Annotated in this window: 44 protein-coding genes (2 of these 44 only partly in view); 22 read left to right on the top strand and 22 right to left on the bottom strand. The window is 45.3% G+C overall.

Annotated features, from left to right (window positions below):
- Window positions 1-339, top strand: the 3' portion of a protein-coding gene (locus DWY57_RS00980) for an RNA polymerase sigma-70 factor (protein WP_119961204.1). 210 nt of this gene lie to the left of the window's left edge; the window shows 339 of its 549 coding nt (coding positions 211-549); its start codon lies beyond the left edge, outside the window; its stop codon occupies window positions 337-339.
- Between the two features lie 70 nt (window positions 340-409).
- On the opposite strand, the gene DWY57_RS00975 is transcribed toward DWY57_RS00980, so the two are convergent.
- The 13 genes from DWY57_RS00975 to DWY57_RS00915 form a co-directional block, all read right to left on the bottom strand.
- Window positions 410-2,620 carry a glycoside hydrolase family 3 N-terminal domain-containing protein gene (locus tag DWY57_RS00975; protein ID WP_119961203.1) on the bottom strand — a complete coding sequence of 737 codons (2,211 nt, stop codon included), beginning with the start codon at window positions 2,618-2,620 and terminating at the stop codon, window positions 410-412.
- A gap of 106 nt (window positions 2,621-2,726) precedes the next feature.
- Complete coding sequence (locus DWY57_RS00970) at window positions 2,727-3,497, bottom strand: hypothetical protein (protein ID WP_119961202.1); 771 nt, start codon at window positions 3,495-3,497, stop codon at window positions 2,727-2,729.
- 11 nt (window positions 3,498-3,508) lie between these two features.
- Window positions 3,509-6,229: a sugar-binding domain-containing protein gene (locus DWY57_RS00965; RefSeq protein WP_035450100.1), complete on the bottom strand. Its 2,721-nt coding sequence runs from the start codon at window positions 6,227-6,229 to the stop codon at window positions 3,509-3,511.
- Window positions 6,226-8,022 (bottom strand): glycoside hydrolase family 2 TIM barrel-domain containing protein, encoded by a 1,797-nt coding sequence (locus tag DWY57_RS00960; protein WP_119961201.1) that lies wholly within the window; start codon window positions 8,020-8,022, stop codon window positions 6,226-6,228. The genes DWY57_RS00965 and DWY57_RS00960 overlap by 4 nt, the downstream gene beginning before the upstream one ends.
- Window positions 8,023-8,061: 39 nt before the next feature.
- Complete coding sequence (locus tag DWY57_RS00955) at window positions 8,062-10,056, bottom strand: glycoside hydrolase family 97 protein (RefSeq protein ID WP_119961200.1); 1,995 nt, start codon at window positions 10,054-10,056, stop codon at window positions 8,062-8,064.
- 14 nt (window positions 10,057-10,070) lie between these two features.
- Complete coding sequence (locus tag DWY57_RS00950) at window positions 10,071-11,363, bottom strand: acetylxylan esterase (RefSeq protein ID WP_119961267.1); 1,293 nt, start codon at window positions 11,361-11,363, stop codon at window positions 10,071-10,073.
- A 13-nt stretch (window positions 11,364-11,376) separates the two neighbouring features.
- Entirely contained in the window at window positions 11,377-13,440 is a 2,064-nt protein-coding gene (locus tag DWY57_RS00945; RefSeq protein ID WP_009037865.1) for an alpha-galactosidase, read from the bottom strand.
- Window positions 13,441-13,487: 47 nt separating this feature from the next.
- On the bottom strand, window positions 13,488-15,368 hold the full coding sequence (locus DWY57_RS00940; RefSeq protein WP_119961199.1) for an FAD-dependent oxidoreductase: 1,881 nt from the start codon (window positions 15,366-15,368) through the stop codon (window positions 13,488-13,490).
- Window positions 15,369-15,504: 136 nt separating this feature from the next.
- A complete protein-coding gene (locus DWY57_RS00935) occupies window positions 15,505-17,235 on the bottom strand; it encodes a RagB/SusD family nutrient uptake outer membrane protein (RefSeq protein ID WP_119961198.1) in 1,731 nt (576 codons plus the stop codon).
- A 14-nt stretch (window positions 17,236-17,249) separates the two neighbouring features.
- Window positions 17,250-20,552, bottom strand: a complete 3,303-nt coding sequence (locus tag DWY57_RS00930; RefSeq protein WP_226791223.1) for a TonB-dependent receptor — start codon at window positions 20,550-20,552, stop codon at window positions 17,250-17,252.
- A 246-nt stretch (window positions 20,553-20,798) separates the two neighbouring features.
- Window positions 20,799-21,803 (bottom strand): FecR family protein, encoded by a 1,005-nt coding sequence (locus DWY57_RS00925; RefSeq protein WP_119961196.1) that lies wholly within the window; start codon window positions 21,801-21,803, stop codon window positions 20,799-20,801.
- A 53-nt stretch (window positions 21,804-21,856) separates the two neighbouring features.
- Entirely contained in the window at window positions 21,857-22,438 is a 582-nt protein-coding gene (locus tag DWY57_RS00920) for a sigma-70 family RNA polymerase sigma factor (RefSeq protein WP_118273886.1), read from the bottom strand.
- Window positions 22,439-22,982: 544 nt separating this feature from the next.
- A complete protein-coding gene (locus DWY57_RS00915) occupies window positions 22,983-23,852 on the bottom strand; it encodes an NAD kinase (protein ID WP_118273887.1) in 870 nt (289 codons plus the stop codon).
- A 104-nt stretch (window positions 23,853-23,956) separates the two neighbouring features.
- Here DWY57_RS00915 and DWY57_RS00910 point away from each other — a divergent pair, with 104 nt between their 5' ends.
- From DWY57_RS00910 to folE, 13 genes are all read left to right on the top strand, one after another.
- A complete protein-coding gene (locus tag DWY57_RS00910) occupies window positions 23,957-24,670 on the top strand; it encodes a pyridoxine 5'-phosphate synthase (RefSeq protein WP_119961195.1) in 714 nt (237 codons plus the stop codon).
- The gene (locus DWY57_RS00905) at window positions 24,670-25,386 is read left to right on the top strand and encodes a MotA/TolQ/ExbB proton channel family protein (protein ID WP_118273888.1); all 717 of its coding nucleotides are present in this window, start codon (window positions 24,670-24,672) and stop codon (window positions 25,384-25,386) included. The genes DWY57_RS00910 and DWY57_RS00905 overlap by 1 nt, the downstream gene beginning before the upstream one ends.
- A gap of 34 nt (window positions 25,387-25,420) precedes the next feature.
- Window positions 25,421-25,831, top strand: coding sequence for a biopolymer transporter ExbD (locus tag DWY57_RS00900; RefSeq protein ID WP_005833355.1), 411 nt, complete (start codon window positions 25,421-25,423; stop codon window positions 25,829-25,831).
- A 34-nt stretch (window positions 25,832-25,865) separates the two neighbouring features.
- A complete protein-coding gene (locus DWY57_RS00895; protein ID WP_118273889.1) occupies window positions 25,866-26,684 on the top strand; it encodes a TonB family protein in 819 nt (272 codons plus the stop codon).
- A gap of 14 nt (window positions 26,685-26,698) precedes the next feature.
- Window positions 26,699-27,247, top strand: coding sequence for a DJ-1 family glyoxalase III (locus DWY57_RS00890; protein ID WP_119961194.1), 549 nt, complete (start codon window positions 26,699-26,701; stop codon window positions 27,245-27,247).
- A gap of 17 nt (window positions 27,248-27,264) precedes the next feature.
- Entirely contained in the window at window positions 27,265-27,936 is a 672-nt protein-coding gene (locus DWY57_RS00885) for a 2-C-methyl-D-erythritol 4-phosphate cytidylyltransferase (protein ID WP_119961193.1), read from the top strand.
- On the top strand, window positions 27,924-30,020 hold the full coding sequence (gene recG / locus DWY57_RS00880; RefSeq protein WP_119961192.1) for an ATP-dependent DNA helicase RecG: 2,097 nt from the start codon (window positions 27,924-27,926) through the stop codon (window positions 30,018-30,020). Before DWY57_RS00885 ends, recG begins: the two co-directional genes overlap by 13 nt.
- 268 nt (window positions 30,021-30,288) lie before the next feature.
- A complete protein-coding gene (locus tag DWY57_RS00875; RefSeq protein WP_117965248.1) occupies window positions 30,289-31,158 on the top strand; it encodes a M23 family metallopeptidase in 870 nt (289 codons plus the stop codon).
- Between the two features lie 135 nt (window positions 31,159-31,293).
- Window positions 31,294-31,836 (top strand): DUF1599 domain-containing protein, encoded by a 543-nt coding sequence (locus tag DWY57_RS00870; RefSeq protein WP_005833349.1) that lies wholly within the window; start codon window positions 31,294-31,296, stop codon window positions 31,834-31,836.
- The gene (locus DWY57_RS21170) at window positions 31,826-33,118 is read left to right on the top strand and encodes a BT_3928 family protein (RefSeq protein ID WP_117965205.1); all 1,293 of its coding nucleotides are present in this window, start codon (window positions 31,826-31,828) and stop codon (window positions 33,116-33,118) included. Before DWY57_RS00870 ends, DWY57_RS21170 begins: the two co-directional genes overlap by 11 nt.
- 72 nt (window positions 33,119-33,190) lie before the next feature.
- Entirely contained in the window at window positions 33,191-33,946 is a 756-nt protein-coding gene (tpiA, locus tag DWY57_RS21165) for a triose-phosphate isomerase (protein WP_005829974.1), read from the top strand.
- Between the two features lie 102 nt (window positions 33,947-34,048).
- On the top strand, window positions 34,049-34,507 hold the full coding sequence (locus DWY57_RS00855; RefSeq protein WP_117600821.1) for an SPOR domain-containing protein: 459 nt from the start codon (window positions 34,049-34,051) through the stop codon (window positions 34,505-34,507).
- 8 nt (window positions 34,508-34,515) lie between these two features.
- Window positions 34,516-35,103: a GTP cyclohydrolase I FolE gene (gene folE / locus DWY57_RS00850; protein ID WP_005829983.1), complete on the top strand. Its 588-nt coding sequence runs from the start codon at window positions 34,516-34,518 to the stop codon at window positions 35,101-35,103.
- A gap of 22 nt (window positions 35,104-35,125) precedes the next feature.
- On the opposite strand, the gene dnaG is transcribed toward folE, so the two are convergent.
- The 9 genes from dnaG to recJ all read right to left on the bottom strand — a co-directional run bounded on the left by dnaG (window position 35,126) and on the right by recJ (window position 47,456).
- The gene (gene dnaG, locus DWY57_RS00845; RefSeq protein ID WP_117600822.1) at window positions 35,126-37,228 is read right to left on the bottom strand and encodes a DNA primase; all 2,103 of its coding nucleotides are present in this window, start codon (window positions 37,226-37,228) and stop codon (window positions 35,126-35,128) included.
- Between the two features lie 87 nt (window positions 37,229-37,315).
- Window positions 37,316-38,089 carry a prephenate dehydrogenase/arogenate dehydrogenase family protein gene (locus DWY57_RS00840; RefSeq protein ID WP_117600823.1) on the bottom strand — a complete coding sequence of 258 codons (774 nt, stop codon included), beginning with the start codon at window positions 38,087-38,089 and terminating at the stop codon, window positions 37,316-37,318.
- Window positions 38,090-38,190: 101 nt separating this feature from the next.
- Complete coding sequence (locus tag DWY57_RS00835) at window positions 38,191-39,258, bottom strand: bifunctional 3-deoxy-7-phosphoheptulonate synthase/chorismate mutase type II (RefSeq protein ID WP_119961191.1); 1,068 nt, start codon at window positions 39,256-39,258, stop codon at window positions 38,191-38,193.
- A gap of 168 nt (window positions 39,259-39,426) precedes the next feature.
- Complete coding sequence (locus tag DWY57_RS00830; RefSeq protein ID WP_117600825.1) at window positions 39,427-40,611, bottom strand: aminotransferase class I/II-fold pyridoxal phosphate-dependent enzyme; 1,185 nt, start codon at window positions 40,609-40,611, stop codon at window positions 39,427-39,429.
- Window positions 40,586-41,434, bottom strand: a complete 849-nt coding sequence (locus tag DWY57_RS00825; protein ID WP_117600826.1) for a prephenate dehydratase — start codon at window positions 41,432-41,434, stop codon at window positions 40,586-40,588. Before DWY57_RS00825 ends, DWY57_RS00830 begins: the two co-directional genes overlap by 26 nt.
- A gap of 294 nt (window positions 41,435-41,728) precedes the next feature.
- Complete coding sequence (locus DWY57_RS00820; protein WP_117965211.1) at window positions 41,729-42,478, bottom strand: endonuclease/exonuclease/phosphatase family protein; 750 nt, start codon at window positions 42,476-42,478, stop codon at window positions 41,729-41,731.
- A 21-nt stretch (window positions 42,479-42,499) separates the two neighbouring features.
- Window positions 42,500-43,459 (bottom strand): tetratricopeptide repeat protein, encoded by a 960-nt coding sequence (locus DWY57_RS00815; RefSeq protein WP_119961190.1) that lies wholly within the window; start codon window positions 43,457-43,459, stop codon window positions 42,500-42,502.
- 114 nt (window positions 43,460-43,573) lie between these two features.
- Window positions 43,574-45,553, bottom strand: coding sequence for an ATP-dependent DNA helicase RecQ (locus DWY57_RS00810; protein ID WP_242496903.1), 1,980 nt, complete (start codon window positions 45,551-45,553; stop codon window positions 43,574-43,576).
- A gap of 187 nt (window positions 45,554-45,740) precedes the next feature.
- Window positions 45,741-47,456, bottom strand: a complete 1,716-nt coding sequence (recJ, locus tag DWY57_RS00805) for a single-stranded-DNA-specific exonuclease RecJ (protein WP_117600829.1) — start codon at window positions 47,454-47,456, stop codon at window positions 45,741-45,743.
- A 191-nt stretch (window positions 47,457-47,647) separates the two neighbouring features.
- Between recJ and yaaA the strand changes: the two genes are divergently transcribed.
- The 8 genes from yaaA to DWY57_RS00765 all read left to right on the top strand — a co-directional run.
- Entirely contained in the window at window positions 47,648-48,421 is a 774-nt protein-coding gene (gene yaaA / locus DWY57_RS00800; protein WP_117600830.1) for a peroxide stress protein YaaA, read from the top strand.
- Window positions 48,422-48,568: 147 nt separating this feature from the next.
- Window positions 48,569-49,564 (top strand): phosphatidylinositol-specific phospholipase C, encoded by a 996-nt coding sequence (locus tag DWY57_RS00795; RefSeq protein ID WP_117600831.1) that lies wholly within the window; start codon window positions 48,569-48,571, stop codon window positions 49,562-49,564.
- Between the two features lie 83 nt (window positions 49,565-49,647).
- The gene (locus DWY57_RS00790; protein WP_117600832.1) at window positions 49,648-50,472 is read left to right on the top strand and encodes an ROK family protein; all 825 of its coding nucleotides are present in this window, start codon (window positions 49,648-49,650) and stop codon (window positions 50,470-50,472) included.
- A 174-nt stretch (window positions 50,473-50,646) separates the two neighbouring features.
- The gene (locus tag DWY57_RS00785) at window positions 50,647-53,811 is read left to right on the top strand and encodes a TonB-dependent receptor (protein WP_117600833.1); all 3,165 of its coding nucleotides are present in this window, start codon (window positions 50,647-50,649) and stop codon (window positions 53,809-53,811) included.
- Window positions 53,812-53,845: 34 nt separating this feature from the next.
- Complete coding sequence (locus DWY57_RS00780) at window positions 53,846-55,435, top strand: RagB/SusD family nutrient uptake outer membrane protein (RefSeq protein WP_117600834.1); 1,590 nt, start codon at window positions 53,846-53,848, stop codon at window positions 55,433-55,435.
- 20 nt (window positions 55,436-55,455) lie between these two features.
- Complete coding sequence (locus DWY57_RS00775; protein ID WP_117600835.1) at window positions 55,456-56,277, top strand: endonuclease/exonuclease/phosphatase family protein; 822 nt, start codon at window positions 55,456-55,458, stop codon at window positions 56,275-56,277.
- Window positions 56,278-56,289: 12 nt separating this feature from the next.
- A complete protein-coding gene (locus tag DWY57_RS00770; RefSeq protein ID WP_117600836.1) occupies window positions 56,290-57,099 on the top strand; it encodes a hypothetical protein in 810 nt (269 codons plus the stop codon).
- Between the two features lie 224 nt (window positions 57,100-57,323).
- Window positions 57,324-57,671, top strand: the beginning of a protein-coding gene (locus tag DWY57_RS00765) for a GH92 family glycosyl hydrolase (protein ID WP_117600837.1). Its footprint extends 2,583 nt past the window's final position; 348 of the gene's 2,931 nt are visible here — the first part of the coding sequence; it begins with the start codon at window positions 57,324-57,326; the stop codon falls past the right edge of the window.

The raw sequence follows: 57,671 nt of genomic DNA, 5'->3' as shown, positions 1-57,671 counted from the left end.
AAGGCTTATCTTTTCCAGTCTGCACGCAATCGTTGCCTGAATGCTTTACGCGATGAAAAGGATACGGTTCCCATCGAGGGAGGAGAAGAATATGGATATGCTCTTGCGGCTGATACTTCGGTGGAGATGGAAGAACTTAATCGATTGATTGAAGAAGCTGTTTGTTCCCTTCCGAACAAATGTGGGCAGGTTTATCGCAAAAGTAGGGAAGAAGGGAAGACTAATCAAGAAATTGCCGGGGAAATGGGTATTTCTGTCAAGACGGTGGAGGCCCAAATAACCAAAGCCTTGAAGCATATCAAGAAATTTTTAGGAGAACAGTATACTTATTTGTTCTAAAAATAGAAATTGCAGGCCATCTGTCTTTTAGAATGATGAAAGGAGGATGGCCTACAATATAAAAAGAAGATTAATCTATAACCGTGAATTTTACTTTCTGGTCTTTCACTATTACATAATATTCTCCATTTTCAAGGAAATGTTCACCATTGGCATTTACAAAACCAAGATCACGTATCGGGTCTATTTCAAAGCGGAATATATGTGTTTCACCTGCTTTAATTAGTTGCTTTTCGAAGTGCTTCAACTCTTTGCATGGACGGGTAATCGTGCTAAATGGGTCTGAGATAAACCAATGCACCACTTCTGCACCGTCACGTTTGCCTACATTGGTGACTGGGATTTCCATTACCAACTTTTCACCGCGTCTGATGGTTTCTTTGGGCAAGTTGATATTACCATAATTAAAGGTGGTATAACTCAAGCCGTATCCGAATTCATACAGTGGGGAAGAGGGGATGTCTTGATATTTGCCACTTTGTGGACGGGCTGTTTTGCGCTGATTGTAATAGATTGGAATCTGTCCGGTGGAACGTGGAAAAGTAATGGAAAGCTTGCCCGAAGGATTTACCCGGCCGGACAAGACACCTGCCAATGGTTTACCGCCAGGTACTCCCGGTTGCCACATTTCAACGATGGCGTCACAGAGAGGTTCCACCTTAGAGAGTCCCAAAGGACGTCCGTTAGCCAGTACCAGAACAATCGGTTTGCTTGCTTTCTTCATTTCAGCAATGAATTCCTCTTGAATGGTAGGCAGTTCTATGATGGAACGCGATGCGTTTTCGCCACTCCACTTTTTCTTTTCACCCATGCAGAGTAGAATGACATCTGCTTTCTGGGCTACAGCCAGTGCCTCACTGAATTTGGAAGTGTCGTTACCGTCGAAACCACAACCCTCGGTATAAATCAGTTTGGCCTTGCCTGCAAATTCTGCATCCAGCGCCTTTTTGATGGGGAGGACATCTTCTGCATGTCCATGTCCATACCATGACCCCAGGAGCTCGGCACTGTTTTGTACCAGAGGCCCCATGACGGCGATAGTTGGCTTGTTTCCATTTACCAGAGGGAGTACCTTGTTTTCATTCTTCAGTAGAACAATGGTCTCCTCTGCCAGTTTCTCTGCAATAGCCAGGCTTTGTGGAAGGAGGAAGCGCTCTTTTTCTGTAGATGTCGGGGTGTAGGGATTGTCAAAAAGTCCAAGGCGGAATTTGATACGGAGCACGCGTTTCACTGCATCGTCCACCAGTTGCATGCTTATTTTACCTTCTTCCACCAGCTTTGCCATATGCCTGTCATAGCAATGCCCCATCATGTCCATTTCCAGGCCGGCGTTGAAAGCTAGACGGGCAGCTTCTTTGCGGTCGGCAGCATGGCCCTGGTCAATAAGTTGCGGTACTGCAGACCAGTCTGAAACAACAAAGCCGTCGTGTTTCCAACGGTTCTTCAGAATTTCTGTCATCGTGTAATGGTTGGCGCTTCCGGGAGTACCGCTGATGTCATTGAATGAACTCATTAAAGTAGCGGCACCGGCTTTTACGCCAGCTTCATAGGGAGGAATATAGGTGTCCCACAGAGTCTGATTGGAGATTTCCGTATAAACATAGTCACGTCCTGCTTCAGAAGCGCCGTATCCGATATAATGTTTAAGGCAGGCGGCTACTCGCTTGCTGTCGGACATGTCTTCACCTTGGTATCCTTTGATAGATGCGACACCGAATACAGCATTGGTATAAGGGTCTTCGCCATAGCCCTCTGCAACACGTCCCCAGCGTCCGTCTCTTGCCACGTCAATCATAGGGGAAAAAGTCCAGTCTACCCCGGACATGCGTGCTTCCTGGGCGGCAACGGCACATGCTTGTTCTACCAATTGGGGATTCCAAGAACATGCTTGTCCCAAAGAGATGGGATAAATGGTACGGAACCCGTGGATGACGTCGTATCCGAAAAGGATGGGGATACCCAGACGTGATTCTTCCATTGCTTTTCTCTGAGCCTCGTTACGCAGATTGGCATCTTCATCAAAATAAATGAGGGAGCCTAGTGTGGCAGGAATTTTTTTTACTTCCTCACCACGATTGTTCTCGTTGTTATTCCGCCCCAAAGTGTACTGGTTGAGTTGTTGTACCTTTTCTTCCAGTGTCATTCTGCTGACCAGGTCATTCACACGCTCCTCAATGGGAGCTTTGGCATCTTTGTAGATGGGTTGCTTTTTGTTTGCAGCCATTGCTCCGGCCAGGCAACCACTTAAAAGGAGGCAACTGATAAATGTTAGTTTCTTCATGATATATATAATTATGCTATTCTCATTAAATAAGACACGTTTTTCGGAATCTGCTCCTACACAAAGGTCGTTTTTTTAAGGAATATAAACAAGTACATGCAAGGGCTTATTTGAAAATAGGCTTATCGGTTAGTGTCATGGAAGCTTGTTCGTTATTTTTTAGTTCAAATACCACTATTTCATTATTACCTGCTATCAGAGCACCGGCAGGTATCTCCAGGGCCTTTTCTGCATTTTCTTCCCAGTAGGCACCCAAGTATTGCCCGTTTATCCAGACTTCTCCCATTCCCCAGCCGGATACGTCAAGAAAGGTCTCTTGTGCCGGATTGCTTACTGTGACACAACCTTTACGGAAGCAGGGGATGGAGGAGGCGCCTTCTTTGAAAGTTATTCCGGCCACATCGCATTCCTTAATTTCCAATGGGGTCATCTTCCAGCCTTCTAAATCTGTCTTTCCCAATGTTATGCTGCCGTAGATACCTTTTGAATTGTCCAAAATTTCAGGACCATAGGTAATACGTCCGATATTTTCAGTATAGATACTAAGTTTGTGTATGCCTATCGGTAGATTGGTTTTCAGGCTTTTACTGCTATCTTTTAAATATCCTTGCAGTTTGCCGTCTGCATAGACCACAGCATAATCCCGTACGTTTTCAATAGTTAGTGTGGGATTCTCCTCTTCCACATCAACGGTTGTCTCATAGAGGGCATAGCCGAAATCCATATCCAGTTCATTCATGGGCAGTAAGGCATCATCTTCTACTGTTTCTCCATAAACTTGTTCCAATGGAGCTGTTTGTGACATTTTTATCTCTTGTGCTGCTGCCGGTCCGACCGGCAGCAACAAAAGAACCCAAAGCAAGAATAATTTCATCATATTTCCTTTATTTATTTCTTTAAGAATGATTCAATGTAGGACTCGTCAACGGTAATTTGCGGAGCGAATTTGTCACTCTTTACGTAGCGGTCAATGCTTTCCAGCAATTGCTGGGTGGCAGGACGTTCGTTGATGTTTTTCTGGGTATCTACGGCCAGTACCAGTAGACTGCCTTTCTTCACTTTTGCTTCGAAACCAATACCGAGCTTTTCATTATTGTCGTAATGGTCTATTACTTGTATGAAAGGCCGCAGTGCTGCCGGAGCATCCTTCATCTCAATAACCTTGGCATTTTCCAGAATGTCCCACCACTGCCAGTCAGTATGGTAGGAAGTTATGAAATGCTCGAATACAGGCTGGTCGTCATGAATCAGACAGCCAATGGTCATAGGAGGCCATTTGAACATTATCGGATTCCAGAAGTGATTGTGGAACACTGATTTACGACCTTTTACTTTGGAAGGTTTGGGGCAGAGTACCACTTTCTTGCCATCGGCAAGGTGTTGTTTTGCTTTTTCATCGAATACTGTGGTGTAGAGCACTTCACTAGTGGACTGCATTAAGTTGCTATGACGGGGATATACCCAGATATCCCAGCTGTTTTTTACGTGTGCAACAGAAAGATGGACCGTCAGCTTCTGTGGTTCAGTGATATTATTCAATGCATAACTGAAACTGCCAAGTGGAAATACCCCGTTCTTTCCGACAGTTTGTGTTTTCAGTTTTCCGCTCTTAAGGGTTTTACCGTTGCTGTCGGTGATACTCCAATTGATTTTTGCGTTTTTCAATAGGGCAGGTCCATAATTGTATATTTCCGCTTTTCCTTCAAATACTTCATCATTGTAAAGTGCGCGTTTGTCGAAACGGAGCAACGCAACAGTCGGTGCACAGAACTCGCGCCACTTTTCCGGTGTGATGAGCCCTTTGGTATTCCAGAAAGGATCGAGAATGCCTACCGGTGCATATCCTTGTCCGGTAAAATCATTCAGAGACAGTAATTGGAAACCGCCTTTCAGATAAGTGCGCAATTGGGCTTCTATGACATCCTTGTACTCTATGGCGGTCAAGGCTCCAGAAGCACGGAAGAAGTCATGTGCTTGGTCGAGCATGTGGTTTTTGTCCAGCAGTTCACGGAATATCTCGAAATTACGCGCTTGTACGGGGCCGGTGAAGTTCTTTATTTCCTCGAAATTGGGATAGATGCACCGCTGTCCGGATTCATGCGAGATGATGGGCAGGCCTATTCCCAGTTCCTTGTTTTTGTCCCAGTTTGTATAAGGACGTCCTTCGTAGATGGCCATGTGTCCTTTGGTAGTCTGATGGGTAATGTAGAACTGGTCTGATTTGACACGTGTGCGGGCTGTGGAACCGCTGTATAGACGGCGGTTATCCAACTGGCGGGCCGTGGCGGTAAGCTCTTCTATGAAACTGAAATCGCCGGTAATTTCGTTTCCGTTACAGTAGAGAATGAAGGAAGGGTGATTCCCATATTCTTTCAAGATACCCCGCAGCTCGCGACGGAAGAAATTCCAGCGCTTCTCATCGGGTTGGGCATCTTTACCCCACATCGGCATTTCCACCTCCAGATAGACACCCAGCTTGTCTGCCATACGGAACGCAGCGGCAGGAGGACACCAGGAGTGGAAGCGCATATGGTTCATACCATATTCTTTCAGGATACGGAGTACACGTTCCCAAGAGGCATCGTCCACAGGAGCATAGCCGGTCTTGGGGAACACTGCGTTTTCAACGGTACCGCGCAGGTGTATGGGTTCGCCATTAAGGATGATATGGTCCTCACCGGCCTCTACTTCGCGCATACCGAAAGTTGTGCTTTTCTCATGCGCATAGGATTGGCCCTCTACACTGGAAGTCAACTTACAGTCCAACGTATAAAGATTGGGATGGAACTCATTCCACAAATGGATATCCTTGCCCAAAAACATTTCTTCCTCGATATAAGTAATGGAATCGGTCACTGTTACTGGTACTTCCTTTTGTAGTCTATAGTCCTTTCCAGTCACGTGGAAGGATATTTTGCCGCTGGCGGTATGTTCTGTACAGTTGCGGACAGTCATTTTGACTTTGATGCTTTTGTTCTTGATGTCCGGATAGACCTGCATGTCATCTACATAGACCGGGTCTACAGCTACCAGCTTAATTTCGCCCAATACTCCGTTCCAGTTTATTTGGGTAAATTCGGAGTGGGCATGGTCCCATTTATGGGTATCGTACTGGTAGCGGTTGTCTATACAGAAAGTTATCAGTTCTTTTTTGCCTGGATGTAGCCATTGGGTCAGTTCGTGGTTGTGGGGAATACTGATGTAGTCTATTTTACTCACTTCTTCTTTGCCTACATATACCGAACTGAGCCAGTGTGTACGTTCAAAATAGAGGAAAATGCGTTTGCCTTTCCATGCCGCAGGAATCTCTATTTCCCGCTGGTACCATGCGGGGCCCATATATTCGTAGACACGGGTCAGCCTATCCAGGTGGCGGTAAGGAGATTTGTAGCCTATTTTATAGTCATCTGTAATTCCCGGCAGAACGATGCTTTCCTGCAGGCGATGGCAGTAACGTACGTCCAGTGAACCTCTCCGGAAGTCCATGACATCTGTCTGGAATGCCCATTCACCGGACAAGTCCATTTCATTCTTTTCTTGGGCATGCCCGCTCCAGACCATAGAGGTCAGGAGGAGGGCAGCCATGTAGTGTTTTATTTTGTGTTTCATTGTTCTGTTTTCTTTTGGTTATAGTAATCACGCATGATGTACCATGCTTTTTTGCGTTGTCCCTGGTCGGAAACCAGTCCTTTACGGTTCCATTCCCCTCCCTGGTGTGGATGGAAACGGAAGGGAGAACGGAAATCAAAAAGAATCCACGGCGATGTTCCGCGCAGGTTGGGGATATGCTTGAACATTTCCAGATTGTCCTTGTAGAGTTGTGCCTGATAATCCTCACTCCAAGAACTCTTGACTTCCGCGTCGCCATGTTTGCCATAGAGCGCTTCGCCTCCGAACTCGGAAATGAAAAGAGGTTTGCCGGGAGCTACATTCCAGATAGCCTGGTCCGGAGCCAGTGGCCAGTCATGATACCATCCCATATATTTGTTGATGGCTACCATGTCCAGGATGTTGATAATGGAGTCATTCATCTCAAAGTTCCGGCTTTCGCGGTTGAAGCGTACCAAATCGAAGGCGGCCGTAATCAGACGGGTTGAGTCGATGTCCAGGCAACATTGTTTCATGTGTTTCAGAAATTCATTGCGCGGGGCGGAAGTGGCTGTTTCATTGGCAATCCCCCAAAAGGTAACGGAACAACGGTTTTTGTCGCGCATCACCATCTCTTTAATCATTCTGCCTGCTTTCTCACGGGTAGCGGTATTCTTGAAGTCAATCCCTTGCCAGATAGGTATCTCTTCCCATAAAAGGAATCCCATTCTTTCTGCCAGGCGGACAGTATATTCATTTTGTGGATAATGTGCCAGACGAATCATGTTGGCACCCAGCTCTTTGGCTTCGGATAACAGCATTGTTGCGTCCGCTTCTGAGAAGGCACGCCCGCGGCGTTGCGGAATTTCCTCGTGGAAGCTGATACTGCGCAGGAAGATGGGCCGGTCGTTCAGATAGATATCTTCGCCTTTTACATAAAGGTTACGGAAACCAATTTGCTCGTTGAGCCGGTCACTTTCTGAAGTGATGGTCACATCATACAGTTTTGGAGCATCCGGTGACCAACGTTGCAGTTTTTTGGTTTTGATAGTGGCCTGGGCAATTCCGTTGGCATCGGTAGTCATGTTCTGTCTGATACCCAATTCGGGGATGGCGACTTGCACGTTAATGCCAGGCTTTGCTTCGGATAAGGTTACTTTGGCACGAATCAGGTTGGATTGTATCTTGTCCAACTGGATGAAATGGTCTTTGATGTAACTTTGTGGAACGCTTACCAACATTACATCGCGCGTGATGCCGCCGTAATTCCACCAGTCAAAGGACATGGCAGGGATGGCATCCGTGGTGCGGGTATTATTGACTTTCACCACCAGGAAGTTATCCTTTTGCTTTACCTTATCTGTGATTTCCACCTGGAAGGGAGTGAATCCACCTTCATGGCTGGCTATTTTTTCCCCGTTCAGATATATTTTGCTACGGTAACTTACCGCACCGAAATAGAGAAACAAACGTTTGCCGTCAGTCTTTGGGGTATCGAAAGAGCGTCCGTACCATACAGTCCCTTCATAAAATTTCAATTCGGGCATTTGTGAATTGAAATCGGCAGGTACATTCAGGACCAAACCTCCGTCGAAAGAGTATTCATAAAATTGCTTGTTGTCTTGAGGTTTTCTGTTTTTGTACACCTGCATCCTTTCCCCTTGGTCATAAAGGTCTACAATGGCTCCCCACTTCCCATTCAGTAGCCGGTAGTCGCGTCCGTAAACATTGGACAATAAGTCTTGTGCTTGCGACTTGCCTCCCAGTACAGACACTGCGAGCAAACAAGTAATCATTAGTCTTTTAATTTTCATAAATCGTATGTATCAGTTAACGTTTAAAAAGCCTATGAATTATTCTTTGTATATTTTCAATGCGCATCCGCCTCCTTGTGCCATTTTGACGGTCAGTTTACGGGATGCAGGAATGTCTGTGACGGTCTTTTGGTAGTCGGAAGCCAGGCGGTTGGCATTCACTCCGTCATGAAACATTTCCGCTTTCCATCTGCCTGTACCGAGGAAAGAAAGGTCCAGTGTCAGAGTACGTGCATCCCAATTGGTCAGGGAGCCGACATACCAGACATCTCCTTTCCTGCGCGCCATTGTGATGTATTTTCCAATTTCTCCGTTCATGGCTACTGTTTGTTCCCAGACGGTAGGGATGGCAGCGATGAATTCCGTGCATTCTTCTTCACGGTCATAATTGGTGGGACTGTCGCACAACATGTTCAATGGTGATTCAAATACGACATATTCAGCTAATTGGCGGCAACGGGTTCCCTGGCTCATTGGGGTATCCATTGAGGAGTGGTAACACCGTTTGTTGGCATTGTGCATGGCGCCTTGTGTATAGTCCACCGGTCCGGCCAGCATACGGATAAATGGCATGGTGACATCGTAGGTTACCTGGTCGGTGCGGATGTCGCTCCACTTCATCTGTTCCAGCCCGTGAACGGCTTCATAGTTGATGACATTGGGATAAGTGCGGTTCAGCCCGGTAGGTTTGTACGTGCCGTGAAAGTCTACCATCAACTTATATTTAGCGGCAATTTCGGCAGCCCGGTAGTGGAAGTCTACCATTTCCTGGTCATCCCTGTCCATAAAGTCAATCTTGAATCCTTTGATGCCCATTTCGGAATAGTGCTTGCATACATGTTCCATGTCGCGGGCAAAGGCATGGTAACCAGTCCAAAGGATGAGTCCTACATTCTTTTGCCTGGCATAGGCCGTGAGCTTCTTTAAATCTATTTCCGGTACAACCTGAAAGAGGTCAGCCTCGAGGTTGACAGCCCAGCCTTCATCCAGAATCACATACTCGATGCCATGCCGGGAGGCAAAGTCGATATAGTGCATATATGTTTCATTGTTTATTCCAGCTTCGAAATCCACGCCTTTAATTCCCCAATGGTTCCACCATTCCCAAGCTACTTTGCCCGGACGTATCCACGAGATGTCTTTCATGCGTGATGGAGCAGCCAGCTTATAAACCATATCGTTATCTGCCAGCTCCTTGTCATTTCTTGCCACAACAATGATGCGCCAGGGTAGTTTGGCTTTCGGCTGGCAGGAAGCAATGTAGTTTTCACGTTCTGTGACTAATATTTGCAGTTGGTTATGCCCGCCTCGTTTTTTTGTTTTGGGGACGGCGGCAAAAGCGGAAGTGAGTGCTGTTCCCCCGTTTCTGTTGATGAGGAACATGCCCGGATAGCTCTCCACGTCGGATTCGGCAATACAAAGTTTATGGCCGTTTTCCTGCTCTATTACTACGGGGGTAAACATCAGTCTTTTGGGGTTCAGTCCGGATAGCTCTATATGTGTATAGGTGTTTTCAAAAGAGTTGGAGAACTGGGCTTCTATCGGTTGTTTATCGCCATCTTTTACATAAGGAACAATCGATTTGTAGTCCTTGTTGAAGTTGAAGGCGGCTTCTTCGTTTGTAACTTTGAACGGTCTGTTTCCGGTCGCTGCGAACCGGTATGCCATTCCTTCATTGTACATTCTGAAAATGAGGTTGAAATGTTCCCGGAAACTTAACGTCATTTCATTATAGACATCCTTTACTTCACTGCGTTTGTAGAAAGGAGAGGGAATCACCTCATTTGCCTGGCGATGACTGACTCTCTTAAGATGGGAGCCGTTACCCCAGACTGTCCCATTATCCAGATGTACTGATAAGGGAGAGGGGGCTACCAATGTATGCCCTTCTTCCGTCAGCTCGTAAGTGATCCGGTCACCTATATATAAGGTAACCTCCAACTTGCCGTCCGGTGAGTTCAGACGATATTCCTTTTGTCCGAACATGTTCGGGATGATGAAAAGCAGTGTTGTAATAAAAAAAAGTATTCTCATGATTCTTATAGTTTTTATTTGTTTTGTTGAAAGAAATCAGCGACCCATTTCCATGCGGCTACCCATTGTTCTGGGTAGGCATAATGAGCCGTTTCTTCGGATACTAATATTTGTTTGGGTGCTTGAATTACATTGTAGGCAGAATAGGTAGTAGTGGGTGGACAGACCATATCATTATATCCGAATGAGTAGAATCCGGGAACTTTTATTTGGCGTGCAAAATTAACTGCGTCATAATAACGTGCTGTATTTGCCTTTTCTGCAGTCTGATTTTCTTGCTTGTTAAACATGTGTGGCCATCCTCCGGCACGGTTATGTATATAGCCGACCATGTCACAAAGAGCAGGGTAAAAGGCTACCAGTCCTTTGACACGTGAATCAAGTCCAGCTGTCACGATGGACAATCCTCCTCCTTGGCTACTGCCGAATGTTATCAAATTGCTCCCATCGAATTGTGGTAGGGAATAAATAAAGTCAATGGCACGTACACAGCCTAGATATACACGTTTATAATAGTATTTATCCCGATTATCCAGATTGAACGTGTGGTACCCTTTTAATGCTCCCATATAGAGATTGGTATATACCGGTCCTGACATGTTGACCGGAATACCGTGTATTCCTATTTCGAAAACAATCCAGCCATTGGCAGCATGTTCCACATCTCCGGCATAAGAACGTATTCCTGCACCTGGTAGCTTTAAAACTGCGGGATATCGACCTTTTGCTTTAGGCATAGCCAGCATGCCGTATAAGCGTGTATGGGATTCATAATTCTGTATATTCACATGGAATACATTCACTTTCTCTGTACAACGTTCGGGTACAAGGGTCATTTGTACATCCATTGGTGTCTTTTGAGCCTGGAGCTTTGCTGTTTCCCAGAAATTTAGAAAGTCTTCGGGCAATGATGTGATAGGTTTTAATTTTTCTGGATCGATTCCAACGGTTACTATCCCTTGGTATTCGCGTCCTCCATATTTAACAAAGGCTTGGCAACGGAGAAAGCCAGGTTTTTCCATTGTTTGGGCTTCCACCGTAGCTGTCCCTTTTTCAGCTTGCAATATGCCTTCTTTGTGAGGCTTCATCATATCTTCTGAAATCTGGTACCGAATTTCTGTGTCAGGAATTGGTACGTTGTTTTTCAGTACCGTAATGCTGAATTCTATTTTTTCGCCTGGCTTATATAGCCAGTCTGTATGATTGGGAGTGATCTGTATCCGAATCAGCCGTTCGGCAGGTTGTCCGAAGGCTCGGTAAAACAGCATCAAGAAGGCGATTAAGAGTATACTCCTTGTGATTTTCATGTCAGTCTTTATTTTAGCGTTTGTTTTTAATCTCATACTTGTAGACAACATAGTCATTGATTGATGGCAGAGAGATTTCCAGCCTTCCTTTCTTTCCGGTTACTGCTGTCATCGCTTTGCCGTGTCCCATCAATGGGATACATCTTACTGTGACACCTTCTGGCAGCCAGGTTTCGACTTCTGTAGTCCCTTCTGGATGATTTTCACGGTACACAATCAAGTATCCTCTATCTTTCTTTAGAGACTGGAAGCCGGTCCAAGAGCGTCCCGACGGTTCATCTCCTATGGGTAGGATAGTGCCGGAATGCATGTCATGCTGAAATTTCTTGTAGGCTTCTGTATGTTCTCGTAATGTAAATGCTTCCTCGGGTAGATTGGTACCTTCCATCCAGGCAAGCGGCTGTCCTGCTAAAGTCGTAGCAAACAGATATTCAAATGAATAGTTTTCCGGAGCGAAGACTTCTCCTTTATATTTATCCGTATTTCTCCATTTGTTCAGGAACTCTATTTGCAGCTTTTCTGCCGGAACATATTTGGAAAGCATCCAGAGGTTACGCAAAGTCCAGTAAGGATAGTAGTTCTGCCAGTCGGTATAACGGTTTTCCAGAAAGATATTTCCATATTCATTGAACATGTGGTAGCCTCCGCGGCGGCTGGCTGTCGCATCAAGGTTGAAAATCACTTCCTCGTCCGTCTCTTCCAGCACTTTGTTGAATAAGCGGTGCAGGTTTGTTTCGGCTTCTTTACTGGGAATGGTGAGCCCGTCTATCTTGAATACTTTGATGCCGTATTCGCGATAAAGGCTGATGAGTGCTTGCGCATCTTTCTGCCAATCGGCAAAATCATTTTGTATGCTGGGATTGAACCAAAGACCGATTTCAATACCTAATTCCTTGCCACGTTTTACGATGGGATGCAAACCACGTGGATACTTTTGCGGGTCGGGTTTCCAGTAGTCTTTATTGTCCCAAATGTTCTTGAATGAACCGCGGGCTACAGCTGAATTAGGGCTTTTACCTATTTGCCAGCCATCATCAATCTGGAAATGGGTGATTCCCAGACGGGCGGCGCGTTCCAGTTCTTTCAAACAGAAGGATTCGTTTACTTTTGAGTCCTGGCTACGGTCTCCCCAGGTGTTCATCATAATCATCTCGTCGCGGTCGGCCCGGTAAGTACGTATATTCTTCTGATATGAACGAAGCGCTTGTAGTCGGCTCAGTTCACCTTCTCCGTATATTCCCAATACGCATCCGTATGTTTGGGTCCAACGGTCGGGAGTCACGTCTTTCTCGGTAATGCCCAGGCCGGTTACTGTAAACTTCCCGAAATCAGTCAGAAAATCCTTTCCTTGATAGGCTAATTGTACCGAAGAGCAGGGAGCCTCTTTTAAAAAGAAGATGCCACAGTTGTCCTCGCCATTAAAGGCAAACAGCAGATTGCCGCGATATCCCAGTTTGCGATAGGAAATAATCTCTTTCTCGAAAACCAGGTTGTTGTGCCAGTCGGTCACATCGGAAAATTCCACGCTGCGAGCGTGCCAATGTTGTCCTTGGAAATGGAACTGGTCTAGTACAGCGGTTACTTCTTTAGATTTCATGTCTTCGGCGAATTCAATATTCTTCCGGTCGGCTGCACTAACTTCTCTGCCTCCGAAAATACTGTTTACTGTTCCTCTTAAATAGGTGTCGCAGGCTATGGCTGGACAATCATCATAAATACGATATACCCGTTTTATATCTAGCTTCTCCAGGCTGAAAGAAACTTCTACTTTCAGATAAGCGGGAAATATTTTAGTCTCTTTTACGGGAACTACTTTGAGTGAACCGTTTGATGGTTGCGGCAAATTTTTCGTTACTCTGAAATCTGGAGTAAGGCTGTGGTTCTTCCATGATTTTCCATTACTCTTGTCGGTCAGGCGGTAAGTTATGATATTTCCCCCGTTCCACAAAAAGGTACGTTCGACCAAGCTGTTTCCGATGGTTAAAGTGTCATTTTTCAGACGGCCGTAACAAGTATCTTGTGCGTGTAACGAATATCCTCCGAAAAGGACAAATAATAATGTTAGAATATTTTTCATGATATGCGTGTTTTATTAATACTTAAATTGTAGTATCAACGTGTTTCTTACTTCTTGTTTTTTTCAATGATAAATATACGAGGCTCTTTTAATAATTTTTGTTCATTGAACTTCTGATTATCGGGAATCCCTTCTTTTTTTCCTACTCCCTCTTTCATCAGTGCTTTCAATTCCGGTAGGTGTTTCTGATATACTCCTCTCGGAGTGGTGTTGTACTTTTTACATAAGGAAGCTGCCATCCCGACAACTTCGCCCATCATTCCGGTGGTACGCATTACGCGGACAGTGCCCAGTGCCACATGGGTAACACTGATATTGCGGCCGGCCATAAAAAGATTCTCGATATTTCTGGAATATAGGCAGCGGTAGGGCACTGCGTAAGGATATATATGGATGTGTTTGGTTGCTGCTTTGAAGGGCGCATCAGGAAAGTGTGACGCATTGAGTGAATCCGGGAAATGCAGGTCGATGCTCCAGGTTGTGACGAAGGAGGCATCTTCGTGATAGACATTTTTGTCTATATCATCTTGCTTTAGAATATAATCGCCCAACAATCGGCGTGATTCGCGTTTCCCGGCAATATAGGCTACCCAGTCCAATGCGCGGTTCTTATATTTCTTGTTGTCCTTTAATTCATTTTTCAGAAAACTCCAGTTAGAATAGATGACCATTAAGCCATAATCACGTATACGTTCGAAGTCGTCGATTTGATTGAAGTTCATGCCGGTTTCCCATTTCCATTCACCCATCGTCACTTTTTCGCAATTCTTTTCATTGAATTGCAGGCCGTACGAGAAAATAGGGAAACGGGTAGGTTTACCTTTGTCTGCAGAGTACCATTGTACGGATGAACCCATTGTCATTTTGTCCGGTTGAATCGGTGCCAGCTCTTCTCCGTATTCGGTACGGGATTCGCGTCCCATGTTGTAGTCTGCACCGGCCAGATACCCGATGGTGCCGTCTCCGGTACAGTCGGAGAACAATGGTGCTTTCAGTTCCACTTCTTTTCCATTCTCTATATGCTTGATGATGACAGATTCTATTCTGTTGCCATCGGTCTTTACAGATATGGCGCGGTAGTTGGCATAAAGGGTGATATTCTTTTCATTGGCGATAAAAAGCTCCTTCTTTTCATCTTCATAGTTTGCGGCAGGTTTGGCATTTCCTTCTTTAGAATGTCCGAATTCTCTTATCATACGTCCCAGTCCGGAATTGGGGCCTACTCCGATATTGCCCCCTAAGTGAACCCTGACTTCAGAGCTATTATTGCCGCCAAGTACTGGGCGGTCGTTGATTAATGCCACTTTGCATCCCAATCTGGAAGCGGCTGCGGCTGCACACATACCGGCTATACCGCCACCAGTTACAATCACATCATAGGAGTATTGCTCCGGTTCGGCTGGAATATCCAGCATTTTTTTACGGAAATTTGTCAGTTGTACAGTTTCGTTAGGAGGTAGTTGCTCTTTTTCTGTTGTAAAATAAATAGCATCGCAACGGCCATTGAAACCGGTCAAGTCTTTTAATGTTAGATTACTATTCCCAGCCTTTACTGAAATTTTTCCGGCGGGTTGCCACATCCATTGGTTGCCTTCATCACCTAAAACTATAGGCAGCTTTTTATTACCGATTTTTAGAGTGAACTTTCCTGCTCCTTTGCCATCATACCAGGGAGAAGTCCAGTTATAGGTACGTACATATACATAATATGTACCGCTCTCGGGAAAAGATATGGTAGTGGAAGCATCCTCAACCGGGACTCCCATTCCATGAGCCATTAGATAGGGTGACCCCATAAGATCCATGAATTGCTGGTCTACTACCCATCCTCCTTTTTGGTCAAAGCTTTCTGCTTCTATCAATAGATTGGAGGCTGTGATAAGCTGGCTACAGAACAGTAGACTTAAAATCAATATAATTCTTCTCATAAATATGCGGTTCTTTATTTTGTTGTGGAAACGGTATAAAAGGGCTGCCCTGGATTTCTAATTTGCAGGGGCAGTCCTTTCATTACAGTTTGTTTATCCTTTTATTCACAATCTTTTTACCTATAATGTCTAACCGTTAATACCCTGGATTCTGTTTCATGTTTTCATTAATAATGATTTCAGATGTGGGGATTGGCCATAAATACTGCCGTTCGTCCCATTTGCGCTGGGAAAGTACTTGGATTAAGCCTTCTTTTTCCATAGCAGAGAAGTCTGCGATTCCATCTTCATCTATCTGTGGTGTAGTAGGCCAGAACCACAGTCCTTTTGATGTAACTTTGTCTCTTAATATGTCAGCAGGATATAGAATGCCGTAGTTCTTGGTGTTCAGAGCTTTGGTTGCCAATTTCCAACGAATGAGGTCCATGTAGCGGAGTCCTTCTTTAGCAAACTCTACGCGACGTTCCAGTCTGACTGTCTGGCGTAAGGACTTTTGGTCACGTGCTGTTACTGCCGGATATTTGTCTGTTTCAGAAGATTTCACTCCGTATGCTCTGGCACGTACACTATTGATGGCTTCTAATACAGATTCGTCAATCTTGTTCAGTTCAATCATGGCTTCTGCATAAGTCAACAATACTTCTGCGTAACGTATTTCAATATAGTCACTTTCCACTTTTTGTTTGTTATCTACCCAAGAATCGTCAATACCTTTTTTCCATAGCAATGCATTGAATGAGGTGTATTGTGCATTGGCACGGGTATCTTGGTTGGTTACCATTTTACCGGTTTTGTAGTTCATTACTTTTAATGCATCGGGATGAGGATCAAAGTCAAAGCTACAATGGCGGGTTCCAAATTCTACAATGGTGGCAGTACAACGGGGGTCACGGTTCTTGAAAGGATTGTGGGGATCAAAAAGAGGTGACTCGTCAATGGGCAACCCATCTGTACAGAGGAACGAAGCCAACAAGTCCCAAGAGGGTGCATACGAACCGTATCCTCCAGCATTTCTAGGTAGCTCATTTTTTGTGGCAGTAGCATCGTATAGAATGTTGTATTGCACGGAACGTGGGAATACAAGAATGCTTTCTATAGAATTTTTGGTATTCATCAAGAATAAGTCGCTGAAGTCGGGATGTAATTGATAAGCTTGCAAATTCATACACGCTTTAGCTGATTCGGCCGCAAGTTCCCAATCACCCATGTAAAGGGCAAAACGTGCTTTCATGGCTAGCGCAGCACCTTTTGTGAAACGTTGTGTCGAGTTACCGGTATAAGATACTGGTAACATAGAAATTGCTTTGTCGAAGTCTTGGTAAATTAAAGGTATAATCTCTTCTTTTGGAGTACGTCCTTTTTGGAAGGCTTCTTCAATGTAAATATTCTTATCTAGCCAGACAACATCACCAAAGAAAGAAACGAGTACTGCATATTTACAAGCTCTTGTAAAGTAAGCTTCTCCTCTGTATTGATTCAATATTTTTTCAGAGACACCAGCCTTTTCGGCGCGCTCAGACTTTTCAAGAAATGTATTGGCCATTGTTATACATTTATAGTTTGATTGCCATTGCTCTACTGGATACCAGTTCTCTGTTCCACCATCACCATTTACTGTACCGTCTAGGAGGTTGCAACGATTCACATTTCTATAGGTGAAGTTGTCGGTGGCTTGTTCCAGAAGTCCCTGGTTCATTTTATTCCAATATCCTATTTTATAGAATTCATTGGCAGCCATCAATAGTTCTTCTTCTGAAGAATACCAGTTTTCAGTGGAGGCCTCAGACAATGGAACTAAGTCCAAGTCATTGCAGGAACTTGCTAAAAATCCAAGTCCTAAAGCTAATATTATAAATTTATGTTTCATTTTTTTTCTTTCTTTTAAAAGTTAACAGATACGCCTAACAATATAGATGTTGTGATAGGATATTCACTTACTCCCATTTCAGGGTCCCATCCTTTCGGATATTTGCTCAAACAGAATAGATCGGAAGCACTGGCATAAATGCGTGCACCTTTGATGCCTATTGCGTTCATCCATTCTTTAGGGAATGTATAGCCTAAAGTTATATTTTTGAGACGGAAGTAACCTCCGTTGAACAGCCAATAATCTGACATGGCATAGTTGGAACTTTTGTTTACATGGGTTAGACGAGGATATTTGGCAACTGCGTTTTGTTCGTCCGTATTATAAGGACTCCAATAGTTTCCATCAATGATGGCGGGGAAATTCCCGTAATTGTTACGGAATGGTTCTACCATTTCTCTTGCCAAGCGTGCATTTTGTTTTCCGACACCTTGGAATGCCAATGAAAGGTCAAAATTTTTGTACCCCAAATTGATATTACCACCATATAGGAAATGGGGTAATGAGCTGCCTAGTAATACTCGGTCATATTCAGGAGAAATCTTTCCGTCGGGTACACCGTCAGGACCAGATATGTCTTTGTATTTAATATCGCCCAATTGAGTGTTCTTATCATTGATTTTGGGAGAATTCTTTAAGTCTTCTTCTGTCAGGAAAAGACCATCGCTAACATAGCCATACCACTCATTGAATTCACTGCCTTCCATTTTAACTTTGTCACCGAGGAATTGGGTTCCTTGTAAATCCCCCATTTTGGAGGTGAAGTCAGAGAAGTTAATGGCTATTCCGTAGCTGAAGTCACCGATGTGGTCATTCCAACTGACATTCAATTCATAACCTTTGGTTGACATTTTGCCGGCATTGACGTCTGGGTCAGAGAATCCTAGAAAATCAGGGATAGCCATTGCTAATAGCATGTCTTTAGTATTTTTCCAGTAATAGTCACCGTTCACACGTAAGCGGTTGTTCAAGAAAGAAATGTCTAAGCCAATGTCTGTAGATTCAGTTTTCTCCCATGTTACATTTTCAATGGCATATTTCTGTTGGGATGCAGTTTGGTCAAAATAAATACCGTTGTTTTGATAGAAAATAGTGTTCCCAAATGCAATGGTTGACATATATGGGAAATCGCCAATACGTTCATTACCTAATGCTCCCCATGTAGCTCTAATCTTCAAGAATGACAGCCAGTCCCAATTAAGATTCTTCATGAAATTTTCTTCGCTGAGTACCCAACCGGCAGAGAAGGAAGGGAATGTACCCCATCTGTGTTTCTTTGCAAAACGTGATGAGCCGTCATGACGTATATTGGCCTGGAATAAATATCTGTCGGCATAGCTGTACATGACACGTCCGAAGTAGGAACGATAAGCGTACTCTTTTCCTTTTCCAGAGTTGCCAATTAAATCTTTAGGTCCATTATTGAGGTATGGAAAGTTCGTGAGAACGTATCCGTCTCTGTCAGCACCTAATTCTTCAATATATTCGTAATAGTTTTCGTAACCTGCCATAAGGTTGATGTCATGTTTTCCGGCAAACTTCTTTGCATAGTTTGCTATTAATTGTGTAGTGACATTGTAGCTGTCATTGCGGGTTTCTGAGAGTTTGGTTGTGTTGTATAGTCCGCTGTTGTCTAAGTATCCCCCTATTGTATTGGGATCATCTGCCAATGTATAGCTGGCTGCTTTCTTGAATGTTTTGAACTTGTCGTAATTAAAGCGAGGAGCAACGATTGCTGAAATTTTAAATCCGTCAAAAGGCTTGAAATCAATAGATGCTTTACCGCCCAATGCTGTGTACCATTTTTTTGTTGTACCACCCAATTTCATCAATCCATAAGGGTTAGCTCCTGATTTGCCTTCAGCTATACGGCCGTCATCCCATACTCCTGCATAAATAGCAGGCATGTAGCGCATCATTCCGAATGGAGTGAATTGCGGCATGTGGTGTTTAGTGCGCTTAACATTGAAGTCCAATGTAGCACTTAACTTTTGGGTAATGTTGAAGTCATTGTTTACACGTAATGTATAGCGTTGGAAATAACGGTCACCGTACAGACCGCCTACTTCATCATACGCTAAGGATGCTTTGGTCTTAACGACCTTGCTGCCGCCTGAAAGGTGGATACTGTGACTTTGACGGGTTGCGGACTTCTCAAGAATCAGATCTTGCCAGTCGGTTATAGGATACTGGTTGGGATTGGTTGCATTGTTTTTCACCCAGTTATTAACTTGATCTTCTGAATAGGCTTGGTATTTGCCACCGTCCGGATTATCTGTATATCGTAATTCATTAGCCATTTCCAGAAAACGTTGCACGCCTACAACCTCAGGCTCTGCGGTAGGTATTTCCCAACCGAATTCACCGTTATAGGTCAATGACAGTTCCTTGTCACTGGCTCTTTTGGTGGTGACAAGAATAACGCCAGCAGCGGCACGAGAACCATAAATAGCAGCGGAAGCAGCATCTTTCAATACAGAAATGCTCTCAACGTCGTTGGCATTTACTGAATTGATGTCACCAGGTACTCCATCAACGATAACCAAAGGATCTGAATTCCCGATGGTTGTGATACCACGTACATATATCTTGTCTGCATTTGCACCAGGCGCATTATTGTTACGGGTTACCATTAACCCAGGGATGGTTCCTTGCAAAGCGGTGGAAAGGGAAGTTGTTTTACGGGCGGCTACTTCTGCACCTCCCACAGAACCTACTGCACCGGTCAAGTCTTTCTTTTTTACGGTACCATAACCGATAACAACTACTTCTTCCAAAGTCTTTGAATCTTCTTGCAGCACTACATTGATTGCGCTTTTACCGTTGACAGCAACAGATGCCGGTATATAGCCTACGTAAGAAACGGTTAGAGTAGCTTTCTCCGGCACATCTTCCAATGTATATTCACCGTCAATGTTGGTTATTGTTCCTTGTGTAGAGCCTTTGATAATAACGGAAGCTCCGATAAGCGGCTCATCATTTTCGTCTACGATTCTACCGGTTACTTTCTTTTTAGCACCTACAGATTTGTTGGTTTGCTGGAACAGCAAAATCTGCTTGTTTGCTTTTATTTCAAAGGAGATTTTCGTTCCTTTAAATAATTCTTTCAATACGGTCTCAAGTGAAGCATTTGATACATTTAAATCCTTTTTTGTTTCAAGATTGGGAAGTTTGTCTGTGTAGAATACGTTATAACCGCTAGCTTTTTCAATTTGCGGTATAATCTGCTTGATGGTCTGCTTGTTTACAGATAAACTGATTTGGGCGAAGCTGTTTCCCCAGAAAAACAGTGCACCCAGCAGTACTAAAGACCGCATAATCATTTTGTTTTGTCTCATGTCTAATAATATTAGATTAATTGTTTTTTATTTTGAGAAAGGCGTACCAAAGACCTGCTCTAATAAGATATTAGAGTAACTTATGACGAATTTCTCGTGAATGTTTAAACTAGAATTTTATTTTGCTGCCGAAAGCTGGCAGTTGTGTTTGATGAAGTAAAAAGTTTATAAAATCTATTCCATATTTTCCTTTTTAAGTTAACATAAAGAGTTTATTAAACACTACTAATATATTACGATCGTATTATCAGATTTTATTTTGTAATTAATGCCGCCAGCTTGGCTGATGTATTCTAATACATTATTCAAACTGCTATTCTTAATGATGCCGTGATAAGTATATTGTTTTACTTTCTCGTTTTTGAATATAAATTTGCAATTATACATTCGAGTAAGCATGGTACAAATTTCTTCAAAAGATTCACCGTAGAACGCTAGTTCATTGCTTCTCCATAGCAAATAACTTGCATTAGGATGAAGCTCGCTTTTTTCGAACTGTCCATTGGTTAGGTTACAAACGAGCCTTTCGTTTGGCTTCATATATGCCTCGTGTCTGCCGTCGTCTACTTTAACCTTTCCACTTATCAGGATTACAGCTACTGATTTATCGTCTTTATGTGCACGTATATTGAAGCTTGTACCTAGTGCTTGTACATTGATGCCATTTGCTTTCACGATGAAAGGCTTTTCCTTGTCCTTTGCAACTTCAAAATAAGCCTCTCCTTCCAGGGAGACCATACGTGTTTTCTTGTTGTAAGTGTTGTCATATACAATTCTTGAATCGGAATTGATGTAGACCTTTGTGCCGTCAGCCAAAATGATGTCGGCCTTCTGCCCGTTGGATACGGACATGGTGACTTCTGTATTGGCGTCATCGGCCAGTCGTTTGACTCCTGCATAATAGGCTCCGCTTCCCACTGCCAATATGATGCAGGCAACTGCAGCATAGCGCCCAATCTGACGCAGGAAACGGTTCCTTGTTTTCAGGACCTTCGTTTCCGTGGTGGAACTTGCGTCTATCTGGCTTAAAAGTTCGGTGAACATTTCATTTTGTACGGCTTTGTCCATCGTGTCCGGAGCCAGTGCCCAGCATTGCTGATAGTATACGGAAAATTTCTGTTGAAAATCCGGTTGCTTAATCCATGATTTTAACTGCACATCTTCTTCAGGGCTGGTCAGTCCACGAAAAAAACGATCCAATAGTTCAATATGACTGTCTTTTTTATCCATGTTCTGTAATATATATCCGCAAGTCTGTCAAAACACTCACAGAATTTTGAATTTTAACAATTGTTTAGAAAGTAAAAGGAGAGAAATAACATGATGAATTTACGTAGTTCTTCTTTCAGTAGTTTCATAGTACGGTAGAAATGAGCCTCTACAGCACGTTCCGTCAAATCTAACTGGGATGCGATTTCCTTATTGGACAGTTCTCCTGCTCTCTTCAGCTGAAAAACCTTTCGTGAAATTTCCGGTAAGCCTTGCAGTAGTTGTTCTATCTGTTTTTCAATGATGGAGATGTCCATATCCACGGTATCTCCTTCGATAGCTGCTTCTTCTGTTTTCAATTTGTTTTCTACAAATTTGTTGTGCAGTAGCATGCGTTCGGTTTCTTTATATACCATGTTGCGTGCAATGGTGCATAGATATGCCGGAAAGCTCTTCGCTGTATCCAGATTGCTGCGTTTTTCCCATATCGCCATGAAGCTGCTTTGGGTGATGTCTTTGGCTAATGACTTATCATATACAAGAAGAATAATGGTGTTATACAGCTTTGCACTATATTTTTCGTACAGCGCTTCAAAGGCAAATTTATTGCCTTCTCTCAATTTGGCTACCAATAGAGTATCATTTTCCTTCTGCATATTAATTCATCTTATATTTAAGGTTATAGACGCCATTCTAAATGGCATTTCCTTTGTTTGACAAAGTGTTATTTTACATAGATTATGCAAGAATAGACTGCAAAGGTGGCGTTTTTATTATTTATTTAAAAGCTTTTGGTTGAAAATATACATTCTTATTGCTTCTACGTCTGGACTTGTTTTATTCTTCTGTCGCGTGTTGAATCAGTTATCGGCTACAGGTGGTAGGTATCTCATTTCGGTATGTCGTTTTCATCTATTCCCAGCCGAAACAAGGGCTGAATAATAATCTGTATTGTTTACAAATAGTGTGGGCCTGAATAGAGTCGTATTCTGAACCTAATTCTGTCGTATAGTGAATGCCATTCAGTCGTATATTGAATAAGGTTCAGTAATATGTTGAATACAGTGTGCTTAATAATACTGATAATCAGATTGTTACAAGCTTTTGTTTCGTCCTTAATAAAATGCGACAAATTGCCGGAATATCATTGCGCTCATTTCGCAGTGGATACGAATAAGAATTTTGGGAAGTGATATAGGCTTATCTGATATCTGCCCCCCACATCAGTTTATTACGAAGCGTATCAAAAAAGATGTGGTTGTACCGCTTGACTACCTTTATGCTATAGTCGGCACGTGAGATGTGCAACCGGGTCGTTTCTTTGCAGGACTCGCTACGGCCGTCGATGGCAACCAAGAAGTTATGGCTGCGGCTTTCCACATCAAGTGTAATTTCCCAGTCGTCACAAATGACGATGGGACGGACGTTGAGGCTGTGTGGAGCCACAGGGGTGATGGCGATGGTTTTACTGTGAGGCACGATGACCGGACCACCGACGCTGAGTGAGTAGGCGGTGGAACCGGTAGGTGTGGAGACAACCAGGCCGTCAGCTTGATAGGTGGTCAACGGAGCGCCATTGATGGCGGCGTGGATACTGATCATGGACGAACTGTCCCGCTTCAATACAGCTATCTCATTGAGGGCGTAAGGGGATTGCATCAAGCGTTCATCGTCGCACCTCAGTTGCAGTACACTACGCTCTTCTACCTTATAGTGATTGTTGTAGATTTCATCGAAGGTCTCTTCCATCTCTTCCGGTGAGATGTCGGCAAGGAAACCCAGCCGGCCGGTATTGATGCCCAGTATGGGGATATTCTTCTTTCCTACACGGCTGGCTGCTTTCAGGAAAGTGCCGTCGCCACCGATGCTGATAACCATGTCGGCACAGAAATCATCTCCGTCAAACAATTCGGCGTCAGGTATGTTTAGATGTAAATCGGCAGTCAGGAAGTGATGAAATTCCCGGCAGATGCAGAGCTGTGCATGATGCTGTCCGAGCAACCGGAAGAGGTTTTCTGCATGCGAGGATTTCTTTGCTTGGTAGGTATTTCCGAATATGGCAAATTTCATAATCAATTCTGTTGGATTGAAGTGCAAAGATGCTATTTTTTTCTCAGAATGCTGCCAATATATAACTATTATTTGTACTTTTGTCCCAAACTATAAACCGAATTATGACTAGATTAAGCGTTAATATAAATAAGGTGGCAACGCTGCGCAATGCCCGTGGAGGTGATGTTCCGAATGTTGTGAAGGTAGCGCTGGATTGTGAAGACTTTGGTGCTGATGGCATTACGGTGCATCCCCGTCCTGATGAGAGGCATATCCGCCGTAAGGATGTATATGATTTGCGGCCGTTGCTGCGGACAGAGTTCAATATCGAGGGTTATCCTTCACCCGAATTTATGGATTTGGTCTTAAAGGTGAAACCGCATCAGGTAACTTTGGTGCCCGACAGCCCTACACAGCTGACTTCAAACGCAGGCTGGGATACCAAGACCCATTTTGACTTCTTGAACGAAGTGTTGGATGAGTTCAACAATGCCGGTATCCGTACTTCCGTATTTGTTTCCACCGATGCCGAAATGATAGAATATGCTGCCAAAGCCGGTGCCGACCGCGTGGAGCTATATACGGAACCTTATGCTACGGCTTATCCCAAAGGACGGGAAGCGGCTGTAGCTCCTTTTGTCGAGGCTGCCAAGGTGGCCCGCAGCTTAGGTCTGGGGCTGAATGCCGGACATGATCTGAGCCTGGTGAATCTGAATTATTTTTATCAAAACATTCCGTGGCTGGACGAGGTGTCCATCGGGCATGCGCTGATTAGTGACGCGTTGTATCTGGGATTGGAGCGTACGGTCAAGGAATATAAAAACTGTCTTCGCTGATGAATGTAATGTTGTTATTGGCCCAAGTGGCTCCGGCACTGACTGACTCTATTGCAGGTGCCAATCCGGTACTGACACAAGTAAACGCTTCCGACGAAATGAATTTATGGAGTATGGCCATCAAAGGTGGCTGGATTATGGTTGTCTTGGGGTTGATGTCCGTACTTTGTTTCTACATCTTGTTTGAACGTAATTATGTTATCCGGAAGGCGGGGAAAGAAGACCCTCAGTTCATGGATAAAATAAAGGATTATATTTTGGGTGGGGAATTGAAAGCTGCCATTGCTTATTGTCGCAGTGTGGATACTCCCTCGGCCCGTATGATTGAAAAGGGTATCAGCCGTTTGGGACGCCCGGTGAACGATGTGCAGGCTGCCATCGAGAATGTGGGTAATATTGAGGTTGCCAAACTGGAGAAGGGAATGACGATTATGGCCACGATTTCCGGTGGCGCTCCTATGCTAGGCTTCCTTGGCACGGTGACGGGTATGGTACGTGCGTTTTGGCAAATGGCAAATGCCGGAAATAATATTGATATAACGTTGCTTTCCGGTGGTATTTATGAGGCGATGATTACTACGGTGGGCGGTTTGATAGTCGGTATTATAGCTATGTTTGCCTACAATTACCTGGTGACATTGATAGATGGCGTGGTCAATAAGATGGAAGCCAAGACAATGGCATTCATGGACTTGTTGAACGAACCGGCGAAATGATTAATTAAAGAATTAAGAATTAAAACTTAAAGGCGTGTTAAAACGTAGAGCTAAAATATCACCCAATTTCAGTATGGCGTCCATGACGGACCTGATTTTCCTGCTGCTGATTTTCTTTATGATAACATCTACCATGGTATCGCCCAATGCTATCAAGGTACTGCTGCCGCAGGGAAAGCAACAGACTTCTGCAAAGCCTTTGACAAGAGTTATCATAGATAAGAATCTGAATTATTATGCTGCTTTTGGCAATGACAAGGAACTGTCTCTGACGCTTGAAGAATTGACTCCTTTCCTACAATCGTGTGCGGAGAGGGAGCCTGAAATGTATATAGCTTTGTATGCTGACGAAACAGTGCCTTACCGGGAAATCGTGAAGGTGCTGAACATTGCAAACGAGAATAAATTCAAGATGGTGCTGGCTACACGACCACCGGAAAACTAAATCGTACATTGTACATGGCTAAATTGTAAATGCAATGGTGAATCGGAAGAAGAAAGGAAAATATATAGGTATGGCAGGTGCACTTGTGGTGCATGTTGCCATTATTGCCCTTCTGATACTGGTAGGATTCACACTGCCGGAACCCTCGGAAGAAGGCGGTGTGCCCGTTATGCTGGGAGAGGTGCCCGATGCACTGGGCCCTGCCGACCCTTCTTTGGTAAAGGTGGATGTCATGCCGGAGGAAACCGCTCCTCAGGTGCAGGAAACGGTGGAGCAGGACATCATTACGCAGGAAACTGAAGAAACCGTTGCCATAAAGCCTAAAGCCGAACCCAAGAAAAAGGAGGAGGTGAAGAAACCGGAAAAGACGGAAGCCGAAAAAGCAGAAGAGGCTCGCAAACTGGCAGCGGCAAAAGCCGAACGGGAACGTAAGGAAGCCGAGGAAGCTGCCCGTAAACGGGTAGCTGGCGCTTTTGGCAAAGGTGCTCAAATGGGCAGTAAAGGCGATACGGAAGGCGAAGGTATTCAAGGAAGTCCTACGGGGAATGCTCCGTCCGGAGCCACTTCGGGTACGGGAGGCTACGGCTCGTTTAATTTGGGCGGACGTTCTCTTGGTGAGGGCGGATTGCCGCGACCGGTATATAATGTGCAGGATGAAGGTAGGGTTGTGGTGACCATCACAGTGAACCCTGCCGGACATGTGATAGCGACCAGCATCAACCGCCAGACCAATACCGTCAATCCCGCATTGCGGAAAGCGGCAGAGGATGCTGCCAAGAAAGCCCGTTTCAATGCGGTAAGCGGCTTGAACAATCAGACGGGAACAATAACGTATTATTTTAATCTAAAATAAGAGGAGGAACAATTATGGGTACAGTTTATGTCTTTTTTGCCGACGGATTTGAAGAAATAGAAGCTTTTACTTCTGTGGATGTGATGAGACGCGCCGGACTGAACGTAGAAATGGTGACGGTAACCCCTGATGAAATAGTGACGGGAGCACACGATGTTCCGGTCTTGTGCGATAAGAATGTAGTGAACTGCGACTTCTTTGATGCAGAGCTTATATTATTGCCTGGCGGTATGCCGGGTGCGTCCACTTTGGAGAAGTGTGGAGAACTGCGTAATCTGTTACTGCGTTTTGCCCAAGAGCAGAAACCGATTGCTGCTATTTGTGCGGCTCCTATGGTATTGGGTAAGCTGGGATTGCTGAAAGGCAAGAAGGCTACTTGCTATCCCGGCTTTGAACAGTATTTGGAAGGTGCCGAATGTACGGGTGCTCCGGTAGAAAGAGACGGCAATATCATCACTGGTAAAGGACCGGGCGCTGCCATGGAGTTTGCATTGGCCGTAGTGGAGCTGTTGCAAGGCAAAGAGAAAGTGCAGGAACTGAAAGAAGCCATGTGTGTCCTTTAATTTTCAATTCTCAATTAATGGAGTATGCTCTGATTGTTGCCGGTGGCAAAGGCTTGCGCATGGGGACCGAACTCCCCAAACAGTTTCTCCCGATAGGGGGGAAACCTGTTTTGATGCGCACTCTGGAGGCGTTTTATGACTACAATGCTGAGATACGGATAATATTGGTGCTTCCCCACAGCCAGCAGGATTACTGGAGGCTGCTGTGCAGGGAGTACCGTTTTTCATTGCCGCATGCCATTGCAGATGGAGGGGAGACGCGGTTCCACTCTGTAAAGAACGGTTTGGCTTTGGTCAAGACACCAGCTTTAGTCGGTGTGCACGATGGGGTGCGTCCGTTCGTGGCCCGGGAAGTGATTGCACGCTGTTATGACTTGGCGGCCGAAAAAAAGGCCGTAATTCCGGTAATCGGTGTGGTGGAGACCGTTCGCCGTATGGAAGGGAAAGGCAGTGTGACTGTCGGCAGGGATGATTATAGATTGGTGCAGACTCCCCAGGTTTTTGATGCGGAACTGCTGAAAGCGGCATACGAGCAGCCTTATGCACCCCATTTTACCGATGATGCTTCTGTGGTGGAGGCATTGGGCGTATCTGTCTTTTTGACGCCGGGAAATCGGGAAAACATTAAAATAACCACTCCTTTTGATTTAAAAATAGCCACAGCTCTGATAGGTTCATGTTCGATTTAGCCACGCGTGACATAAAATATTTGTCGGGCGTCGGGCCGCAGCGTGCTTCGGTGCTCAATAAGGAATTGGGCATTTATTCCTTGCACGATTTGCTATATTACTTTCCATATAAATATGTAGACCGCAGTCGGATTTATTATATTCAGGAGATCGATGGGACAATGCCCTATATTCAGCTGAAAGGTGAAATACTAAGTTTTGAGACGGCTGGAGAAGGGCGCCAGCGCAGGTTGATTGCTCATTTCTCGGACGGTACGGGGGTAGTGGACCTGGTTTGGTTCCAGGGCATCAAATATTTGGTAGGGAAGTATAAAGTGCATCAGGAATATATTGTGTTCGGAAAACCGACCTTCTTCAATGGTAGAATAAATATGGCTCATCCGGATATAGACTCTGCTTCGGATTTGAAATTGTCGTCCATGGGGTTACAACCTTATTATAATACGACTGAAAAGATGAAACGGAGTTCTCTCAATTCGCATGCCATCGAGAAGATGATGAATACGGTGGTGCAGCAGTTGCGTGAGCCGTTGCCCGAGACCCTTTCTCCCGCTATACTTGCCGAGCATCATCTGATGCCGTTGACGGAAGCTTTGGTCAATATACACTTTCCCGCTAATCCGGATTTATTGCGTAAGGCACAGTATCGCCTGAAGTTTGAGGAGCTCTTTTACGTACAGTTGAATATCCTGAGGTATGCAAAAGACCGTCAGCGGAAATATCGCGGTTATATTTTTGAAAGGGTGGGCGAAGTGTTCAATACCTTCTACTCCCGTAATCTTCCTTTTGAACTGACCAATGCACAGAAGCGGGTATTGAAGGAAATCCGTAAGGATGTAGGCTCAGGAAAGCAGATGAACCGCTTGCTGCAAGGGGATGTGGGAAGTGGAAAGACGCTTGTCGCACTGATGAGTATGTTGATGGCGCTCGATAATGGTTTTCAGGCATGCATGATGGCACCTACCGAGATTTTGGCAAACCAGCACTATGAAACCATCCGTGAGCTGCTGTATGGAATGGAGGTACGTGTGGAACTGTTGACCGGTTCTGTTAAGGGCAAGCGGCGCGAAGCTATCCTTGTCGGTTTGTTGACGGGAGACATACATATACTGATAGGTACCCATGCCGTCATTGAAGATACGGTGAATTTTGCTTCGCTCGGTTTGGTTGTGATTGATGAGCAGCATCGTTTCGGTGTGGCCCAACGGGCACGCTTGTGGACAAAGAATGTACAACCTCCCCATGTATTGGTGATGACGGCAACCCCGATTCCCCGCACATTGGCAATGACGCTTTATGGCGACCTGGATGTGTCTGTCATCGATGAATTGCCTCCCGGACGTAAACCGATTGTCACTCTTCATCAGTTTGATAGCCGTCGGATAAGCTTGTATCAGTCCATGCACAAGCAAATTGCCGAAGGCCGGCAGGTCTATATTGTCTACCCGCTGATTAAGGAAAGCGAAAAGATTGACTTGAAGAATCTTGAAGAAGGGTATCTGCATGTTTGTGAAGAGTTTCCCGAGTGTAGGGTTTGCAAGGTGCATGGAAAGATGAAACCTGCTGAAAAGGATGCTCAGATGCAATTGTTCGTATCCGGTGAGGCACAGATAATGGTGGCTACCACCGTGATTGAGGTAGGTGTAAATGTGCCCAATGCTTCGGTGATGGTGATTGAGAACGCCGAGCGTTTCGGGCTGTCCCAGCTTCATCAGCTTCGGGGACGTGTAGGACGTGGAGCTGACCAGTCCTATTGTATCCTGGTTACCGGCTACAAGTTGGCGGAGGATACAAGGAAGCGTTTGGAGATAATGGTGCGGACTAATGACGGCTTTGAAATAGCGGAAGCAGACTTGAAACTACGTGGTCCTGGAGATTTGGAAGGGACACAGCAGAGCGGCATTGCTTTCGATCTGAAGATTGCCAATATAGCCCGTGACGGACAACTGCTGCAATATGTCCGTGAAGTAGCGCAAACGGTGGTGGATACAGATCCACATGGCATGTTGCCTGAGAACGAGGTCTTGTGGCGACAACTGAAAGCGTTGAGAAAAACGAACGTTAATTGGGCTGCCATTAGCTAAAAAACGGTTAAACATGCACTTTTATTACATTTTATGTTGTAAAACATGTTTGCTTGTAAGTCTCCTATCTATAGGGGATTAAGACATCTTTGCGAGCTTTACATTTTCCTCCTCTTCGAAAAAATAGTTAATGACTGATGTCGTTTTTCAGAGAGAAATGTTACCTTTGGGAGAATTTTTGAAAATCAATCTGGATATTCGCGTAGAACAAGTGGTGTTTGATTTGCCGAGATGCTTGCAACGGATATCAAAATGAATGACGAAACGGATGAATTTTAATTGGATAAAAACTGCTTTATTGGCTGCGACGGCAATGGTTAGCTTGAATTCTTTCTCGCAGGACTTGATTGCCCGCCAAGCCCCCGTCGACAGAAAACTTAAGAGTGTAGATTCACTGGCTTTGCAAAAACAGATACGTGCGGAACAATCATTGTATCCGGGTTTAGATTTGTATCCCAACTGGAACAACGAATTCGTACAAGCCTATGGCAATGCGATTGTGCCTGAGAGCTATACATTTGATTTGACCGGTTTCTGTATGCCTACTCCCAATACCCGTATCACAGATGTATTCGGTTACCGTCCCCGGAGAAGAAGAGCTCATTATGGTTTGGATATCAAGGTGTATGTAGGCGATACAATCCGTGCGGCTTTTGATGGAAAAGTACGCGTTGTCAAGAATCAAGGTCGTCGTGGATACGGCAAATACGTCGTTATTCGTCACGACAATGGTTTGGAAACCGTTTACGGACACTTGTCTAAACAATTAGTTGATACAAACCAGTTGGTAAAAGCTGGCGAACCGATTGCATTGGGAGGAAATACCGGACGTTCTACCGGTTCACACCTTCACTTTGAAACCCGTTTCTTGGGTATTCCCATCAATCCTGCGCTTATGTTTGATTTTGAAAAGCAGGATATCGTAGCTGATTCCTATACTTTCCATAAGACAAAAGGCTCTTCCGGTACGGCGCGTAGCATGGCATCGGGTGAAGGTCTGTTCTATAAGGTGAAGAAGGGAGATACATTGGGCAGGATTGCCGCCCGTCAGGGAACCTCTGTAGACAAGCTCTGCAAGCTGAACAGAATTACGCGTAAAACAATCCTGAGACCGGGACAAGTATTACGCTGCTCATAAAAACGTAAACAATCTCTATAGAAGAGGGTACTTTAATAGATTTTAGAGTGCCCTCTTTTTCTTTTTCTTTAATTATTCCTATCTTTGCAGCGCACTGTGAAAATAGGCTGTATTCCAGCATAAACAAGCAAGGAAATGAAAGATACCAAGCAACAGTTTGAACATGTCATTGCGGTTTGCCGTGACTTGTTCTCCAAAAAACTTCATGATTACGGTCCGGCGTGGCGCATTCTTCGTCCGTCTTCTGTGACAGACCAGATATTCATCAAAGCTAACCGCATCAGAAGCATTGAAACGAAAGGAGTGACTTTGGTAGATGAAGGCATCCGTTCTGAATTCATAGCTATTGTCAACTACGGAATTGTAGGGCTGATACAGTTGGAGCTTGGATATGCCGAGGCTGCCGATATGACCAATGAAGAGGCATTGGTGCTGTATGATAAATATGCCAAAACCTCTTTGGAGTTGATGCTTGCCAAAAATCATGACTATGATGAGGCTTGGCGCAGTATGCGTATCAGTTCGTATACGGATTTGATATTGATGAAGATTTATCGGACAAAGCAGATTGAAAGCTTGTCCGGAGCGACTTTGGTTTCGGAAGGTATTGATGCCAATTATATGGATATGATTAACTATTCTGTATTTGGTTTAATTAAGATTGAATTTGGAGATTGACAAGAAACATATTATCAGGAAAGTTTGGGTGAACCTCTGCCGTTTTCTGTTGGGGGCTTTGTTCATATTTTCCGGATTTGTGAAAGCCGTTGATCCGTTGGGCTTCTTCTATAAAATTCAAGATTACTTGACGGCTTTCGGCATGATTTCCTGGTTTCCTTCTTATGCACCTTTGCTGGTAGGGATAGTGTTGTCTGCCATAGAGTTTAGTGTAGGTGTTTTCTTGTTTTTGGGTATACGCCGGAAGGTGGCATCTGCATTGGCGTTATTGCTGATGGCTGTAATGACTCCGCTAACACTTTATTTGGCTTTGGCGAATCCGGTATCTGACTGCGGATGTTTCGGTGATGCGTGGATATTGACCAATTGGCAGACTTTCGGCAAGAACGTAGTCTTGTTGGTGGCGGCAGTATCTGTATTCAAGTGGCAGGATTTACTGGTACGTTTCATTACTCCGAAGATGGAGTGGATGATTTCCATGTATACGTTTCTATTTGTGTTTGCGTTGTCCTTCTATTGCCTGGAGAATTTGCCGATACTTGATTTCCGACCTTACAGAATTGGAGCGAATATCAAGGAGGGCATGGAAATTCCGGAAGGTGCTAAACCAAGCGTGTTTGAAAGCCGGTTCATTTTGGAAAAAGGAGGAAAGCGTCAGGAATTTACATTGGACAACTATCCGGACAGTACATGGACGTTTGTAGAATCACATACGATACTGAAGGAAAAAGGTTATGAACCTCCCATTCATGATTTTTCCATGATGAGTCTGGATACATGGGAAGATATAACGGACAGCGTACTGTCGGATAAAGGATATACGTTTCTGCTGGTTGCCCATCGGATAGAAGGAGCGGACGACAGTAACATCGACCTTATCAATGAAATATACGATTACAGTGTGGAGCATGGTTATGGCTTTTATGCCTTGACTTCATCTCCGGAAGACGAGATAGAATTGTGGCGTGACAAGACTGGAGCGGAATATCCTTTCTGCCAGACAGATGATATTACGCTGAAGACCATTATCCGTTCAAATCCTGGTCTGTTGTTGGTAAAGGACGGAACAATTTTGAATAAGTGGAGTGACAACCGGCTGCCTGATGAATATGTGCTGACCGATAGCCTGGACAAGTTGGAATTGGGCAAGCAGAAACAGGAAAGTGACTTACAAACAATAGGCTATGTGTTGCTGTGGTTCATCCTTCCTCTGATGATGGTGCTTTGTGTCGATATTTTAGTCGTAAGGCGTCGGGAGAAACAACGCCTCAGACAACAATAGTATCAAATAGTAAATTGTCAAATAGTAAATTGTCAAATAGTAAATACATTAACCCTTTTAATAATAAAAAAAATGAGAAAAAACATTGTTGCAGGAAACTGGAAAATGAACAAAACCCTCCAAGAGGGTATTGCTCTTGCAAAAGAACTGAATGAAACATTGGCTAACGAAAAGCCTAACTGTGATGTAATCATCTGTACTCCGTTTATCCACCTGGCATCTGTTACTCCTTTGGTAGACGCTGCCAAGATTGGTGTAGGTGCAGAAAACTGTGCAGACAAGGAGTCAGGCGCATATACCGGCGAAGTATCAGCTGCTATGGTTGCTTCTACTGGTGCAAAATATGTCATTCTGGGTCACTCTGAACGTCGTGCTTACTATGGTGAAACAGTTGCTATTCTGGAAGAAAAAGTAAAATTGGCTTTGGCTAACGGTCTGACTCCGATTTTCTGTATCGGTGAGGTATTGGAAGAACGTGAAGCAAACAAGCAGAATGAAGTGGTAGCTGCTCAGCTGGCTTCTGTATTCTCTTTGTCTGCCGAAGATTTCTCTAAGATTATCTTGGCTTACGAGCCGGTTTGGGCTATCGGTACCGGTAAGACTGCTACTGCAGAACAAGCACAGGAAATCCACGCTTTCATCCGTTCATTGATTGCTGAAAAGTATGGTAAGGAAATCGCTGACAACTGCTCTATCCTTTATGGTGGTAGCTGCAAGCCCTCCAATGCAAAGGAATTGTTTGCCAACCCGGATGTTGACGGCGGTCTGATTGGCGGTGCTGCCTTGAAGGTTTCTGACTTCAAGGGTATCATCGATGCCTTTAATTAATGGATAATGGAGGATTGATAATTGATAATGGGGGTGTGCCCGTTGTCAGTTATCAATTCCCTTTGTTTTTCATTATCAATTATCTACTATCAATTATCAATTATGAAAAAGCTTGGTTTACTTTTAGTTGCATGTTTCGTTTTTGCAACGATTTCTGTAGCGCAGAACAATATTGTGAAAAGCCTGGAACGTAATGTACCAGGACAAGGCAGGGTGACTATCCATCAAGATGCGCGCATTGCGGCATTGATAGGTTCGGAATATGTACCTGCCGGTTCGGATGAGCAGAAAGTAATTAAAAGTTCGGGTTACCGCATACAGGTTTATGCAGGGAATAATACTCGTCAGGCCAAGAACGAAGCTTATGCGGTAGCTACCCGCATCAAGGAACATTTCCCCGAACTTACAGTTTATACCTCTTTCAATCCTCCTCGCTGGTTGTGCCGTGCAGGAGATTTCCGCAGTATCGAAGAAGCGGATGCCATGATGCGTCAGTTGCGGGCTACCGGTGTATTCAAGGAAGTCTCTATTGTGAAAGAGCAGATAAATATCCCTTTATAAAGAATATCATGTTAGGAAAAGAAGAAATTGTATCTCCTTCATTGGATGAACTGAAGGAACATTATCACCGCATCCTTACTCTGCTGGGTGAAGATGCCGGACGTGAAGGTTTGCAGAAGACACCTGAACGGGTTGCGAAGGCCATGTTGTCGTTGACGAAAGGGTATCATATGGACCCGCACGAGGTACTCCGTTCAGCCAAGTTTCAAGAAGAATACAGTCAGATGGTGATTGTGAAAGACATTGATTTTTTCTCACTTTGCGAACATCACATGCTTCCCTTCTACGGAAAGGCACATGTGGCATATATTCCTAACGGCTATATTACCGGACTGAGCAAGATAGCCCGCGTAGTGGATATTTTCTCTCACCGCCTGCAAGTGCAGGAACGTATGACTCTCCAAATAAAAGAATGTATTCAGGAGACGCTGAATCCGCTGGGGGTTATGGTTGTTGTGGAGGCTAAACACATGTGCATGCAGATGCGCGGAGTAGAGAAACAGAACTCCATTACCACTACATCCGATTTTACCGGAGCATTCAACCAAGCGAAGACCCGCGAGGAATTTATGAATTTAATCAGGCATAATTCTTGATAGAAAACTCTCCGAATTGAATTTAAAAATTCAGGATGACTCTGTCTCCCAGTCGCTTTGCCATGATGCTTTTTACTTTGTTCAATTCGTTGTAGCGCTCCATGATACTGTTGCATTGAGTTTCATCGTTGGCTATGGTAGGGTTTTGCAATGCAAATAGAGTATGCTTCAATTCTTCGCAGACGATGGCATATTTGAAGTTAATCATTAACCGTGGTATTAGCTCATAAAGGCGTTCTTCGTCCGTCACCATTTGTTCTATCTGTGATTTCCTTAACTGATAGCGGTTGCTGATAAGCTCCACGCTCAGCTTGCTGATGACGGGGTCGGGATGCGCCACAAAATACCGTTCGGCAGTAAAGCCCTCATTGTGGATACGTTCGGCAGCCTCTGTCAGGATTTGCCGGTGAAGCGGATTATGGAAGGCAAGCTCGTCTTCTTTTAAATCATTGACTATATATTCAGTTACAGTGATAGGAGTTTCCTGCCCCTCTTCATTGGTGACATTGCACATCACCCGCTCGCCATAGAGCACTACCATCTTCAGAATAAGCCGTTCGTATTTATAGAACTCCTGGCCTTCCTTGCCTTCCTGCGGGATGAAGGATACATATTCTTCCTGGGGTAGAAAAGGTGGAGGTGTTTCGGAAGGGAGACTGGCAGGCAGTGATTCGGGCGGGTAGCCGATAACTTGCTGTGCGTCGGGGGGGGCAACTGTGGCTGTTTGACTGCCATTGATGCCTGCTTCTGCATTGGCTCTTGAGGCATTGGCCGACCGACGCTCACGTTCTGCTCGCTCAGCTTGTTGCTCGGCTTGCTTTTCGCGACGTTTGGCAACCTCAGAAACCAGCAGTTTGTCTTCTACGTGCAGTAATTGGGCGCACTCCTTGATATAGACATCGCGCACAATGGCTTCGGGAATGATGGAAATGCTCTGCACAAGGTTTCCTATAAGCTCGGCGCGCTTGATGGGGTCTTTTCCTGCATCTTCAAGCAACAGATTGGTTTTAAAGCGGATAAAGTCCGTTTCATTCTCTTGTATGAAATTCTGGAATTCCGTCGCATTGTGTTTGCGAGCAAAGGAGTCCGGGTCGTCCCCGTCGGGCAGGAGGCAAACTTTGACGTTCATGCCTTCTTCTAGCAACATGTCAATACCTCGGATAGAGGCCTTTATACCGGCAGCATCACCGTCGTAAAGTACTGTCATATTGTTGGTGAAGCGATGAATCATCCGGATTTGTCCGGGTGTCAATGCTGTACCCGAAGAAGCAACCACATTCTCTATGCCCGATTGGTGCATGGAAATGACGTCTGTATAACCTTCGACCAGAAAGCAACGATCTTGTTTCATAATGGCTTGTTTGGCAAAGTATATGCCGTACAGCTCGTTGCTTTTATGATAAATTTCCGATTCAGGCGAGTTGACGTACTTTACCTTGACGCCTTTGGTGGCACCGGCAAGCACACGTCCTCCGAAAGCTACCACCTTGCCGGAGAGAGTGTGTACCGGAAAGATGACCCGCCCCCAGAAGCGGTCACGCAGTCGGTGGTCGTCTGTTTCGTAGCAGAGGCCGGTCTTGACGAGATAGTCTTTTTTGTATCCTTTCTTTAGGGCTTCTTGAGCGAGTGCATCGTGGCTCTCGGTACAGTAACCTAACTGGAACTTCTCGATGATGTCATCGCGGAAGCCGCGGCTGCGGAAATAGGCCATGCCGATACTCCGTCCGTCTATGTGGTTCTTTAGGATGTTCTGGAAGTAGTCGCGGGCAAAGTTGTTTACGATGAAGAGGCTTTCCCGTTCGCTCTGTGCTATCTTCTCCTCACTGGATAGTTCGCGTTCTTTGATTTCAATGCCGTATTTCTTAGCAAGATATTTCAGTGCCTCAGGATAAGACATCTGTTCGTGTTCCATGATGAAATGCACTACATTTCCTCCTTTTCCGCAGGCAAAGCACTTGCAGAGCCCTTTGGCGGGAGATACATAGAAGGAAGGGGTTTTGTCATCGTGGAAGGGACACAGTCCTACATAATTCACACCGCGTTTGCGCAGGGTAACGAAGTCCGATACGACATCGTATATTTGTGCGGCATCAAGAATTCTGTCTATAGTGGGTTGGTCTATCATGAAAGCGGTTCTATTAACAGTGCAAAGATAAAAAAAATCCCTCGTTGAGGACGAGGGAACCTGATGTTTTCACAATGGACATTTTATCTATTTAATCTTTTCTCTGATTTTGGTCAGATACTTCTTCATGCCTTCCGCATCCTTGTTGTTGATGATTTCCAGCAGATTCTTCAGTTCCAGACGGATGTTCTCCACTTGTGAGGGAGTGCGCGGGTTGAAGAGAATTTCTTGGAGCAGGTAATCGTCTTCACTCAGCAATCCTTTGGCGATAGCCATGTGCTTTTTGAATGTAGTGCCCGGAGCTTCCTGGTGTTTCATGACTGCCGAAAATACGAAGGTAGAAACAAAAGGGATGGACAGCGAATAGGCTACAGTCTCATCATGTTCGTCGAATGTATATTCAAAGATATTTAGCTTCATTGTCTGGTAAAGGTCTTTAAAGAAAATTTTTCCCAAGTGGTCACCTTCGCTGATGATGATGGCATTCTCTGTATTCAGATTACTAAGACTGGCAAAAGTCGGGCCGAACATGGGGTGTGTCGATACATATCGGAAACCGCTTTCTTCGTAAAATTTCTTCAATCCGGTCTTTACCGAAGCAATGTCACTGATGATGCAGTCCTTAGGCAGTACTGGCAGCACTTGGCGGAAGGCGTCCAGTGTGTATTTCACCGTAGCTGCATTGATGACTAGTTCTGGTTCGAATTCCTTGATTTCTTCCAATGTAGTGAAACGGTAGGTGTTGTAGACAAAACGCAGTTGGTGCGGGTTAACGTCGAACACAGCCGTCTCGTGCTGGAAACTCAATATATCTGTAAAGAAAGAGCCCATTTTCCCGGCTCCAAGTATTAATATTCTCATGATGTTTAATGTGCTAATGTGTTAATGTGCTGATGTGCTAATTGCCATGCGGCATTACTGCGCAGCCAATTAGCACATTGGCACATTAGTACATTAAATAATTACTTATTTATAATTTCCATTTGTTGCCTCACACTCTCTTCGTGTATCGCCTCAAATACCTTTTTGATGAACTCGGCATCCATACCGCACAATGCACCTTGCGAGCCGCGTTTCTCAAGGATTTCGTTGTAGCGTCCGGTTTGTAGAATGGTCATATCATGTTCCTTTTTGTAAGTGCCGATTTCTCGTGCCACACGCATTCGCTTGGCCAGCTCTTGAATGAGATTGTTATCACATTCGTCAATCTGCTTACGTAATTCACTGAGGTTTTCAGTGCTTTGCGTTTCCTTGCGGATGACGAGCAGGTTGAGGATGTAATCTAGCACATCCGGAGTTACTTGTTGTGCTGCATCGCTCCAGGCACAATCCGGGTTGCAGTGACTCTCGATAATCAGTCCGTTGAAGCCCAAATCCATAGCTTGCTGGCAGAGTGGAGCTACCAGTTCGCGCTTTCCACCTATATGGCTGGGGTCGCAGATGATGGGCAGGTTCGGGATGCGTCGGCGCAATTCAATGGGGATATGCCATTGGGGCAAGTTACGGTAGAGCTTCTTGTCATAGCTGCTGAATCCGCGGTGGATGGCACCTAGGCGTTTCAGGCCTGCATTGTTGATGCGTTCCAGAGCTCCAATCCAGAGCTCCAAGTCGGGATTTACCGGATTCTTCACCAGTACCGGGATATCGACGCCTTTCAGTGCATCAGCAATTTCTTGTACGGCGAAAGGGTTGGCGGTGGTACGTGCACCTACCCAAAGAAGGTCAACTCCAGCCTTTAGGCATTCGTATACATGTTTGGCGGTGGCTACTTCGGTGGAAACGTACATGCCGGTTTCCTTCTTTACCTCTTTCAGCCAGGCAAGGCCGTCTACACCGACGCCTTCGAAACCGCCCGGTTTGGTACGCGGTTTCCAGATGCCGGCACGGAATAGTTTGATACCTTTGTCTGCCAGTTGTTTGGCAGTGCTCATTACTTGTTCTTCTGTCTCTGCGCTACAAGGGCCGGCAATGATGAGGGGGCGTTTGTCCTCAATGCCGGGAAGGGTGATGGGTTCTAATTCGAGTTCCATATTTTTTGTTTATTAGTTTTTTAAAGTTCGTTGTATGAATGTCTCTTTTTCACTGTCCGTTTTCCTATATGGGAACTATCGTTACCCTATATGGAAAATGCATTTACCAGCCTTTGAAAATACAGGTAAGCATAAGGGTATGATTCTTAATATACTATATCCTATGTGCTAATTCATTATCTCCTTGATGCGGCTCAATGCTTCTGCCAGCTTCTGGTCCTTGCAGCAGAGGGAGATGCGGATGTATCTCTTGCCGTTGCTGCCGAAGATAAATCCCGGGGTGATGAATACACGCGCCTTGTGCAGCACGCGTTCCGTCAGTTCCTCCACATCGGCACAAGTGTCGGGTATCTTGCCCCAGAGGAACATGCCTACCTGTTTTTCGTCGTACGTGCATCCCAGGGTGTGCATGATTTCGCCTGCCAGCCTGCGGCGGTTGCGGTAGTTGGCGTTGTTGCCGTCATACCAGTCGTGTTCGGCTTCCAGTGCAGTGGCGGCGGCGAGTTGCATGGCGCGGAACATGCCGCTGTCGATGTTGCTCTTCACTTTTAGTATCCATTGCACGAAGTCGGCATTAGAGGCAAGCATGCCGATACGCCAGCCCGGCATGTTGTGGCTCTTGCTCATGGAGTTGAACTCTATGCAACACTCCTTGGCGCCGGGGATGCTGAGGATACTGATGGGGTGTTCGTTCAGGATGAAGCTGTAGGGGTTGTCGTTCACGATGACGATGTCCTTGCGGCGGGCAAAGTCTACCAACTTCCGGTATAGTTCGGGGGTGGCATTGGCTCCGGTGGGCATGTTGGGATAGTTGGTCCACATCAGCTTCACGCGGCTCATGTCCATTTGTTCCAGCTCGTCGAAGTCGGGCATCCAGCCGTTTTCTTCTTTTAGGTTGTAGTTCACCACTTCGGCACCGAGAATCTTGCTCAATGAGGTGTAGGTGGGATACCCCGGATTGGGCACCAGCACTTGTTCGCCGGGGTTGACAAAAGCAAGCGTCACGTGCAGGATGCCTTCTTTGGAACCGATAAGCGGTTGTATCTCTGTGTTGGGATTCAATGCTACGCCGTACCACTTCTCGTACCACCGGGCAAAGGCTTGGCGCAGTTCGGGGATGCCCACGTAGGGCATGTAGCCGTGTCCATCCGGGTTGCAGGCGGCTTCGCAGAGCGTTTGGATGGTCTTTTCAGAGGGTGGCATGTCAGGGCTTCCGATGCCCAGACTGATGACATCCTTGCCTTCGGCGTTCATTTGCGCCACTTCTTTCAGTTTCTTCGAGAAGTAGTATTCGCTTACGCTTGCCAGACGTTCGGCTGGCTTTATCTTAGATGTTTGATTTTCCATCTTCATATTCTCCTAATATTTTTAGTTCTTTGGTCAGCGGTGTGATTGCTGCGATAGATTGTTTGTATCTCAGTACATTGTCGAACACGACATCTACGTAAAACTGATACTCCCATTCCCGTCCGATGATGGGGAGGGACTGTATTTTGGTCAGATTGATTCTGTAGAAGGACAAGATGGACAATACTTGAGAAAGGCTTCCTTCGGTGTGGGGCAGTGTGAACACCATGCTGGCCTTGTTGACATCCTTGCTGCGGTGCCGGTTCAGTTCATCCACCTGCCAAGGGTCGGCTACCACAAGGAAGCGGGTGAAGTTGTGCTTGTTTGTTTCGATGCCTTCCTGCAGAATCTTCATGCCATAACGCTCTGCGGCTGCTTTGGAGCAGATGGCAGCATGGCCTTTCAGGTTTTCTTTTTGGATGATTTCGGCACTGCGGGCGGTATCTTCGCCTTCCACCACTTTTATACTGGGGTGCTGTCCGAGGAATTCACGGCATTGCATCAGGGCGATAGGGTGGGAGTTGACTTCGGTAATATTAGCCCAGTCTTCATCGGGCAGGCAGACAAAACTATGGGAAATGCGCAGCTTGTATTCGCCAACAATCTGTGCACCACTTTGGCGTAATAGCTCATTGTTATGTAGCAAACTACCTGCAATGGTGTTTTCTATTGCCAGCATTCCTATGGTCTGACTGTCTTTTTTGATGGCACTGAACACGTCTTCAAAGTTGGCGCAACAGATTAACTCTATTTCTTCTCCTTCGAAGTACTTGTGTGCGGCGATGTCGTGATACGAGCCTAATGTTCCTTGAATGGCTACCTTTCTCATTATTCTTTATTTTCTTGGTTATGCTATAAAAAAAATCCCGCTTCCATACGATGGAGCGGGATTCTGTATATTTACTTGTTTCTCTATTCAGTCCTTAAGCATCACTGTCACTTGATACATACAAACTCCCGCTCTACTTTTTGGCTAAAGTAAAAGTAAAAAAAGAAGTAATATGCATAAGTAAATGACTTCATACTTGTATTCTCTGTTTTTGAATTACGCGACAAAAGTAATGCTTTTCTTTTATATACAAACAAAAAACAATGTTTTTTTTAGGGATAGTAGCAATTTAACTTATTTCCCTTTAATTTGTACAATGACTTGAACCGGACGATGGTCGGATGAAATGGTGTCTTCTATGACTTTCCGGTATTGTACGTCAAACCGATACCCATTCTTGGAATAGCCGTAGATGTAGTCTATACATCGGTTGGGACGGTCTGCCGGGAAAGTATAAGAGGTTGTGTCATTGAGGGTGGCAAAATGTTTTGCCAATTCCAGCTGGGGAGCGCTTGCTGGTGCAGAGTTCATGTCGCCTGCCATAAAGATGGGCTTATCGACGTTTTGCAAGGCTTTTTCTATCAATGGTACGGCAAGGAGCTGGTCTTCTGGAGTGAGGGACTGGTGTGTGGCACAAAATACATAATCTTTAAATTCTGCAATAATGAGGGTGCGTTTTTCTTCCCGTCCGGGCATTGGAATGATTTTGTATTTTATGGGTATCTCTCTGGAGAGGATTCCGATGCCGTAGCTTCCACCCTGAAAAGGAATGGCTGCTGCATAAGTCCCGTGCATTCCGGTCAGTTTTTCTAGTTCTCCGAGAGCATGGATTCCTTTGTTGCGCACCGTTACACTGTCAAGTTCCTGCAGGGCGACTATGTCCGGAGAAGTTTGACTGATAACATTGGCAATGCGTCGGTAATTGTACTCCTTGTCCATACCGATGCAATTATGTACGTTATAGGACAATATGTTCACTTGCTGTGCATGGGCAGGTGCGAACATCAGTACAAAAAGTACTGATAGAAATAAATTTCGTTTCATTGGCGGCAATAATTGAATTTGTTATAATCCCAGGATATTACCGGTACTTCCCCCCGGTTGGTTACCATATTGTCCGTTAAAGTTCTGTATCTCTTTAGGATTGAGTTCCAGTCCTTTCTTCATGTCTTCTGCAGAACCTTCCTTGTCGCCGTTCAGCAACTTGGCGCGTCCGCGCTCATGATAGGCCTCTGCGAAATTAGGGTTCAGTTCTGTGGCTTCCGTAAAGAGCTCGATGGCTTCTGCCAGCTTGTTTTGGGTGATGTAAAGCTGTCCTAAGTAGAGGAAGGCTTGTTCGTTAAAGGGATTCAACTCCGTCACTTTCTGATAACTGCTTTCTGCTTTTTCTTTGTCTCCCGTAGCTTCTTCTATCTTTCCGCGGAGCAAGATGGCACTTTCGTCTTCCGGGTCTTGTGCCAGAATGGTGTCTATGTCTTCCATCGCTTCCTTGTATTGCTGCATTTGGACCAGTGCTTCGGCACGGAGCAGACGTGCTTCGATGAAATCATCTTTCAGTACGATGGCTTTCGTAAGATGGGCGATGCACATGATGCCGTCCCCTTGCCCATTGTCTGCTTTGCCGAGCAGGTAGTGTGCCATGGCGTTGCCCTTTTCTATTTCGATAGCCTTCTTTGCCGCTCCTGCCATGGCGGGATAGTCTTCCTGCATGTAGCATACGTTGGCAAGACTGAGGTAGGTGGAGGTATGTTCCGGCTCTATTTCGGTCATGCGTTCCAGTAGTTTGTGTGCCTCGTCCAGTTCGTTGGTCTGGGTGTAGACTTGGGCAAGGTAGCCCATGGTTTCAAAGTCTTCCTGAATGGCAAGGGCTTCAATGAAGCATTTGATGGCGTAGTCTGTACGGCCCATGCGTTGTGCACGCATACCGTCATACTTGAATATCTCAAAATTCTTCTGCTCGTTTTTTTTTTTCTCATTTGTCGGACTGTCTGACTTGCCGGAGAAAAAAGATTTAAAGAATCCCATAGGTGATTAAAAATTAAAGAATTAAAAAATAAAAAGGAAAAGGAGGAGCATGGCTGATAAGAGATGTTCCTCGTCAGCGGCAGGACATTCTTTTCCAACGGCAAAAGTAATGAATTATTTTTTGATTTGAATCATTCCGTTGACAGCAATTACCTTGCCTTCGTCCAACAATTCATGTAACACATCGATGAGCATGTTTTTATCGTCCGGTATCTGTTCTGCCAAAGTGGCTGGAGTTTGTTGTTTATCAGATAGGGCTTGAAGAATCTTTTCAGAAAGTTCCTTTTCCGAAAGGTGGCCGGAAGGTTTCTTGTTCTTCAAATTGATGCAAGTGTCGCACTGCCCGCAGTTATGCTCGTTCTTTTCTCCGAAGTAGTGTAGCAGCATCCGGCTACGGCACACGGTATCGCTGCTCACGTAATCCAGCATGGCACTTATGCGTTTCTCATATCGCTCTTTGCGTTCCTCGTACACGGTGGGAGGGATTTGCAGGTGGCGCATTTCAACCCTCTCTCGCGTGTATATTATATATGGTGTCTTTTTGCGGGGGATGTAACTGACGATATGTAGCTTGGCTAGGTGGATGAGCTGTTCATACACTTGCCGGCGTGTGAGTCCGGTGCATATGGCCAGTGAATCTTCATTGATGAAAGCATGGTCTGTGAAGACCCCGGTATAGGAGCGGAGAATGGTTTGGATGAGTTTGTCCATATCTTCGCCGAGCTCTCTCAGTTTATAAAGTTCATCTCGGCGGATAGTGAACAGTAGCCGGGATGCATTGTCTTGTTCATCTGTATATTCCAGGTATCCCGCTTGTGTCAGAATCTTCAAGGCACTGTCCACGGGAACGGGGAAGTACTTGAACTTTCGGCAAAAGTCTTCTATATTGAACTCGCGTACACAGCCTTGTCCATCTCCCATTGCCATCTGGTAATAGTATTGAAGATGCTCATATACTTCCTTTATATACTCTTTTTCAGGAAAGGTGTCGGGAATGCGTTTGTGCAGTGTTGCCTTATCCGACTTGGCGTAAAGGATGACCGCGTAGGCTTTTTGTCCGTCCCTTCCGGCACGTCCTGCTTCCTGGAAGTAGGCTTCTATGGAATCGGGCAGATCCATGTGGATGACAATCCGTACATCCGGTTTGTCGATACCCATACCGAATGCATTGGTGGCGACCATGACACGGCTTTCTCCTGTTTGCCAGCGTTGTTGGCGGATGTCTTTGGTGGCGTTATCCAGTCCGGCATGGTAGAAATCTGCGGTGATGTCTTCGTTGTGCAGCAGTTCGGTAATTTCCTTGGTGCGGCGGCGGTTGCGCACATAGATGATGGCGCTTCCGGGCATACGGCGCAGGATGTGCAACAGCTCTCCCGTCTTGTTTTCCGTCTTGCGGACGATATAGGCAAGGTTTTTGCGTTCGAAACTCATGCGGAACACATTTTCCTCACGGAAATGCAAACTGGCCTGGATATCTTTCACTACTTCCGGAGTGGCGGTGGCTGTCAATGCCAGGATGGGGATGCCGGGCAGCAGTTTGCGTATTTCGGCTATCTTCAGATAGGCAGGACGGAAATCGTAACCCCATTGTGATATGCAGTGGCTTTCGTCTACTGTAATCATACTGATTTTCATCTTCTGCAGTTTGGTGCGGAAGATTTCGGTATCGAGCCTTTCGGGGGAGATATAGAGAAACTTGAAATTGCCGAAGATGCAGTTCTCTAATGTGACGATGATTTCCTGCCTGCTCATGCCTGAGTAGATGGCAAGCGCTTTGATTCCTCGTTTTTTCAGGTTTTGTACCTGATCTTTCATGAGGGCAATCAACGGAGTAATGACCAGGCAAAGTCCTTCTTTGGCAAGTGCCGGAACTTGGAAAGTGATGGATTTTCCTCCTCCCGTGGGCATTAGTCCCAAAGTGTCCCGTCCCTCGGTAATGCTGTTGATGATGTCTTCCTGGATTCCCCGGAAGGCGTCATAGCCCCAGTATTGTTTCAGAAGCTTCCCCCCCAATCCACCTTCTCCAGCTCCTCCGCTATCAGGGGAGAGCAATCCCGTAGGGAGGGGAGTTTTGAAGTTACTATTGCTGTTCATGGTCTTATTAAACTTCTTGCCATTCCTATCGTAGGTGTTTCAAAATACTCTTAATGCTTTCTTTAGAAGCGGATTACGCGGAATAACGCGGATTCAGTAAAATAAATCCGTGGAATCCGCGTAATCCGCGCCTGAAATTATAACATAAAGAAAATGCTTATATACTTTTGATACATCCTCATGACTTTTAATTCGGCTTTATGTCTTCAATCTGCAACTGCACTTCACCCCTCTTATGAGTATTCTCTTCAATAGAATAGCAGATGTCGAAGGAACGTTTGGTCTTGATGAAGCGTACGTGGGAACTTTGCCCGAAAGCGATGCCGTTCATCACATTGTTCGATTTATTATCCACTAATTCCAGCTTGATATGTTCTTGGTCGCGACCTACGACTTTGCTGGTACCATAATCATAGACATTGTGCGTGCAGAAAATAGGTTTGGCATTGTCCGGTCCGAATGGATTGAACTTCTTCAGGTCGCTGAAGAATTTCGGAGTGATGTCTCTGAAATCAATCTCGGCATTGATGTCGATGACGGCGCATGTCTGTTCCGGCAGGATATTTTGTGATACGAACTCTTCGAAACGTTCGATAAAAGCTGGTACATTTTCCACCTTCATGGAAAGGCCGGCGGCATAGGTATGCCCTCCGAAGTTTTCCAGAAGGTCGCGGCAGTATTCAATGGCTTTGTAGACGTCGAATCCGGAGACGGAACGGGCAGAGCCGGTTGCCATGTCATCCGTGCGCGTCAGCACTACTGCCGGGCGGTAATAGATTTCAGTCAGCCGGGAGGCAACGATTCCGATGACACCTTTATGCCAGTCTTCATTGTACAATACTATAGAACGGCGATCGGCAAGTCCGTCCAAATCGGCCACAATCTTATTGGCTTCTTCGGTCATGGTCTTGTCCAAGTCCTTGCGGGTCTCATTGTATTGATTGATTTGTCCGGCTTTCTCCAGGGCAAGAGAGAAATCTTTTTCAGTAAGCAGGTCAACGGCTTCTTTTCCGTTCTGAATACGTCCGGAGGCATTGATACGAGGACCTATTTTGAATACAATGTCACTGACAGTGATATCCTTGTCCGTTAGTCCGCAGACATCAATGATGGCTTTCAGACCTACACTGGGATTGCTGTTCAATTGCTTTAGGCCATGGTAGGCAAGGATACGGTTTTCACCCATGATGGGTACAATATCTGATGCGATGCTGACGGCGCAAAGGTCCAATAGGGGAATTAGGTGATGGAACTCGATACCATTGTTGATGGCAAATGCCTGCATAAACTTAAAGCCTACACCGCATCCGGACAGATGCTCATAAGGATAGGTATTGTCTTCCCGTTTGGCATTCAGAATAGCTACAGCAGGGGGGAGTACATCATCGGGGACATGATGGTCGCAGATGATGAAATCAATGCCTTTCTCCTTGGCGTATGTGATTTCTTCGACGGCTTTGATACCGCAGTCCAATACAATAATTAAGCCTACACCACTTTCTGCGGCATAGTCTACTCCTTGGATTGAAACTCCATACCCCTCATTGTAACGGTCGGGGATATAGTAATCAATGTTCGAATAGAACTGTTGAATAAACTTATAGACCAATGCCACAGCCGTGGTACCGTCTACGTCATAATCTCCATAAACAAGAATGCGCTCTTTCTTTCCCATTGCCTTGTTCAGGCGCTCTACGGCTATATCCATATCCTTCATCAGGAATGGGTCGTATAAGTCCGGTAATTGGGGGCGGAAAAACTTTCGGGCATCCGCTGCCGTTGTTATTCCCCGCTCCACCAGCAATTTTCCCAATATTGAGCTAATTCCCAATTCTTGGGCCAGTTGTTGGCTTGCTTCTGCCTGTTCGGGTGTAATGGGTTGATAATTCCATTTGTAAGTCATTTTATATATTATTTTTTCTTTTTCTATCTCGAGATGTTGGGGAGTGGGGGCTAATACGTGCACTTTTCTCTAACAAGGTGTAAAGGTATGAAAAACTCTTGAAACGGAGGTGGATTCTGTGGAAAATCTTTATAACTATATGCATTCTCCACTAAAAATCTTTATTTTTGTATCTATAAAAAAATATCGCTATGCTTGTTTTTATTTCTTGTGCAAAGACCATGGCAGCGCACAACTCTGTTGTCGTGCCCGAAGTCACAGTCCCGAAATTTGAGGTGGAGGCTGTGCGGAATGCGTTGGAAATGTCTCAGTATTCGGTATCCGAATTGGAAAGGCTTCTTCGGGTGAATACCAAAATTGCTGCCGAGAACCGTTTGCGTTTTCATGATTTCTGTTCGGAAGAGAATTGTCCGATGCCGGCCATCTGCGCCTATACCGGAGCTGTTTTTAAACGTATTCTTCCGAAGGATTTTTCAGCGGAGGATTTTCGTTATGCGCAAGAACATCTGCGTATCACTTCTTTTCTTTATGGGTTGCTTCGCCCGCTGGACGGTATCAAACCCTATCGCTTGGAAGGAGATGTCCGTTTGCCCGAAAAAGGTGGAATATCCATGTTTGATTATTGGAAGCCTTTGTTGACGGATTACTTCATAGAGGAAATTAAAAACTGTGGCGGTGTTCTCATTAATTTGGCAAGTGCTGAAATGAAAGATTTGTTCGACTGGAAGCGGGTGGAGCAAGAGGTGCGTGTTATTACGCCCGAGTTTCAAGTTTGGAAGGCCGGACAGCCTAAGACTGTCGTTATCTATGCCAAGATGTGTCGCGGAGAGATGACGCGTTTTATTGTCAAGAACCGTCTGGAGTGTCCTGAGGAGTTGAAATCCTTTTCTTGGGAGGGCTTCGTCTGGGATGAGATACGCAGTACGGAGAATGTATGGCATTTTTCGTTAGGTACATCTATGTAATGAAAAGGTACATTACGTTTGGCTCGGATGTTACTATATGTTGCTTTTGATGTTTGCGCAAAATGAAGAACTAAATACGCAATTTAGGATGAGGGAAAAGAATGAACCCTCTACATTTGCATGCAGTAAACTTAAAAGCAATATACTATGAAGAGAAACGGATTTAGAACAGTTGTTGTATTAGCTTTGACCATATTTCTATTGAATGCTCCGGTTTGTGCTACAGCTCCCAGATTGCAGGATACTTGTGCGGAGGCGGGGGATGAGGCTGCATTGCGGCCTGAGTGGATGAGGATTCTCCATGATACACTTCCTATATGTAAGATTTCTATTCCCGGTTCACACGATAGTGGTAGTATCAAAGGAGGGCATATGTTGAAAACGCAAGCAACAGATATTCCTGCCCAATTGCAACAAGGCATCCGCGCTTTTGATATCCGTTTGGAAAAGAAGGATAATAAACTGGGGGTGTTTCACAGCCATGCCTTTCAGGATATATATTGGGAAGATGATGTTTTACCTGCTTTTATACACTTTTTGCAAACATATCCTTCTGAGACTTTGATTGTTTCTTTGAAAAAGGAAGGGGGAGAATCGCGGGATTATGCTTCTCTGCTGTCTGCTTCTTTAAGCAACCCTAAATATCAAAGTTATTTCGTGATGGACTTTCGTCCTGAACTGACGCTGAAAGATTGCCGTGGAAAGATTCTTTTCCTGCATAGGGATTATGCTATGGATAATTATCCTGGAGCAGCATGTGTAGGTTGGGAGGATGACAGCACTTGCCTGCTCACTCTTCGCAATAAAGATGGTAAGGAAGGGATAGCTCTGCTTGAAGATGAGTATCAATATGAATCGGGTGAGGAGGCCGGGAAGAAGGTCGGGGTTTGTATTCATAATATTGAAGGGATATCTGTTGAGCCGGTTTCTTCACGTCGGTGGGGGATTACTTTTGTAAGTGCGACGGGTCTGCCCTTGGGAACCCCTAAAGTCTTTGCTGATAAGGTGAACAAGTCTATTGCTGACTATTTAAAACAAAAGAATAGCCGGAATTGTGGTATTGTTTTTATCGATTTTGTCTGTGAACCTGGAGGAAAAGATTTGGTGGAATATTTGATTGACAGTAATGTTTGCGCAAAATGAAGATTTATATGCGCAATTGGGAATACTGAAAAAAAAGCATTTTTTTAATTTTGCACATGTTGAACACCTTAATGTTATATACTATGAAACTGTCAATAGATTTAGGAGGAACCAATATTCGAATAGCCCAAGTGGAAAAAGGGAACTGCTTGAATAAAGTGTCGGTTCCATGTTTAGCTCAGCAAGATGCTTCTACTGTGTTAAACCAGCTTTCCCAGCTTATTCGGAATATGATGAATGAGCAGGTAGATGGTATCGGTATCGGTGTCCCTTCAATTGTTGATCCGGAGAAAGGAATTGTATATAATGTAGCAAATATATCTTCTTGGAAAGAAATACACTTGAAGGAGATTTTGGAGAACGAATTCAAGGTGGCAGTTGCCATTAATAATGATTCCAACTGTTTCACTTTAGGGGAGAGCCTATACGGCGAAGGAAAATCTTACACCAATATGGTAGGCGTTACTATTGGGACCGGAATTGGAGCTGGTGTTGTCATTGACCGCCATTTGTATGGTGGGCAATATATGGGAGCCGGTGAGATAGGCTCATTTCCTTATTTGGACTCTGATTTTGAACACTATTGCAGTAGTTTCTTGTTTAAACGTTATGGAACTACCGGTGCGGTAGTAGCTGAAAAAGCCCAGCAAGGAGAACAAACTGCATTGGAGATTTGGAAAGAGTTTGGGAGGCATTTGGGCAATCTTATAAAGGCAATTCTTTTTGCCTATGCTCCCCAAGCTATTGTTTTAGGAGGCGGTATCGTATCGGCTTTTCCTTTCTTTAAAGATGCTATGGAACAAACAATGCAAAGTTTCCCCTACAAAATCATATCGGATAATGTGAGGGTAGTGGCTTCGCATAAAAAGGATTCCAGTCTATTGGGTGCTGCCGCTCTTCTTGAGTAATAATCCCTATACGATTTAATTGAAAAAATAATAAACGTTTTATTGTTATATTGTTTCACGGATAAATAAGGGCTGTTAGAGAAATACTCCTTTTGTAATAACTATGTAATTCTGCTTTCTGACCTTTGTGGCAGAATTATAATTTTTATATTATAAACTTTAAATTTTGAATGCATGAAACAAGTAAATCTTAGAATCTATCGAACGATTCTGACCCTATTGTTGGGGCTGTTCTTGTCGGCAGGTGCTTATGCACAGCAGATTTCTGTGAAAGGAACAGTAAAGGATCAGAATGGCGAACCAGTGATTGGTGCCAATGTCCTTGTCAAGGGGACGACGAATGGGGTAATTACGGATGTGGACGGAAAGTTCGCATTACAAACCACAGAAAAAGATGTTTTGGAAATCAGCTTTCTGGGGTATAAAACGCAAGAAGTAAAGGCATCGTCGAAGCCTATTACCATAATTTTGCAGGAAGATGCGGAATTGCTTGACGAAGTGGTGGTCATTGGCTATGGAACGAGTCGTAAGGAAGACTTGTCCACCGCGGTTTCTACAGTGAAAATGGATGATAAGTTGAAAAGCCGTCCTGCAAATTTAGGTTCTTATTTGCAAGGACAAATGCCGGGAGTCATGATACAGTCCAATGGTGGAGACCCGATGTCCGATGTCTCTCTGTCTATCCGTGGGCGTGGTTCGCGTGGTACGGACGACAGTTATAACAGCGGTGATGGTGTGCTCTATGTGGTCGACGGCGTGCCGGGAGCCCCTTTCAACATGGAAGATGTGGAAAGTATCACTGTGCTGAAAGACGCTGCTTCTGCTGCCATCTATGGTGCTAGCGTAGGTTCGGGCGGTGTGGTTGTGGTAACCACCAAGCAGGCTTCCGCAGGCAAGGTGAAGGTGAACATCAACATTTCCAAGAGCTTTAAGAACGCTGTGAACCTGCCGGAGACGCTGACTGCCGAAGAGTATAACAGAATCTGGGCTGATGCTTGTACGGCTACCGGTGACCCTCTCCACGCTTCCAGAAACCCGGAGATTTTCCCTTATGGCAACGTTACCCGTACCGATTGGATGGATGCCATCTTCCGCACCGGCTCGCTGGAACACTATGCCCTCTCTCTGTCGGGGGGTAGCGATACGATGAAGGGTTTCGCTTCGTTTGCTTATGATGACGACAAGGGGGTGCTCCTCAATACCTATGCCCGCAAGTTCTCTGCCAAGGCCAATCTGGACTTCCAGGTGGTAAAATGGCTAAAGGTGAGCGAGCGTGTCAGCTACGAATATAAAAACGGACAGGGCGATGTAGGTACCGGTCACGAAGGTGTGCTCAATCAGGCTGTCTTCTTCCCCCGCTCGGCAAGTATATATGACTACGACAAAGAGGGAAAATTGATGATTGATGAAAAAACAGGCAAACCGCTTTACCATGGCACTATCCCCCGTTGGGCATCTGCAGAGGGCATCAATAGTCCTTACGGTGAGATGCGCAACCCTGTTGCCATGTTGGAACGCCTCGACCAGATACGACCTTCCAACCGCATCTACTCTACTACTTCGTTTGAGTTGAAGCCTGTTTCGGGTCTTACGGTGAAGAGTGACTTTACTGCCGGAATCGACATTCGTACGGAAGACATATTCAATTGCCGTGTTCCCGAAATCGGTCGCCCAAATTCTGATAACTCTCGCGATAAGACCAATACTTGGAACAGCAAGCTTTTGTGGGAAACTACAGCCACTTATGCCAAGGTGTTTGCCGACAAGCATCACTTCAGTCTCATGGCGGGTTACTCCATGAGCTACGAAAAGTATAAATATGACGCTTACTACACTACCGGCTACGTCAATGAGGATCGTCACTCCATTACCAACGGCCAGGCAGGCGAATGGAGCAAATTTCAGCCGGAGGAAAACATTTGGGAGGAAAGTATGTTGTCGGTATTCGCTCGTCTGGGCTACTCTTACGAAGACCGCTACTTCCTTACTGCTAGCGTGCGCCGCGATGCCACTTCCAAACTCTATAAGGATAACAACTCCGGCGTGTTCCCTGCATTCTCGGCTTCTTGGAAGATTTCTTCCGAAGAATTCTTTGAACCTTTGAAGAATGTGGTGAATCTGCTGAAAGTCCGCGGAAGCTGGGGACAGGTAGGTAACGTGGCATTGGTTCCGCGCTATTCTTGGAATGTGCCTCTGAATGAAACCGATTGGGCGATGATTTATGGTAAAGATTTGAACAACATTGTATATGGTGGTGTATATGCCGGTTCTATCGGTACGAAAGACTTGAAGTGGGAGACCACCGAGCAGTGGGGAGTAGGTTTGGACATGGGCTTGCTGGACAACAGCCTGAATCTTACTGTGGACTACTTTAATAAGCGCACGAAAGACCTTATCGAGGTGGTGCCTGTTCCTTCGGTGGCAGGTATCTCTGTCTCTCCTTACGGCAACGTGGGCGATGTGGTGAACCGTGGTTGGGAATTCGGCTTGAGCTACAGCAAGAAGATAGGACACGTGACATTTGGTGTAAACGGTAACCTTTCTACTGTTCACAATGAAGTGCTCGACCTTGGTAACCTTGAATTCATGCAACACAATGTGGTAATCAACAGTCTTACCCCGTTGCGTTCCGCCGTGGGCCATCCTTGGTATTCTTATTACGTGCTGAAGACCGAAGGTATCTTCCAGAGTCAGGAAGAGATAGACAACTTTACTTGGAGAGACCCCGAAACGGGCATCAAGCAAAAAGTGCAGCCCAATGCCAAGCCCGGTGACTTCAAGTATGTGGACTTCAACAACGATGGCAAGATTACCGATGATGACAAGCAATATCTGGGCAGCTATATGCCTAAGATTACTTTCGGCTTTGGCGGTAACTTGCAGTGGAAAGGCATCGACTTCAGCTTCCAGTTCCAAGGTGTGGGGAAATCCACCGTTTACAACGGCTTCAAGCAGATGGGTTACACCGGTCGCGGACAGGGTGGCAATATGCTTGCCGACGTAAAGAACTCCTGGGAATATAACAAGACTTCGGGCGTGCCCAGAATCGGTTTGATTTCCGATCCTAATGGAAACTACAACAGCTTGAACGACTTCTTCTTGGAAGATGCCAGCTACCTCCGCCTGAAGAACGTTACCATCGGCTACACATTGCCCGACAATGTGATGAGAGCCATCGGTCTGCCGGGCAGCACGGCTCGTTTCTACCTGAACGGCGAAAACCTCTTTACGGCTACCGATTATAGTGGTATCGACCCCGAAGTAGGAAACTTTGGTATCGACGGAGGTACATATCCCGTGGCACGCTCTTTCAGTATCGGATTTAACTTTAGCTTCTAAATGAAAACCAAACTCTAAAAAACAGTAGATTGAAATGAAAAAATATAAAACTATAGCATTGTCGCTCTTGCTGGGCTTTTCATTGGCCGCCTGCAGTGATTTCCTGGAATTCGACCCTTATGGACTGGAGGGCAGTACCAATTTCTGGAAAACGGAAGAAGATGTGGAAAAGGCGTTGAATGCTTTCCATGAGTTCACCTACCAAGAAGGAGTGACGGGCCGCGGATTCATGTGGTTTGAGAATTGTAGTGACAACATGGTGACCGGTCGTTCACAGAGTGAGGCACAGGCCATTAAGGATTTCCAAATGACCCCGGAAAACGGTCGCGACCAAAAAGACAATTGGCCGTGGATGTACCGCATCATTGCCCGTGCCAACGATGTGTTGCGCAATGTGCCCGACATGTCCATCTCCGGGAGTGTAAAGAACCGCGCCATCGGTCAGGCACGCTTCTACCGCGGTTTCAGCTATTTGTGGCTGGCTCCTTGGTATGGCGATAACGGTGTGAACGGCGGTATTCCTATCGTAACGGAAAAAACGCCGACTGCCGAAATAGACCAACCGCGTCCGACTTCGGTGCTTGCCAACTATGACATGATTATAGAAGACATGCGCGCTGCCGCCGATTTGCTTCCCTATTTGTCCGAAATGGCCAACGAAGACTATGGTCGTCCTCACAAGGCTGCATGCTGGGCATTTGCAGCTCGTGCGGCACTTTACGCTTCGCAGTTCGATGCTAAGTATTACGACACGGTTATCGAGATGTGTGACAAGGTGATGGGTATGACAGGCGCGGATAAACGTGGCCTCTATCCCGACTTTGCCCGTCTGTGGCGCGAAGAGAACAACTTCTGCGAAGAATACATCTTCTCGTTGCTGGGTAATGCAGTGGAAGGTCCTAAATTCCATGGCATGTCGTTTGAGAACGGTGGCTGGGGATTGTATAATACGTGGGGGTACTTCCAGCCTACGCTTGAGCTTTACAACGCTTACGAAGCAGGTGACGAGCGCCGTGACGCTACTATCCTTTATCCGGGCGACCATATCCAGTTTGTGGGGCAGGATGTTACATGGGCGGTAGGCTCATGGGCTACATCAAGCACGTCAGGCTTGACCTGGAGAAAATTCATGTCTCCTTGGGAAAACGCCGACTGTATAGGAAAAAAAGTGAACTCCAATATGAACAATGCCAGCAACGTGCTGGGCACTTGCCTTATCCGTTATGCCGACATTCTGTTGATGAAGGCAGAAGCTCTTATCTGGAAGAACGGCGAAGGTGATTCCGAGGCCAAGTCTCTGCTGAATCAGATTCGCAAGCGTGCCGGATTGCCTGAAAACAGCCAAGCCACCAAGGTGCAATTGAAGAACGAACGCCGTTGTGAACTTGCATTTGAGTTCCAACCCAGTCGCCACCTTGACCTCGTGAGATGGCACGATGCACAGGAAGCTTATGCCAAGCCGTTGCATGGGGTGAAGACCACTACTAACCCTGACGGCTCATTTAATGTGCAGGAGGTTGAAATCTGGCCTGCACGTACATTCAATCCGAATGTAAACCATGTGTTCCCGATTCCTGCCAAAGAGGTGGCAAACAGCAAGAACTTGAAGCAGAATGTTTATTAATGTTTAAATAAATCAATAAAATGAATACGAGATTTTATCCTTATATCATATTGGTGCTCTTCGTGATGGTCTTTGGGGGATTTTTCTCCAAAGCCAAGGCGCAGGACAACCGGTTTAAAGTGATTACTTTCAATGTCTTGTCCTTCGAACAGGAGGATAAATGGGGGGAGCGTAACTCTTTTGATGTGACTCCTTATTCCGACTTCTTGAAAGATGAAAATGCGGACTTTATCATACTCAATGAGGTGGAGAACAGAAGTTCCCGCCAGATGAGAGATGGAAAATATATAGATAAAGTGCAGGAAATTGCCGATAAGTTGGGTATGTTTGCCATCTATGGCTATTCTTATAACCTGAATAACAAGCAGGGACAAAACCCCGAAGAGAACTATACCTATTGCATGAACGAGCTTTATGGTAACGCCATTTTGAGCAGATACCCTATTATCGCTTCTCGTACAATGCAGCTTCCCCGTCCGGCAGGTTCTTCTGACCAGCGTGGTGCCGTGATTGCCGAGGTGGCGTTGCCTTCGGGCGACATCATTGCTGTGGTTGCCACTCACTTCGACCATACCGGAGGACAGCAGGAACAGGCGGAAGCATTGATTGCATTCTTGAACGATACCAAGGTGCCTGCTCTTCTGGCCGGTGACTTGAACGTTTATCCCGGTGCTTCGCCCATAGAGCTTATTGGAACTGAATTTGACCAAATGGGGAACCATTGGGTAGATTATATCTTTGCTTCCAAAGGCGGTTGGAATAAAATTAGTGAAAAGTTTGTGGATGCAGGAAAGCTTTCTGACCATGATCCGGTAATAGTTGAGGTTGAACTTAAAAAGTAATACGATAACGATATGAAAAAGAATATATTATATACATTCGCCGCACTAGGATTCTGCTCAGTACTGGCAGGCTCCTGTATCGCAGAGGACCTTGGAGTGGGCAATATCAAGCAGGAAGAGAACGCTAACTCCGATTGGAACAAAACCAGAAGCGTGGAAGTTCACTTTTTGTCGGCACTGAATGACGCCAACATTGGGGAAACCGATGCGATTGTCAATCATATCAACGCGTTGGGCGAGGATTGTTCCATTGGTGTGATAGACCGTGTGGACGTAAGCGGTGGCAGCAATATGGCCACTCATATCTCTTTTGCCACCAGCCGTTTTCCCGGTTATGCATTGAATAAGGTTGTTAAGAATGGAAATGGCATTGCTACGGAAGGCTCTCTTATCTTGTACAATCACAAGAACAATGCTGAAGAAGGATTCAAGGTGAGTAACGATTGCTTCATCAAGTTTATCAGCATTATGTGCAAGAGTATGGTGAAGGAGAACCAGAAGGACATATTGGTGCCTTTCGCTACGGCACGTTTTAGCTCTAAAGAGCAGATAAATGCTGCAAAATCGGCACTGGGAACCGTTGTGGACAGCAGGCACAATGGTGTGTTGATTGGTACTGTGAAAAGCAATCTTGTGGAGGACTTGAAGAGGGTTGCAGAGTCCATCAGCAACGTAAAGTTTAGCCAAGCTGATATTGCAGCCGGAGAATATGCTATCTTTATGGTTGCAGACAAATCGTGGGTTCTTCGTGAGACTACCACAAATTCAGTGTCCGGCAATGTGAAAGATTATTGTCTGGCCATTGAACCGGGTGTGGAATGATAAAATAGACCTCATTGCCATTGGTCTGATCTGCAAGGGTTGGTGTGCGTGGCATATCGGCTCTTGCAGAATTTTGTTATATGGGAAGGTTTTGTTATCTTTCCTCTGAAGAAAAAATGATTTCTTTATTATGGCGGTGTAAAAAACTCATGCTTTTTATGTACTTTTGTGTCTGTAAGAGTAGGAAAACATCGTAAACAATAACTTGAAAAACATTCATCTCAATGAATTTGAAAGAACTTCTGTATGCCGTTTTGGTCGGTGTAGTGTGTGGGGCTTGTTCGTCCGATGTGAAACAGCCTGTTGATTGCGTAGACCCGTTCATCGGTACCGGCTTCCACGGACATACCTATCCGGGGGCGACTGTGCCTTTCGGGGCAGTGCAACTGAGTCCCGACACGCGTGCCGGAAACTGGGATGCCTGTGCGGGGTACCACTATGACGACAGCACTTTGAAGGGATTTTCGCATACCCACCTTAGCGGCACCGGCTGCATTGACTTGGGCGACGTCCTGTTTCGCCCCACTACACAAAAGCCGGACTTGACGGCCGAAACGCTTTGTCTTCCTGCG

Source organism: Bacteroides sp. AF25-5LB (assembly GCF_003602965.1).
GTDB lineage: Bacteria > Bacteroidota > Bacteroidia > Bacteroidales > Bacteroidaceae > Bacteroides > Bacteroides uniformis.
This window is presented reverse-complemented; position numbering and strand designations above follow the sequence as displayed.

Bases quoted from the DNA above. Each gene is read 5' to 3' on its own strand.
- DWY57_RS00780 (WP_117600834.1), top strand. From the start codon at position 53,846: ATGAAAAAATATAAAACTATAGCATTGTCGCTCTTGCTGGGCTTTTCA.
- DWY57_RS00890 (WP_119961194.1), top strand. From the start codon at position 26,699: ATGGGTACAGTTTATGTCTTTTTTGCCGACGGATTTGAAGAAATAGAA.
- DWY57_RS00820 (WP_117965211.1), bottom strand. From the start codon at position 42,478: ATGAAACGAAATTTATTTCTATCAGTACTTTTTGTACTGATGTTCGCA.
- DWY57_RS00940 (WP_119961199.1), bottom strand. From the start codon at position 15,368: ATGAGAAGAATTATATTGATTTTAAGTCTACTGTTCTGTAGCCAGCTT.
- DWY57_RS00970 (WP_119961202.1), bottom strand. From the start codon at position 3,497: ATGATGAAATTATTCTTGCTTTGGGTTCTTTTGTTGCTGCCGGTCGGA.
- DWY57_RS00905 (WP_118273888.1), top strand. From the start codon at position 24,670: ATGAATGTAATGTTGTTATTGGCCCAAGTGGCTCCGGCACTGACTGAC.
- DWY57_RS00775 (WP_117600835.1), top strand. From the start codon at position 55,456: ATGAATACGAGATTTTATCCTTATATCATATTGGTGCTCTTCGTGATG.
- DWY57_RS00830 (WP_117600825.1), bottom strand. From the start codon at position 40,611: ATGAAGATGGAAAATCAAACATCTAAGATAAAGCCAGCCGAACGTCTG.
- DWY57_RS00965 (WP_035450100.1), bottom strand. From the start codon at position 6,229: ATGAAACACAAAATAAAACACTACATGGCTGCCCTCCTCCTGACCTCT.
- DWY57_RS00835 (WP_119961191.1), bottom strand. From the start codon at position 39,258: ATGGAACTCGAATTAGAACCCATCACCCTTCCCGGCATTGAGGACAAA.
- DWY57_RS00950 (WP_119961267.1), bottom strand. From the start codon at position 11,363: ATGAAAATCACAAGGAGTATACTCTTAATCGCCTTCTTGATGCTGTTT.
- DWY57_RS00925 (WP_119961196.1), bottom strand. From the start codon at position 21,803: ATGGATAAAAAAGACAGTCATATTGAACTATTGGATCGTTTTTTTCGT.
- DWY57_RS00825 (WP_117600826.1), bottom strand. From the start codon at position 41,434: ATGAGAAAGGTAGCCATTCAAGGAACATTAGGCTCGTATCACGACATC.
- DWY57_RS00975 (WP_119961203.1), bottom strand. From the start codon at position 2,620: ATGAAGAAACTAACATTTATCAGTTGCCTCCTTTTAAGTGGTTGCCTG.
- DWY57_RS00875 (WP_117965248.1), top strand. From the start codon at position 30,289: ATGAATTTTAATTGGATAAAAACTGCTTTATTGGCTGCGACGGCAATG.
- DWY57_RS00935 (WP_119961198.1), bottom strand. From the start codon at position 17,235: ATGAAACATAAATTTATAATATTAGCTTTAGGACTTGGATTTTTAGCA.
- DWY57_RS00840 (WP_117600823.1), bottom strand. From the start codon at position 38,089: ATGAGAATATTAATACTTGGAGCCGGGAAAATGGGCTCTTTCTTTACA.
- DWY57_RS00955 (WP_119961200.1), bottom strand. From the start codon at position 10,056: ATGAGAATACTTTTTTTTATTACAACACTGCTTTTCATCATCCCGAAC.
- DWY57_RS00910 (WP_119961195.1), top strand. From the start codon at position 23,957: ATGACTAGATTAAGCGTTAATATAAATAAGGTGGCAACGCTGCGCAAT.
- DWY57_RS00855 (WP_117600821.1), top strand. From the start codon at position 34,049: ATGAAAAAGCTTGGTTTACTTTTAGTTGCATGTTTCGTTTTTGCAACG.
- DWY57_RS00790 (WP_117600832.1), top strand. From the start codon at position 49,648: ATGAAACTGTCAATAGATTTAGGAGGAACCAATATTCGAATAGCCCAA.
- tpiA (WP_005829974.1), top strand. From the start codon at position 33,191: ATGAGAAAAAACATTGTTGCAGGAAACTGGAAAATGAACAAAACCCTC.
- recJ (WP_117600829.1), bottom strand. From the start codon at position 47,456: ATGACTTACAAATGGAATTATCAACCCATTACACCCGAACAGGCAGAA.
- folE (WP_005829983.1), top strand. From the start codon at position 34,516: ATGTTAGGAAAAGAAGAAATTGTATCTCCTTCATTGGATGAACTGAAG.
- DWY57_RS00945 (WP_009037865.1), bottom strand. From the start codon at position 13,440: ATGAAAAATATTCTAACATTATTATTTGTCCTTTTCGGAGGATATTCG.
- DWY57_RS00895 (WP_118273889.1), top strand. From the start codon at position 25,866: ATGGTGAATCGGAAGAAGAAAGGAAAATATATAGGTATGGCAGGTGCA.
- DWY57_RS00870 (WP_005833349.1), top strand. From the start codon at position 31,294: ATGAAAGATACCAAGCAACAGTTTGAACATGTCATTGCGGTTTGCCGT.
- DWY57_RS00885 (WP_119961193.1), top strand. From the start codon at position 27,265: ATGGAGTATGCTCTGATTGTTGCCGGTGGCAAAGGCTTGCGCATGGGG.
- DWY57_RS00960 (WP_119961201.1), bottom strand. From the start codon at position 8,022: ATGAAAATTAAAAGACTAATGATTACTTGTTTGCTCGCAGTGTCTGTA.
- DWY57_RS00770 (WP_117600836.1), top strand. From the start codon at position 56,290: ATGAAAAAGAATATATTATATACATTCGCCGCACTAGGATTCTGCTCA.
- DWY57_RS00785 (WP_117600833.1), top strand. From the start codon at position 50,647: ATGAAACAAGTAAATCTTAGAATCTATCGAACGATTCTGACCCTATTG.
- DWY57_RS00920 (WP_118273886.1), bottom strand. From the start codon at position 22,438: ATGCAGAAGGAAAATGATACTCTATTGGTAGCCAAATTGAGAGAAGGC.
- DWY57_RS00915 (WP_118273887.1), bottom strand. From the start codon at position 23,852: ATGAAATTTGCCATATTCGGAAATACCTACCAAGCAAAGAAATCCTCG.
- DWY57_RS00930 (WP_226791223.1), bottom strand. From the start codon at position 20,552: ATGCGGTCTTTAGTACTGCTGGGTGCACTGTTTTTCTGGGGAAACAGC.
- yaaA (WP_117600830.1), top strand. From the start codon at position 47,648: ATGCTTGTTTTTATTTCTTGTGCAAAGACCATGGCAGCGCACAACTCT.
- DWY57_RS00795 (WP_117600831.1), top strand. From the start codon at position 48,569: ATGAAGAGAAACGGATTTAGAACAGTTGTTGTATTAGCTTTGACCATA.
- DWY57_RS00815 (WP_119961190.1), bottom strand. From the start codon at position 43,459: ATGGGATTCTTTAAATCTTTTTTCTCCGGCAAGTCAGACAGTCCGACA.
- recG (WP_119961192.1), top strand. From the start codon at position 27,924: ATGTTCGATTTAGCCACGCGTGACATAAAATATTTGTCGGGCGTCGGG.
- DWY57_RS00810 (WP_242496903.1), bottom strand. From the start codon at position 45,553: ATGAACAGCAATAGTAACTTCAAAACTCCCCTCCCTACGGGATTGCTC.
- dnaG (WP_117600822.1), bottom strand. From the start codon at position 37,228: ATGATAGACCAACCCACTATAGACAGAATTCTTGATGCCGCACAAATA.